This window comes from Streptomyces sp. NPDC096339, assembly GCF_044762985.1.
Classification (GTDB): Bacteria; Actinomycetota; Actinomycetes; order Streptomycetales; family Streptomycetaceae; genus Streptomyces.
On record NZ_JBIWFI010000013.1, the window covers coordinates 111,076 to 167,327 of the forward strand.

The window sequence follows — 56,252 nt, forward strand, 5'->3', positions numbered from 1 at the left end:
GCCGAGCGGTTCCGCACCCTCCTCGTCGACCAGCCCTGCTTCGGCAAGTCCGACAAGCCCGAGCTCGACAAGGACTTCTTCAGCTTCGCCGCCGACGCCATCGCCGCCCTCATGGACGAACTGGGCATCGAAAAGGCCCACTTCATCGGCAACTCGCTCGGCGGCGGCACCGCCACCCGCATGGCGCTCGACCACCCCGCCAAGGTCGACAAGCTCCTGCTCATGGGCCCCGGCGGGATCTCCCTCAACCTCTTCTCCGCCGACCCGACCGAAGGCATCAAGCGGCTCTTCGAGTTCTCCGGCAGCCCCGAACCCACCCGCGCGCAGATGCGCGCCTTCCTCACCACCCTCGTGTACGACCCGGCGATCGTCACCGACGAACTCGTCGAGGAGCGCTACCTCCAGGCCACCGACCCCGAGGCCGCCCTCGGCAACGCCCGGATGGGCGCCGCCTTCGCCACGTGGCCCCAGGACACCCTGCTCTGGCGCGAGGCCCACCGCATCACCTGCCCCGTCCTGCTGACCTGGGGCCGCGAGGACCGCGTCAACCCGATCGACGGGGCCTTCGTCGCCCTCAAGGCCATCCCCGACGCCCGCCTCCACGTCTTCCCGCACTGCGGCCACTGGGCGCAGACCGAGGCCGCCGCCGAATTCAACGCCCTCGCCACCTCCTTCTTCCTGCACTAGGAGCCCGCACATGGACATCCGCGCACTCGGATACCTCCGCATCGAGACCACCGACCTCGCCGCGTGGCGCACCTACGTCCTCGACGTCCTCGGCATGACCGAGGCCCAGGGCTCCACGGACGCACAGCTGAACGTCCGCATCGACGACCGCATCCACCGCTTCCAGTTCGTCGCGGGCACCCAGGACCGGCTCCTCGCCGCCGGCTTCGAAGTCGCGAACGCGCGCGCCCTTCAGGACGCCGCCGCCGAACTGGAGGCCGCCGGACACGCCGTCAAGGAGGGCGACGCCGCCACCCTCGCCGACCGCCGCGTCCAGGGCCTGGTCCACTGCGAGGACCCCAGCGGAAACCCGCTGGAGCTCTGCTGGGGCCAGGCCCAGGACCACACCCCGCTCGCCTCCCCCTACGGCAACCGCTTCGTCACCGGCGAGCTGGGCCTCGGCCACGTCGTCCTCCCGGCCCCCGACACCGAGACCACCCTCGACTTCTACGAGAACCTCCTCGGCTTCCAGCTGCGCGACTCGATGAAGCTGCCCCCGGTCGCCGTCCCCACCGGCGCCCCCGGCAAGGACTTCCACTGGATGCACTTCCTCAGCCCCAACCGCCGCCACCACAGCCTCGGCCTCTACCCGGGCGCCCTGCCCCCCGGCATCGTCCACTTCATGGTCGAACTGGAGCGCCTCGACGACGTCGGCTACTGCCTGGACCGGATGAACGCGGCGGGCATCCCCATCGCCTCCACCCTCGGCCGGCACTCCAACGACCACATGGTCTCCTTCTACGCGCAGGCCCCCGGCGGCTTCCAGGTCGAATACGGCTGGGACGGGCTGATCGTCGACCCCGCCACCTGGACGGCGAAGGAGATCACCGCGGACAGCTTCTGGGGCCACCAGTGGAACGGCTGACCGCAGCCGCCCCGGTCGACCCGGCCTCCTTCCGCGAGGTGCTCGGTGCCTTCGCCTCCGGGATCACCGTCGTCGCGGCCGTCGGGGACGACGGCCGCCCGGCGGGCCTGGCCTGCCAGTCCTTCGCCTCCCTGTCCCTGGAACCGCCGCTCGTCCTGCTGTGCGTGGGCAAGTCCTCCTCCAGCTGGCCCGCCGTACGGGCCGCGGGCCGGTTCGGGGTCAGCATCCTCGCCGAGGAACAGCGCGAGGTGTGCCAGGCCCTCGGCCGGCGCGGCGGCGAGAAGTTCGACGGAGTCGAGTGGGAGCTGTCCGAACACGGTGCCGTCCGGATCTCCGGGGCGCTCGCCACCGTCGACTGCGCCCTCGAAGAGGTCCACGAAGCCGGCGACCACTACCTGGTCACCGCCCGGATCCTCGAACTGGCCGCCCGCGAAGGCGGATCACCCCTGCTCTACTTCCGCAGCGACTACGCCACCGGAGCCTTCGAATGACCGACCAGCCCGAGTACGAGCACGAGTACGACGTGGTCGTGGTGGGATCCGGCGCGGCCGGCCTCGCCGCCGCCGTCACCGCCCGGCTGCGCGGCCTGAGCGCCCTCGTCGTCGAGAAGACCGACAAGTACGGCGGTTCCACCGCCCTGTCCGGCGGCGCGATCTGGGTCCCCGGCAACTTCCACCTCGACCGGGCCGGCCTCGCCGACACCCACGACAAGGCCCGCGCCTACCTCGACGCCACCGTCGCAGACCGCGTCCCCGACGCCCGCAAGGAGGCCTACCTCGCCCACGGGCCGCGCATGGTCAAGGAGTTCCACGACCGCACCGCGATCCGCTTCATGTACACCCCCGGCTACTCGGACTACTTCCCCGAAGCCCAGGGCGGCATGGCGCAGGGCCGCTCCATCGAGCCGTGCATCGTCGACTTCAAGCAGCTGGGCGCGCTGCGCCACGACATGCGCCGGGCGGGCCTGCCCACGTACGGGCTGACCATGACCTCGTACGACTTCCGCTTCCTGAACATGGTCAGCCGCACCTGGGCGGGCAAGAAGGTGTCCCTCAAGGTCGGGGCGCGGGCGGTGAAGGCCCTGATCACCGGCCGCAGCCTGCTCTCCCTCGGCGAGGCCCTGGTCGCCCGCATGCGGCTGTCCCTGCACCGGCTCGGCGGCGAGCTGTGGCTGTCGGCGCCGCTGACCGGCCTGGTCACCGACGCGTCGGGCCGGGTGACGGGCGTACGGGTCACCCGGGACGGGCGCGAGGTGACCGTACGGGCCCGGGGAGGGGTGGTGCTGGCCTCCGGCGGGTTCTCGCACGACCAGCAGCTGCGCGACAAGCACCTGCCGCACCCCACCTCCACGGCCTGGACGCACGCCTCCGAAGGCCAGACCGGTGACGCGCTGCGGCTCGGCGAGGAACTGGGCGCCGCCACCGACCTGCTCGACAAGGTGTGGGGCGCGCCCTCGGTGTGCCCGCCCGGTGAGAAGCCGTTCTTCCTCGTCGCCGACCGGGGCATCCCGGGCATGGTCATCGTCAACGAGGCGGGGGAGCGGTACGCGAACGAGGCCGCGCCGTACCACGCGTTCGTGGACCGCATGTACGCCGCCGACCGCCCCGAGGCCCGGACCGTGCCCTCCTGGCTGATCCTCGACGCCCGCTCCAAGGCCCGGTACATCTTCGCCGGCCTCTTCCCCGGCCAGCCCTTCCCCAAGAAGTGGTTGGAGAGCGGCTTCCTGAAGCGGGCCGACAGCGTGGAGGAGCTGGCCCGGCAGATCTCGGCGCCCGCACTGCCCGCCGCGATCCGCCGCTTCAACGGCTTCGCCGAGCAGGGCCTCGACGAGGACTTCGGGCGGGGCGGCAGCGTCTACGACCGCTACTACGGCGACCCGACCCTGCCGAACCCGAACCTGGCACCGATCGACAAGGGCCCCTTCTACGCGGTCCCCGTCCACCCCGGGGACATCGGCACCAAGGGCGGCCTGGTCACCGACGGGGACGGCCGGGTGCTCCACGAGGACGGCACGGTGATCGCCGGCCTCTACGCCTCCGGGAACTGCTCGGCGGCGGTGATGGGGGAGACCTACCCCGGCCCCGGCGCGACGATCGGCCCCGCCATGGCCTTCGGCTGGGCGGCGGTCAACACCATCGCGGGGGAGCGGCCGGACCCGGCCCGCTGAGGCCGGGCGGGCCGGGCACGGCGGCAGGACTAGGACAGCTTGCCGCCGTAGTCCGGGAGCTTGACGGTGAGTTCGGCGTGCCCGCCGACGAGGTCGCTCGTGTTGTTGCCGATGTTGGCGATGATCGTGTAGCCGCGCGCCTCGATCTCCGCGCGCTTGCCCGTCTTGTAGGCGCTGACCTCGTCGAACAGGTCGGGCAGGTCACGGACGTAGAGACCCGACACGGGGTAGCCGACGGCGCGCAGGTTGCGCTCGGTGAGGGAGTGGACGATCCCCGGGCGGGCGGTGACGAAGAAGATGGCCACCCCGCGGTCGTTCGCGTACCGGGTCAGCTCGCGGACCTTGGCGATCGCCGGGGTCGGGAACGTCCAGAACCAGTGGAAGTCCGTCTCCAGCGAGCTGTTGTCGATGTCGAGGACGATCGCGGGCTTCTCGCCGGCCGGGGAGGCCGCGATGCGCTGCTCGATCGCGGGGCGGACCGCGTCGATGACACCCGCCACGTCGCGCTGCCAGGTGGCGTAGTCGATGCCGAGGATCGCCGCGTTCCCGCCGGGCGCGGACGCGGTACGGCTCGTCACCGCGGCGGGCGCGGGCGCGGCCTGGGCGGCGCCGGCCGGAACCAGGGTCAGGGCGGCGGCGGCCGCGGCCAGAGCGGCGGTGGTGGCGGCGGTACGGGTGCTGCGCATGTGGGGGACGCTCCTCGATCACAAATTGGCATGTACGCGCCCAGCCTTGGCCAGATCCCGCTCCATGTCTACTGGTCGGTAGGAAACTTTTCGTGGCCGCCGGGTGAAGGGCTACGTCTCGCAGTCCAGCACCGTGCGGCACAGCCCGCACCGCGCTCTGAGCCGCCCCCGCACCGGCACCCGTACCCGCTGCTCGCAGACCGGGCACGGGAAGCTCACCCGCAGCGGACCCCCGTCCTCCCCCTCGAAGCGGTACGCCGCCCCCGCGCCCGGCGCCGAAGCCGCCCCGGCGCGGCGGTCCTTGGCGTAACGCAGCCGGGCCACCGGCCCCGCCGCGGCCAGCGGAGCCCGGCGGCGGTCCCGCTCGGCCACGGCGCGGCCGCGCACGTACGCCTCGTACGCCTGCGGGCTGGTGAACCACGACGAGGGGTCCTCGCCGAACAGGGCGGCCCTCTTGGCCAGGACGAACCCGAACTCCTCCGGCGTGAGGTAGCCGAACCGCTGGCGGGTCAGCGCGTCCTCCCGGTAGGCGTCCAGCAGCAGCCAGCCGGCCCCGAGGTAGGCGGCTGTGGTGTCGGTGAGGATCTCGTTCCGCGCGGTGTCCGCGAAGCGCAGGCCCAGGCGGTGCAGCAGCACGTGCGCCACCTCGTGGGAGAGCGCCGCCGCCAAGTCCCGCCGGTGCGTGCGGAAGCGGTCGTTGACCTCCACGAAGTACTCGGGCCCGGCCGCCAGTTCCACCGTCGCCGCGTCCTGCATCGGCCGGAAGCTCACCACCATGCGCGCGTCCGGCAACCCCAGCGCGCGCACCATCGCCGAGGCCACCCGCTGGGCGCCGAGGTACAGGTCGTCGGAGGCGCCGAAGGCCGCGTCGGCGGGGGAGAAGCTCGTCGCGTAGGCGCGGATCCCGTCGGCCGACAGCCGCCGGAACAGTGCGGTGATCGAGGCGCGCACCACGGGCAGGTGCGGAAATCCGTGCTCGACCGGGCCGCCCGGCCTCCCGTCGTGCGTCATCGGGCACCCCCCGCCGCAATCCCTCCGGCGCCCGCCCGCAATTGGCCGAAATCCCGTTCTTGATGCCCACCGGCCCCCAGGTGTGTCATGGCCCCGTCATCTCTTTGATGGCCCGCACCGCCCAACCCCCCACGAAAGGCAGTGTGTCGACTGTGACCACCCTCGCGCGACTCATCAAGCGCACCCTCGCCGTCGGCGCGGTCGCCCTCGCGGCCGTCAGCCTCCAGCCCGGCGCCGCCACCGCCTCCCCGACCCCCGTCGTCGGCGGCACCCGCGCCGCACAAGGCGAATTCCCCTTCATGGTCCGCCTCTCCATGGGCTGCGGCGGAGCCCTCTACACCCAGCAGATCGTCCTCACCGCCGCCCACTGCGTCGACGGCTCCGGCAACAACACCACCATCACCGCCACCGCCGGCGTCGTCGACCTGCGCAGCTCCAGCGCCATCAAGGTCAAATCCACCAAGGTCCTCCAGGCCCCCGGCTACAACGGCCAGGGCAAGGACTGGGCCCTCATCAAGCTCGCGAAACCCATCAACCTGCCCACCCTCAAGATCGCCGAGACGAAGACCTTCGACAACGGCACCTTCACCGTCGCGGGCTGGGGCGCCACCCGCGAAGGCGGCGCCCAGCAGCGCTACCTCATGAAGGCCACCGTCCCCTTCGTCTCCGACGCCGCCTGCCAGGCCGCGTACGGCAGCTCCCTCGTCCCCGGCGAGGAGATCTGCGCCGGCTTCGACCAGGGAGGCGTCGACACCTGCCAGGGCGACTCCGGCGGCCCCATGTTCCGCCGAGACAACACCAACGCCTGGATCCAGGTCGGCATCGTCAGCTGGGGCGAAGGCTGCGCCCGCCCCGACTACCCCGGCGTCTACACCGAGGTCTCCACCTTCGCGGCGGACATCAAGGCCGCGGCGGCCACCCTCTAGCAGGCACCCTTCGTCCTTCCGGCCCGTTCCCGTTCGGCCGGAAGGACGAAGCCCCGCACACCCGGCCCCGTGCGCTTGCGGCCCGCCGCCCGCACCGGTCCCATGGGGAGGATCCGCCGAAGCCGGCGGATCCGGCGGCAGCGGGCGACAGTGGGGCAGGCAGCGTATGACGATCAGAGTGGTCATCGCGGACGACCAGGAAATGGTCAGGACCGGCTTCCGGATGATCCTCGAAAGCCAGACCGACATCGAGGTCCTCGCCGACGTCGTCGACGGAGAGGCCGCCCTGGCCGCCGTCGAGGAACACCAGCCGGACGTCCTCCTCCTCGACATCCGCATGCCGAAACTCGACGGCCTCGAAGTCACCCGACGCCTCTCCGGCCGCGACCGGCCACGCATCGTCATCGTCACCACCTTCGACCTCGACGAATACGTCCACGCGGCGCTCCACGGCGGAGCATCCGGCTTCCTCCTGAAAGACGCGAGCCCGGCCATGCTGGTTGAAGCGGTCCGCGCGGCAGCCGTCGGCGACTCCCTGGTCTCACCCGCCATCACCGTCCGCCTCCTGCGGGAACTGGCCCCCCACACCCCCGCGGGCCAGGCCCGCCGCCCCGCGGAACCACTCACCGAACGGGAACGCGAGGTCGTACGCTGCCTCGCCCGCGGCCTGACCAACGCGGAGATCGCCGCGGAGCTCTACGTCTCCCTCTCCACCGTCAAAACCCACCTCGCCAACGTCCAGGCCAAACTCGACGCCCGCAACCGGGTGGAAATCGCCGCCTGGGCCTGGGAAAGCGGCCTGGCCGCCACCACGGCGTGACGCCGTCCGCGGCCCGAGCCGCACCCCCACCGGCAAACCCGGACCCCCGCACCCGGAACCCGTCGCGCCGAGGAACGCGCCCGACCCCCGTCCCCCTCGCGCCGCCTCAGCCCGAGCTCCCGGCACGGCCGGGCCCCATCCTCCTTCTCCCGGCCCCGCCCGGCATTCCGGGGATGCCGGGCGAAAACCAGCCCCTCCGGCGTTTGAGGAGCGGGGTCCGGGGCGGAGCCCCGATCCCTGAGGCGCGCCAGGCAGGCGACATCAGTCACATCCAGCCCCACCGGCCCTTGAGGCGCGGAGCCCGGGGCGCAGCCCCGATCTTCGCCGCGCGCGAGCCCGCCGACGCCGGCCACACCCAGCCCGCCCGGCGCTCGACCCGCAGGGTCGGGGGCAGCGCCCCGGAAGGCCCCGGCGCAGCCGCCCCGTACCCGTCCCCGCCCACCCGCACGGGAACCCTTACCCCCGCCGGGGCCGGCCGCGCGCCCGCCTCCACGTGCCAGGTCCGGGACGGAGTCCCAGGGGCAGGGGGCGACGGGTGAGCCCCCTCAGCGGCTGGGCCCGCCGCCACCCCCACGCCGCCGACCTGGCCCGCCTCACCCTCTCCCTCGTCCTCCTCGCCCTCGTCACCTTCGAAGGCGTCGTCCTCGCCCGCCAGCCCAGCCTCCCGCACGCCACCGTCTGGGTGTCCGGCATCCTCGTCTGCCTCAGCGCCGCGCCCTGGCCCCGCATCCCCCTCCTCACCCGCGCCTGGTTCGCCGCCGCCGTCACCTGGACCGCCACCCTCGCCCTGATGTTCGGCAACCACCCCCTCGTCGTCTGGGGCGGCGGCGAGGCCCTCGCCCTCCTCGTCCTCCTCTCCCAGGTCCTGCGCCGCGCCCCCGCCCGCACCGCCGCCGTCCTCGGACCCCTCCTCGGCCTCGGCTGCATGGCCGTACCCGTACGGGACACCGACCCCGGCCGCTTCACCCTCCTCTTCTCCGTCCTGACCGTCGTCATCAGCACGTACTCGCTCCTCCTGCGCCTCCAGTCCGTCCAGCGCCTGCGCGACCTACAGGCCGTCCGCACCGCCGAACGCCTGGAGCTCGCCCGCGAGCTCCACGACCTCGTCGCCCACCACGTCACCGGCATCGTCGTCGAGGCCCGGGCCGCCCGCTTCACCAAGGTCTCCGCCGAACGAGCCGCCGAGATCTTCGGCCGCATCGAGACCGCCGGCGACGAAGCCCTCGGCTCCATGCGCCGCGTCGTCAAGGTCCTGCGCGAGAACGACACCCCCGGAGCGGACACGGCCACCACCACCCCCGTCGCCGGCCTCACGGACATCCGCGAACTCACCGAACGGTTCTCCGCCACCGGCCCGCCCGTGGCCCTCTACATCGAGGAAGGCCTGGAGAACCGCATCCCCGGCCACGTCGCCGCCACCGCCCACCGCATCGTCCTGGAAGCCCTCACCAACACCGGCAAGCACGCCGCCACCGCCACCGCCGTCCGCGTCGGCCTGCGCACCGTTCCCGGCGGCCTGGAAGTACGGATCGCCGACGACGGTGGCCACCCCGCCAGACTCTCCGAGAACGCCCGCGGCGGAGGCTACGGACTCGCCGGAATGGCCGAACGCGCCGAAGCCCTCGGCGGCACCCTCACCGCCGGCCCCACCCCGGAAGGCGGCTGGACCGTCACCGCACTCCTGCCCCTGTGACCCCAAGATCACGACCGCGTCTCACCAACCGGCTGTCCGGGGCCACGGCCGCCACCGGCACGTATTCTCGGGGACCATGAACAACAGTGCCATCGACGAGAGCGTCGCCGCCGAACTCGCCCGCCTGCGGGACAGCATCGACAACATCGACGCGGCCGTGGTCCACATGCTCGCCGAGCGTTTCAAGTGCACCCAGCAGGTCGGCCACCTCAAGGCCCGCCACCAGCTGCCCCCGGCCGACCCGGGCCGTGAATCCGCCCAGATCGCCCGGCTCCGCCAGCTCGCCGAGAACGCCAAACTGGACCCCGCCTTCGCCGAGAAGCTCCTCAACTTCATCATCGCCGAGGTCATCCGCCACCACGAGACCATCGCCGCGGGCGAAGACGAGGCGTAGCCCAAAAGCAAACGACGCCGAACGACGCCAGAGCCTTCCGAGCAGGTGACTGGGGTCCGACTGCCCACTGCGGCAGCATGGGCCCCATGTCCGCACTGACGCGCAACGAAGCGCAACTCCGAGCCCGACTCCTCGACGTCCACCACTACGCCGTCGCCCTCGACCTCACCGTCGGCGACGAGACCTTCGACTCCAGCGTCCACATCCGCTTCACCGCACGCGCCGCGGGCGACACGTTCGTCGAGCTCAAGCCGGAAACCCTGAAGTCCGCGCTCCTGGACGGCGAACCCCTCCCCGTCACCGCGCTCCAGGACAACCGCCTCCCCCTCACCGGCCTCACCGAAGGCCCCCACGAGCTGCGCATCGACACCCGCATGCGCTACTCCCGCACCGGCGAAGGCCTCCACCGCTTCACCGACCCCGCCGACGGCGAGACGTACGTCTACAGCCAGATGTTCATGGACGACGTCCAACGCGTCTTCGCCGCCTTCGACCAGCCCGACCTCAAGGCCGTCTTCGAGTTCACCGTCACCGCCCCCGCCCACTGGACGGTCCTCGCCAACGGCATCACCACCCGCACCGGCGAACGCGACGGCGACGGCGACGGCAGCGACACGGAGAGGGCAGCCGCCGCCGGCATCTGGCACTCCGCCCCCACCCCCCTCATCTCCACCTACCTCGCGGCCGTCGCCGCAGGCCCCTGGCACAGCGTCCACACCCAGCACGCCGGACTGCCCTTCGGGATCCACTGCCGCCAGTCACTCGCCCCCCACCTGGACACCGACGCCGAAGAGATCCTGTCCATCACCAAGGCCTGCTTCGACCGCTACCAGGAGAAGTTCACCGAGCCCTACCCCTTCGACTCCTACGACCAGGCCTTCGTACCCGAGTTCAACGCCGGAGCCATGGAGAACCCCGGACTCGTCACCTTCCGCGACGAGTTCATCTACCGCTCCGCCGTCACCGACACCGAACGCCAGTCCCGCGCCATGGTCATCGCCCACGAGATGGCCCACATGTGGTTCGGCGACCTCGTCACCCTCGCCTGGTTCGACGACATCTGGCTCAACGAGTCCTTCGCCGAATACATGGGCTACCAGACCCTCACCGAAGCCACCCGCTTCACCGACACCTGGACCGAATTCGGCGTCACCCGCAAACCCTGGGGCTACGACGCCGACCAGCGCCCCTCCACCCACCCCGTCGCCCCCACCCCCGACGACGTCCCCGACACCGCCTCCGCCCTCCTCAACTTCGACGGCATCTCCTACGCCAAGGGCGCCTCCGCCCTGCGCCAACTCGTCGCCTGGCTGGGTGAGAAGGACTTCCTCGCCGGCATCAACACCCACTTCGCCCGCCACAAGTTCGCCAACGCCTCCCTCGCCGACTTCGTCGACTCCCTCGCCGCCCACACCGAACGCGACGTCCACGCCTGGGCCGACATCTGGCTGCGCACCACCGGCATCGACACCCTCACCCCCCAGATCGAGCAGGACCCCGGCGCCACCGACGGCCCCACGGGCTGGACCCTCACCCTCGACCGCCACGGCAGCCGCCCCCACCGCGTCGCCGTCGGCATCTACGACCGCGACCCCGTCCACGGCCACGTCCTCGAACGCACCGAACTCCTCCACCTCGACGTCCCCTCCGACGAGGTCCTCTCCGTCAGCGGCCCGCGCCCCGCACTCCTCGTCGTCAACGACGAGGACCTCACCTACGCCAAGGTCCGCCTCGACGAGACCTCCGTCGAAACCGTCCTGCGCGGCCTCTCCGGCATCCCCGGCCCGCTCACCCGCGCCGTCGTCTGGAACTCCCTGCGCGACATGGTCCGCGACGGCGAACTCGACCCGCAGGACTACCTCACCACCGCCGAGGCACACCTGCCCCAGGAACACGACCTCGCCATCGTCCAGGGCGTCCTCACCTTCGCCCGCACCCAGATCGCCGTCCGCTACCTCCCGCCCGAGGAGCGCACCGCCGCCCTCGGCACCCTCACGGGCATCGCCCGCGACCTGCTGCGCCGCACCGAGGACGGCTCTGACCCGGGCCTGCGGCTGACCGCCGTACGCGCCCTCGTCGACAGCGCCACCCAGCCCGACACCATCGCCGCCTGGCTCGCCGACGACTCCGTCCCCGGGGGACCCGAACTCGACCCCGAGCTGCGCTGGCGCATCCTCGCCCGGCTCTGCGTACTCGGCGCCGTCGACGAATCCGCCATCGACACCGCGCTGGCCTCCGACCCCAGCGCCACCGGCCAGGAAGGCGCCGCCCGCTGCCGCGCCGCCCTGCCCAACCCCGAGGCCAAGGCCGCCGCCTGGGAACGCCTCTTCCACGACGACACCCTGTCCAACTACCTCTTCAGCGCCACCGCCCAGGGCTTCTGGCAGCCCGAACAGACCGACCTCGTACGGGACTACGTGCCCCGCTTCTACCCCGAAGCCGTGGCCCTCGGAGCCCGCCGAGGCCCCGCCATCGCCGAAGCCGCCGGCCGCTGGGCCTTCCCCGTGTACGCCATCGACGAGTCGAACCTCCAGTCCGGCCACACCTGCCTGGCGGACCCGGACATCGTCCCCCTCCTGCGCCGCAAACTGATCGACCAACTGGACGACCTGTCCCGAGCCCTCCACGTCCGAGGCACCTGACCAAACCCGGCCCCGCCGGGCCAAACCCAGCCTCGCCGGCGTTTGAGGCGCGGGGTCCGGGCAGAGCCCGGGAAACGGAGAAAGGGCGGGGCGGGGACCAGCTCCGCGCAGCGGCCCCCGCCCCCCCGAACCCCCGCCCCCCGAACCCCCGCCCCACCCCGAACCCCCGGCCCCCGAACCGCCCCCCACCCCGGGAGGGAACCGGTCGAAACGAAACCCGGAAAAACCCCGGCGGTTACCCCATTCGGGTCTGATCGTTGTACCCACCGGGCACCCGCCGCCACCGCGGCCCCGCCCCGCGCCACGTGCCCCCACGAAGGGCCGGCCCCCAGCCGCCGCCCCGTTCCGTTCCCGTGAGGACACCGACATGACCGCGCTGCCACCCGCCCGCCGACCCGGAATCCCACCGCTCGCCGGCGGAGCCACCGGCGCCGAGTCACTGCGCCCCCTCCTCGACACCGTCCTCACCGCCCTCCACACCGGCGCCCGGGACCGCGGCGGCCCCCTCCCACCCGGCGGCCCCGCCACCGTCACCGCCCGCGTCGAAGCCGCACTGGGCAACACGGGCAGCGCGGGCGACGTACTGCCCGACAAGGGAACCGGCCCCCACGAAGCCCTCACCACCCTCGTCCGCACCCTCACCGCCGGCGCCGCCGACCCCGCCGACCCCCTCTGCGTCGCCCACCTCCACTGCCCGCCCCTCGCCGTCGCGGCCGCCGCCGACCTCGCCGCCGACGCCCTCAACCCCTCCCTCGACTCCTGGGACCAGGCCCCCGCCGCCTCCGCGATCGAGGCCCTCCTCACCCGCACACTCGCCGCCGAGTTCTACGACACCCCCCGCGCCGACGCCCTCGTCACCACCGGCGGCACCGAAGCCAACCAGCTGGGGATCCTCCTCGCCCGCGAACGCCACGGCCCCGCCCTCACCGTCCTGCACGGCGCCAACGCCCACCACTCCATCCCCCGCGCCGCCTGGCTCCTCGGCCTCCCACCCGCCGTCGCCGTCCCCACCCCCACAGGCACCCTCGACCCCGACCACCTCGCCGACGCCCTCGCCGCCACCACCGGCCCCACCCTCGTCACCGCCACCGCCGGCACCACCGACGCCGGACTCATCGACCCCCTCCACCGCATCGCCGACCTCTGCGACCGCCACGGCGCCGACCTCCACATCGACGCCGCCTACGGAGGACCGCTCGCCCTCAGCCCCCGCCACCGCGACAAACTCGCCGGAATCGGCCGCGCGCACTCCCTCACCGTCGACCTCCACAAACTCGGCTGGCAGCCCGTCGCCGCAGGACTCCTCCTCGTCCCCGACACCGCCCTGCTCGCCCCCCTCGCCCACCAGGCCGACTACCTCAACGCCACCGACGACACCGAAGCCGGCCTGCCCGACCTCCTCGGCCGCTCCCTGCGCACCACCCGACGCCCCGACGCCCTCAAGATCGCCACCACCCTGCGCGCCCTGGGCCGCGACGGCCTCGTCCACCTCATCGACCACACCTGCGAACTCGCCCACCAACTCGCCGACCGCCTCGACGCCCACCCCGGCTTCGAACTCCACGCACCGCCCACCATCAGCACCGTCCTCTTCCGGCCCGCCCACGCCACCGACGAGGACGTCGCCGAACTGCGCCGCACCCTCCTCCACGAAGGCCGCGCCGTACTCGGCCGCACCCACGCCGACGGCCGCCTCTGGCTGAAAGCCACCCTGCTCAACCCCCACACCACGGCGAGGGACCTGGACACCCTCATCACCCTCCTGGAAGGCAGCACCCACCGATGACCGCCCAGCTCGATGCACCCCACGACCTCGTCGGAATCGGCATCGGACCCTTCAACCTCTCCCTCGCCGCCCTCGCCCACGGCCTCCCGCACCACGGAGCCGGCGAACTCTCCACCGCCTTCTACGACCAGCGCCGCGACTTCCGCTGGCACCCCGGACTCCTCATCGACGGGGCCACCCTCCAAGTCCCCTTCCTCGCCGACCTCGTCACCCTCGCCGACCCCACCAGTCCCTGGAGCTTCCTCAGCTACCTCAAGCACAAGGAACGGCTCTTCCCCTTCTACTTCGCCGAGCAGTTCCACATCCAGCGCGCCGAATACGACGCCTACTGCCGCTGGGTCTCCGGCCGCATCCCCGGACTCCACTTCGGCCACCAGGTCGACGCCGTCCGCTGGAACCCCGAACGCGACCTCTTCGAAGTCGACTTCACCCAACTCGACGCCGACGGCGAAGCCGAAGCCCTCGGCCGCACCCACACCCGCAACCTCGCCCTCGGCATCGGCACCGCCCCCTACGTCCCCGAACCCCTGCGCCCCCTGGCCGAAGCCCCCACCGTCCCCGTCATCCACTCCGCCGACTACCTCGACAACCGACAGCGCATCCTCGGCGCCGACCACGTCACCGTCATCGGATCGGGCCAGTCCGGCGCCGAAGTCTTCCTCGACCTCCTCCGCGCCCGCCCCACCGGCCGCGAACGCCTCACCTGGCTCGCCCGCACCCCCTCCTTCGCCCCCATGGAGTACTCCAAGCTCGGCCTCGAACACTTCACCCCCGACTACACCCGCTACTTCCACGCCCTCCCCGAACCCGTACGCGACCGCCTCGTCCCCGCCCAATGGCAACTCCACAAGGGCATCGACGCCGCCACCATCGCCGCCATCCACGAAGAGCTCTACCGCCGCACCCTCCACGGCGGCTGGCCCGACGCCGTCCTCACCCCCGGAGTCAGCGTCCGCACCGCAGGCCGAGTCGCCACCACCAAGGTCGAACTCCACCTCGAACACATCGAACAGGGCAGCCGCTCCCGCCTCACCACCGACGCCGTCGTCCTCGCCACCGGCTACAAGGAACGCCCGCTCACCAGCCTCCTCGCAGGCCTCGACCCGTACATGCGCAAGGACTCCTCAGGCCGCCCCCGCATCGACGACCGCCACCGCATGGTCCTCGACCCCAGCGTCACCGGCAGCATCTTCGTCCAGAACGGCGAACGCCACACCCACGGCGTCGGCGCCCCCGACCTCGGCCTCGCCGCCTGGCGCAGCGCCGCCATCCTCAACACCCTCACCGGCAAAGAGCCCTACCCCCAGCCCACCCGCACCGCCTTCACCACCTTCGGCCTCGAACAGCGCGAACACACCCGCCCCCGGCCCACCGTCGAACTGCTCCCGCTCGTCGACCACCCCTGACCCCCACCCGGCCGCCCGCCCGGCACTAGGGTCGCCGACATGCAGCGAACCAGTGCCGACGGGGTCACCGTCCTGTGGACACCCGCCCCCACACCCGGTCCCCTCACCGCGCAGCTCACCTTCGGCACCGGCATCAGGGACGAAACCGCCCCCACCCTCGGCGTCACCCACGTCATCGAAAGCCTCGTCATGTCCGAGGTCGGCAGCCGGCCGCATGCGTACAGCAGCTCCGTCCGCGAGGACCTGACCGAATTCACGGCCAAGGGCACCCCCGAGGACGTCACCGGCTTCCTGCTCGCCATCTGCCGCGCCCTCTTCGACCTCCCACTCCACCGCACCTCACAGGCCACCGGCCTGCTCTCCGGCCACGCCGCCCGGACCCCCGTCCACCACGTGGCCGAACCCCTGGGCGCCCTCTACGGCCCCCACGCCTCCGGCCTGATCACGCACGCACACCCCGGCATGTACGCGGCCCTCACCCCCGAAACGGTCCGTGCCCACGCCACCGCCCGCTTCACCTGCGGCAACGCCGTCCTGGCCCTCGACGGCCCCCCGCCCCCAGGCCTCGCCCTGCCCCTGCCCGAAGGCCCACCACCCCACCGGGCCACTCCCCGCACACGCCCCCACGTCCCCGGATCCTGGCAGCACCGGCCCGTCGACACCGTCTCCCTCCTGCTGGCCTGCCACCCCTCCGACGCCGCCGCCACCATGGCCCAACTCGTCCTGCGCCACCGCGTCGAACGCGCCGCATGCACCGTGCACGACATATCCGCCGACATCGGCGCCCACTGGTTCCTGCGCGGCCACGACACCCTCGACCGCGCCCTCGTCATCCACCCCCGCCCCGGCAGGACCAGGGAAGCCGCCGTGACGCTCTGGCAGGAAACCCTCCGGCTCACCCGCAAAGGCCCCACACCAGCAGAACTCGACACCCTCGTCCACGACATCCGCTCCGAAACCGGATCCGTCTGGGGCAGCAGACGCCCACTCGAACGAGCCGTCGTCGCCGAGCACTTCGCCATCCCCTACATCGACGACGACACCCTCTTCGAGAGCTACGCCGACGTCACCCCGCAAGCCGTCCGCACCTACCTGGAGCGCGCCCTCGACGACGCCGTGCTCGTCGTCCCCCACAAGACCCGACAACTCCACCTGCGCACCCCCCAGGGCGCCGCCCTCCCCAACTCCGACTGCTGGCACCCCCACGGCCGCAGGCCCCCCACCCCCGGCACCCGCTACCGCATGAACCCACTGCGCCGAGCAGTCACCCGCCGCCGCCACCACGGCGAATACGTCCTCACCCCCTGGGGCATCGTCGTCCGCGACGCCCACCGCGACGAACACGACATCCGCTTCGACGAGATAGCCCTCATGCGCCACGAAGGTCCAGGCCGCATCGTCCTCACCGGCTGCGGCTGCGAAATGCACCTCCACCCGCACCAGGTCGCACACGGCGAACACCTCATCGCCGCCCTCGACGCCGCCGTCCCCGCCCACCTCGTCCACACCACCCCGTGAACCCGCACGGGGCCGGAGCCCGCCCCAGCGAACCCCGGCCCCGCACAGGTACGACCAGCCGCTAGAAGACCGGCGTACCGGCCCGCGTCAGACGCCAGTCCACCGACGCGAACTGCGCCGGATCCACCGTCCCCTTCGCCTTCACCCACCCGATGATCGTGTTCCGGATCTCGTCCGAGTTCGCCCACAACTGCCGGGCGCCCGGCACGTGCGGGAAGTTCCCACCACCCGAAGCCCGGTAGTTGTTCACCGCCAGCACGAACTGCGCCGCCGGATCCAACGGCTTCCCACCGAACGTCAGGTTCACGATCCGCGAACCCTTCGGCTGCGCGATGTCGATGTCGTACGACAGCCCGTACACCGCGTCGTAGTTGTAGTCGGGCGTCGCCTCGGCATTGGTCAGCTTCGCCGGATCCACCACCTCACCCGGCGCGGTCTGCACGTAGTACTTCGCCGAGTACTCCAGGTAGTCCTTCAGCTGCGCACCCGTCATCAGACGCGCCTCCAGGGTGTTCTCGAACGGATACAGACCCGCCGCGTCCCTGATCGTCACCTGCCCGGCCGGTATCGAGGCGGTCCGCGAGAAGCACGAGGCCTGCGACAACACCGGCAGCGCCGCGAACTCCCCGCCGGCCAGAGCCGCCTTCACCGTCTCCGCCTGCACGTGGTTGATGAGGTCGATGATCGGAACGTCCTTCACCGGGCCCTCCGCCGACGACATCGCCTGCGTCGACGTACCGATCACCTGGTTCACGTACGCCACGACCTTGCGGTGTTCGTCCTCCAGCAACCCGGTGATCTTCGGGTCCTCCGCGACGGTGTTCGAGTTCAACACCTTCGCCGAGACCTTCTCCACCGACCAGCGACCCCGCGACCACGACAGCTCGAAGTCGAACAGCGTCAGCCGCTGCCCCCACTTCAGCGGTTCCGACAGCACCACGTCCTTGCCGGTCGCCTTGTTCTTCACCCGGTACTCGGGAATCTCCGTGTGAGCGTGCCCCACCAGGATCGCGTCGATCCCCGGCACCTGCTCCGCCACCAGACCCGCCGCGTTCTCGATGTACGGCAACTGGTCACCGTACGAAGACGTCCCGCTCGACCCCGAATGCGCCGACACGATCACCACGTCCGCACCCATCGAACGCAGCCGCGGCACGTACTTCGCCGCCTGCTCCTCCAGCCCCGGGAACGTCATCTTCCCCTGCACGTTCGCCTTGTCCCAGATCGCGATCCCCGGGTTCGTCAACCCCAGCACCGCCACCATCACATCCCGCCCGTGCGGAGTCCGCAACCGGTGCATGCTGTACGGCGCGAACGCCGGCCGCAACGTCTTCGCATCCAGCGCGTTCGCCCCCAGCAGCGGGAAACGACACTGCTCCTCGAACTTCCGCAGCACCGGAATCCCGTAATTGAACTCGTGGTTCCCCAGCGCCGCCGCGTCATACCCGATCGCGTTCATCGCCTGCGCCATCGGGTGCACCGGACCACGCCGCGCCGTGATCGGATCCACCTTCGCGTAGTAGTACGACAACTGCGTGCCCTGGATCGTGTCACCCGCGTCGATCAGCAGCGTGTTGCAGCGCCCCTTCTCCGCCCGCACCTGCTCCACCAGCGTCGAGATCTTCGCCAGACCCACATCGTTGTGCGCCTTGTCGTCGAACTCCTTGTCCGTGAAGTAGTCCCAGTTGAAGACATTCCCGTGCAAGTCGGTCGTACCCATCACCGTGAACGAGTACGTACGCGCACCGGCCGAACCCGTCGGGCCGGCCGACTCGGCAGCGGCGGCAGGGGAGCTCGTGGCCCCCGCCAACGCCACGGCCGCACCCGTCGCAGCCGTGGTCCCCAGAAAAGTCCTGCGGTCGAACGCCATGCCATCTCCCCTTTTGAGGCGTGAACAACGCGCGTAGATTCTGACCCACAGGTAACAAGCCGCAACACCCCCACCAGGTTTCGATCCGATGACCACACCCCCACGGGCCGCGGTGCGACAGTGAAACCATGACCCAGGACGCATCGCACCAGCCCTACGGAACCCCCGAAGTCCCCCGCGTAGCAGTCCGCGGCGAAGCCCGCCTCGAAGTCGACCCCGAAATCGCCCGCATCGGCATCACCGTCAGCGCCCGCGGCACCGACCGACGCACCGCCCTCGAAGACCTCACCCGACGCAACAACACCGTCCTCGAACTCATCAAGAGCTACGGCGACCCCGTCGAAAAACTCGAAACCGGCTCCTTCTCCATCACCCCCGAACTCACCCGCCACGGCCGCGCCGAACGCATCCGCGCCTACCACGGCCGCGTCCACATCACCGCCGAACTCAACGACTTCACCACCCTCGGCGAACTCACCACCCGCCTCGCCGACCTCGAACTCACCCAGGTCGACGGCCCCTGGTGGGCCCTGCGCCCCACCTCGCCCGCCCACGGCCAAGCCCGCCGCCAAGCCGTTCTCGAAGCCGTCCAACGCGCCCGCGAATACGCCGAAGCCCTCGGCGCCCACCTCGCCGCCCTCGTCGAACTCGCCGACCTCGGCGCCGAGAACGGTGCTCCCATGGCCCGCCCCGGCGGAGCCGGAATGCGCACCATGGCCTTCAGTGCCGCCGAAGACGCCGGCCCCCCGCCCCTCGACCTCGAACCCCAGCGCCAGACCGTCTACGCCCAGGTGAACGCCCGCTTCACGATGACCCCGCCACGGCTCTGAACCGCAGCTCCGAAACCACCGAAAACCACGCCCCGGGGGTGCTCATCAGAGCACCCCCATGCACATTCAACAATTGTCAACAACCTTTTGCCCAAAGGTTGTTGAGTGGACACCCGGAAGCGATTACCTACTCCCAAGTAGGGGAATACGCTCGCCCCATGCGCCGAGCGAAAATCGTATGTACCCTGGGCCCCGCGACCGACTCATACGACCAGATCAAAGCCCTGGTCGAAGCCGGAATGGACATCGCCCGCTTCAACCTCAGCCACGGCACCTACGCCGAACACGAGGAGCGCTACCAGCGCGTACGCAAGGCCTCCGACGAGACCGGCCGCAGCGTCGGCATCCTCGCCGACCTTCAAGGCCCGAAGATCCGCCTCGGCCGCTTCCGCGAAGGCCCCGTACTCCTTGAACGCGGCGACGAATTCACCATCACCGTCGAAGACCACGAAGGCGACCGCCACACCTGCGGCACCACCTACAAAGGACTCGCCACCGACGTCACCACCGGCGAACGCATCCTCGTCGACGACGGCCGCGTCACCCTCGAAGTCACCGCAGTAGACGGCCCCCGCGTCCACACCACCGTCATCGAAGGCGGCATGGTCTCCGACCACAAGGGCCTCAACCTCCCCGGCGTGGCCGTCTCCGTCCCCGCCCTCTCCGACAAGGACATCGAAGACCTCCGCTGGGCCCTGCGCATCGGCGCCGACGTCATCGCCCTCTCCTTCGTCCGCACCGGCCGCGACATCGAAGACGTCCACCGCATCATGGACGAGGAAGACCGCCGCCTCCCCGTCATCGCCAAGATCGAAAAGCCCCAGGCCGTCGAGAACATCGACGACATCGTCGCCGCCTTCGACGGCATCATGGTCGCCCGCGGCGACCTCGGCGTCGAAATGCCCCTGGAACAGGTCCCGATCGTCCAGAAGCGCGCCGTCAAACTCGCCAAGCGCAACGCCAAGCCCGTCATCGTCGCCACCCAAATGCTCGACTCGATGATCGACAACTCCCGGCCCACCCGCGCCGAAGCCTCCGACGTCGCCAACGCCATCATCGACGGCACCGACGCCGTCATGCTCTCCGGCGAAACCAGCGTCGGCAAATACCCGGTCGAAACCGTCCGCACCATGTCCCGCATCGTCGAAGCCGCCGAAGAAGACATCCTCGCCAAGGGACTCCCGCCCCTCACCGACCGCAACAAGCCCCGCACCCAAGGCGGAGCCGTCGCCCGAGCCGCCGCCGAAATGGGCGACTTCCTCGACGCCAAATTCCTCGTCGCCTTCACCCAGAGCGGCGACACCGTCCGCCGACTCTCCCGCTACCGCTCACCCATCCCCCTCCTCGCCTTCACCCCCGACCCCGCCACCCGCTCCCAGCTCAACCTCACCTGGGGCGTCGAAACCTTCCTCGGCCCCCACGTCGACTCCACCGACGCCATGGTCGCCCAGGTCGAAGAAGAACTCCTCCGCATCGGCCGCTGCGCCCCCGGAGACACCGTCGTCATCACCGCCGGCTCACCCCCCGGCGTCAGCGGCTCCACCAACATGGTCCGCATCCACCACATCGGCGACCCCGTCCGCTGACCCGGCGACCACCGCTACAACACCTCACGTATGAGACGCACCGCGTCGGGCAACTTCAACAGGCTCACCCCCGTACTCGGAAAATGCCCGCCCGACGCGGTCACCCTCGCCGTCGCCCCCAGCTCCGTCACGAACCGCATGACGTGCTCCGAGGTCGCCTCCCCGGTCACCGGGTCATCCGCCGCATGCAACACCCGGAACCCCCGCGCCGCCCCACGGATCCTCGCCCAGTCGAACTCCGGCGAGAAGAACGGCGCCAACGCGTCATACCCCACCTCGGCATTCATCGACGCCACGAACACCACCCCCGCGAAAGCCCCCTCGGCCTCCGTGTCGTGTTCCTGGAGCAGCCGCAGCACATTCACCCCACCCAGACTGTGACCCACCAGCACCGTCTCACCCGCCGGCGCCCCCTCCGTCTCCGCCCGCAGCGCCTTCAGCCACGCCCCGGCCTCCGGCGCGAACGGCTCCGGAAAGTCCGGCACCCGCACCTCGTGCCCCTCCCCGGACAACTCCTCCGCCACGGACCCGTACCAGTGCTCCGCACTGCTCATCCCGTACCCGTGCGCGATCACGATCCTGCTCATGACTCTCCCCCCGAGGCCGGTCCACCGACCGACCCATCAGTCCATCCATCAATCGAAACGCTACGCAGCGTTTCGATTAAAGCTAAGGCTATCGTGATCCCGTGTCAACCACTCCCCAGAACCCCCCACCCCGAACGGGCGGACGCAACCGCAACGAAGACGCCCACCACTCCGTCCTCGAAGCGACGACCGCCCTACTCGTCGAAAACGGCTACGGAGCCCTCACCATCGAAGGCGTCGCCAAACGCGCAGGCGTCGCCAAAAGCACCGTCTACCGCTGGTGGAAATCCAAACCCACCCTCGTCATGGACGCCTACGCCCACGAAACCGCCACCCGCGTCCCCGAACCCGACACCGGCACCCTCACCGGCGACCTCACCACCTTCGTCACCGACCTCTACCGCATCGGCGACGACCCCATCCGCACCAAAGCCCTCACCGGCCTCATGGCCGAAGCCCAACTCGACCCCGCCTTCACCGAACCCTTCCGCGCCTGGACCGCCACCCGCCGCGAAATCGTCACCAACATCCTCCGCCGCGCCATCACCCGCGAAGAACTCCCCACCACCACCGACCTCGACCACGCCACCGACCTGATCTTCGGCCCCTTCTGGTACCGCCTCCTCATCGGCCACGCCCCCCTCACCCCCACCGACGCCGAAGCCCACGTCAGGACCGTCCTCGCCGGCCTCACCCCCCGCGGCCAGTAGGGACAGGGCGGACAGGGCCTACCAACCGAACCGACGGTCCACCACCGCCTCGAACTCCTCGAAACTCAACACCTCATCCCCATTCGCATCCGCCGCATCGAACAACGCCGACGACGCATCCGCATCCCCCAACGCCCAGAACGGCAGATCCCCCTGCGCCGCCAACGTCGGCCCCTTCGACCGCAACGCCGTGATCACCTCCAGACGGGTCAGCTGCCCGTCATGGTTCAGATCCAGCGCATCGAACAACTTCCGGGCCTTCTCACTCATCACACATCCCCTTCTCGAACCACCTTCACCTCAACCTAACTCCAGCCCCGTGCGCACTGCCCCCATGCCGAACGAACTCACCTACGACGCCGAAGCCATGCCGGAAGAACCCCGACACGGCCCCCACCCGATCACCGCCATCACCCCCGACGCGTACGAAGCGCTCCCCGCTAGACCCCCGCGCCGTGCTCCGCCACATCCGCATCCGCCGGACCGGCCGAGAACCCCCTCACCACCCCGCCCCGAGCCCCCGGCACCACACCACAGAACGCCGCCTCCAAAGTCCCACCCAGCGCCGTGTTCGCCGCACCCCGGTTCGAGGTGTTCGCCATCGCCGCCAGACTCCGCCGCCCGTCCCGCGTGGAAAACGCGTACGTGTAGAAACCCTGCACCGTCCCCGTGTGCCCGTACACCGACGCCCCGCACGACAGGTCGTACCGACGCAGCCCGAGCCCGTAGAACCGCGTCCCCGCCGCATCCACCGGAGCCACCGTCACCATCAGGTCCAACATCCGCGCCGGCAGCAGCCGCCCACCCAACAAAGCCGACGTGAACGCATTCAAGTCGGCCACCGTCGAGATCACGGCCCCCGCCGACTGCGCCCACGACACCGTCTGCTCCGTCGAATCGACCAGCGCCGCCCCCTCCTCATCCGGGTGCAGATAACCCCGCACGTGCCGGCCCGCGATCTTCGTCCCCGGATGCACGTACGACGTGCCGCGCAGCCCCAGCGGCTTGAACACGCGCTTGGCATACGCCTCACCCACCGGCCGCCCGGTCACCTTCTCGATGAGCATCCCGAGCGCGACGAAGTTGGTGTTCGAGTACGAGTACGCCACCCCCGGCTCCGTGGTCCGCGGCTCCCGCAGCGACAACTCCACCAGCTCCTGGTACCGGAACACCCGCCCCCGCACCGCCTCGAAGCCGGGCACGGTCTTCTCGAACATCGCGTCCGTGTAATCGGCCAGCCCGCTGCGGTGGCTCAGCAGGTGCCGCACCGTGATCCGCCGGTCGGGCAACACCCCGGGCAGGTAGCGCTCGACGGGCGCATCCAGATCGACCTTCCCCTCGTCGACCAGCTGCAGCACGACGACGGCGGAGAACGTCTTCGTCACGCTCCCGATCCGGAACCGCGCCCGGGGATCCATGGCCGCCCCCGTACGCCGGTCCCGCACCCCCACCACCTCGGTCCGCACCCCACCGGGCTCACTGAACCGGGCCATCGCCCCCGGTGCGCCGGCGGTCGTGGCAGCCTGCAAGGCCTGTACCAGGGCGGAGGGATCGGCGGCGGCATCGGCGGTGGGAATGGCCCCGGCCCACACGGCGGCGAGGAGGGCGGCGGTCACGGCGAGACGTGGTCGGTTCATGCGCCGACCGTAGGGCGCGGGTGATCATCCTCAGTGCTTCGGCCCGACGTGTTCGTCCATAAGAGCGACGGATGCCTTGCGGGCGACTGACACGTTGTAGGGGTCTTGGCCGCGGGCGGTGATGGTCCACTCCACCCCGACCTTGGTGAGGGTGTCGGTGCAGAGCTTCCGGATGTCGTCGGACTTGTTGGTGAAGAAGTACCGCGGGTACTCGTAGCGCTTGCCGTTGCGGACGGTCCAGTTGGTGATCCGGCAGCCGTCGGAGTGGATGAGGCCCCGGATGAACTCCCAGGGGTGTACGTCGACGATCTCCTGCTGCCAGTCTTCGAGGACGATCCGGCGATCATGCTTCCTGCCCGGGCCGTGCTGCGGGAACAGGCATTCAAGGTGCTTCGAGTACACCTTGACGTTGTGGCAACCGACCTTGCGCACACGACAGACTTGGTTGAACGGGAAGACGAGCCGCATGGCCTTTTCGGCGGAGTTCATCAGGCCCGGCCAGTCGTCCCCGCAGGTGATCATGAGGTTGGGTACGCGGTGGCCCGAGTAGTGACTTATGTGGCCGTCGCCGAGGTAGAGGCCCAGGAGGTACGAGTACGCCTGCTCATCGAGCGCGCTGCCGTCGCATCTCGGGCAGTCCGGGTCGTGGGGACCCGGGCACTCGCCACGCTTGGCGCGGTCCATGTGCTTCCAGTAGCCGATGGTGCCGGGCGGGATACTGAGATGGCGGGCCACCTCTGCATTTCGCGCCCCGCCGCGCAACAGAGAGAGGGCCGTTTGTCGTATCTCGAGGCTGTGAAACTCCATGCAGCTACTGTGCGTGACAGTCGGTGGCGATGAGTAGTAAAAAAGCGAACGTTCACTCGAAAGTGAACGTTCGCTCTTCGAACATGTGCCGGGTGCGGGACTCGAACCCGCAAGCCCTCACGGGCAGATGTGTTTGAGACATCCGTGTATGCCATTCCACCAACCCGGCAGGGTTGCTCGTCGGAGTGTACCGGGTGACCATGCGCCTGCGCTGCTAGGTAGGCTCATCCAAGCAGCAGAGCCCCGCAAAGAGGAGCCCCCGTGACCGCCGAGCACGAGTCGACGCCCGCCCCCGACGCCGACCAGTCGCACGTCCCTCCGCTGACGACCCGCGTCGTCATCGCCGAGGACGAGGCGCTCATCCGTCTCGACCTCAAAGAGATGCTCGAAGAGGAGGGCTACGCCGTGGTCGGCGAGGCCGGCGACGGGCAGACGGCCGTGGAGCTCGCGCGCGAGCACCGGCCCGACCTCGTCATCCTCGACGTGAAGATGCCGGTACTGGACGGGATCTCCGCCGCCGAGAAGATCGCGGAGGAGTCCATCGCCCCCGTGCTCATGCTCACCGCGTTCTCGCAGCGCGACCTCGTCGAGCGGGCCCGGGACGCCGGTGCGATGGCGTACCTCGTGAAGCCGTTCAGCAAGAGCGACGTGGTCCCCGCCATCGAGATGGCCGTGTCCCGCTTCGCGGAGCTGAAGGCGCTGGAGAAGGAGGTCGCGGACCTCTCCCAGCGGCTGGAGACCCGCAAGCTCGTCGACCGGGCCAAAAGCATCCTGCAGACCCAGTACGGCCTGACGGAGCCCGCCGCGTTCCGGTGGATCCAGAAGTCGTCCATGGACCGTCGCATGTCGATGCAGCAGGTCGCCGAGGTGGTCATCGAGGACGCCGAGGCGAAGAAGAAGGAAAGCGGTCAGTAGCAAGCAGTGGTCGGACACGACGTGAGGCCCGTCTCCCCCCGAGGGGAGACGGGCCTCACGCGTACTGCGGGGGAGTGTCAGTCCTCGCCGAGGTAGGCCTTGCGGACGTCCTCGTTGACGAGGAGGTCGCGGCCCTGTCCGGTCAGGACGACCTTGCCGATCTCCATGACGTGGCCCTGGTCGGCCAGGGACAGCGCGGCCTGGGCGTTCTGCTCGACCAGGAGGATGGTCGTGCCGGAGGCCTTGAGCTCGGCGATCGTCGCCATGATCTTCTGCATCATGAGCGGCGAGAGGCCCATGGAGGGCTCGTCGAGCATGAGCAGCTTGGGTTGGGACATGAGCGCGCGGCCCATGGCGAGCATCTGCTGCTCGCCGCCCGAGAGGGTGCCGGCGGCCTGCTTGCGGCGCTCTCCCAGGATGGGGAAGAGGTCGTAGGCGCGCTGGACGTCCTTCTGGATGCCTTCCTTGTCGTTGCGGAGGAAGGCGCCGAGGAGGAGGTTGTCCTCGATCGTCATGCGCGGGAAGATGTGCCGCCCCTCGGGGGAGTGGGCGAGCCCGAGCTGGACGATGTCGTGCGCGGCGACCTTCTTGAGCGACTTGCCCTGGAACTTGATCTGGCCGCCCTTGGGCTTGATCAGGCCGGAGAGGGTTCGCAGGGTGGTGGTCTTGCCGGCGCCGTTGGTGCCGATGAGGGTGACGATCTCGCCCTCGTTGACGGTGAAGGAGATGCCCTTGACGGCTTCGATCTTGCCGTAGGCGACGCGGAGGTCTTCGACCTCCAGGAGTGCGGTCACTTGGCTTCTCCGTCCGTGCTGGTGGTGCTGTCCGCCTCGACGGTGTCGGCGGCGTCGGCGGGCTCGTCGGCCTCGGCCTCGGGCTCGGCGGCGATGGCCTCGACCTCGGCGATCTCGGCCGCCTCGACCTCTGCGGCTTCTTCGGCGCCGGGGGCGCCTTCGAAGGGTTCGCCGAGGTAGGCGGCGATGACGCGTTCGTCGCCCTGGACTTCGGCGGCGGTGCCTTCGATGAGCTTTTCGCCCTGGACGAGGCAGGCGACGCGGTCGCAGAGGTTGAAGATGAAGCGCATGTCGTGCTCGATGACGAGGACGGCGATGCCCTTGTCCCGGATGGCGAAGATGAGCTCTTCGGCGGCCCGGGTCTCCTGCGGGTTCATGCCGGCGGTGGGCTCGTCCAGGAGGATGAGGCCGGGGTCGCTGGCGAGGGCGCGGGCGATTTCGAGCTTGCGCTGTTCGCCGTAGGGGAGGTTGCGGGCGAGGTGGTCGGCCTTGTGGGCCAGGCCGATGAACTCGAGGAGTTCCATGGCCCTCTCGCGGCTGGCCTCTTCGGCGCGCTTGAAGCCGGGCAGGCGCAGGAGGGCCGACCAGAGGCCTTCCTTGGTGCGGGTGTGGCGGCCCACGAGGACGTTTTCCAGGACCGTCATGTTGTTGAAGAGGCGGATGTTCTGGAAGGTGCGGGCGATGCCGGCCGCGGTGACCTTGAAGGACTTGGGCGGCAGGACCGTGCCCTTGTACCGGACTTCGCCCTCGGTGGGGATGTAGAGGCCGGTGAGGCAGTTGAAGAAGGTGGTCTTGCCGGCGCCGTTGGGGCCGATGAGGCCGACGATCTCGCCGCTGCGCACGGTCAGGTCGACGTTCTTGACGGCGGTGAGGCCGCCGAAGCGCATCGTGACGCCGCGGGCGTCGAGGACCGTTTCGGTCGCGGTCGTGGTCGTGGTGGTGGTCATGGATCAGGCCCCTGTCTTGCTGAGGACTGTGGGCGCTTCGAGGTCCTTGTGGAGTTCGAGCTGGTTGCGCCGGTTGGGGATGATTCCTTCGGGGCGCAGGCGCATCAGGATGATGAGAGCGACGCCGAAGGCGAGGAGCTGGTAGTCGCCGAGGGACTGGAGCTTGTTGGGGAGCAGGAAGAGGAGTGCTCCGCCGACGAGGGGTCCGCTGATGGTGCCCATGCCGCCGAGGACGACCGCGGCGAGGAGGAAGGCCGAGTTCGGGGGGACGGCGTTGGCGAACACGTACTGGTCGGGGGTGACCGTGTAGTTGACGTGTGCCTGGACGGCTCCGGCGAGGCCGGCGAGGGTGGCGCCGAGGGCGAAGGCGATGAGCTTGACGCGGAAGCCGTTGATGCCCATGGCTTCGGCGGCGGTTTCGTCTTCGCGGATGGCGACCCAGGCGCGGCCGATGCGGGATTCGGCGCTTCGGCGGAAGACCATGACCACGATGAGGGTGATCAGGAGCATCAGCAGGAAGTAGTTGGCGAAGCGGCCGACGGTGAATCCGGCGATGACGTGGCTGGCTCCGAAGTCGAATCCGAAGAGGTCGACGTTGGGGATGCCGGCGATGCCGTTGGGGCCGTTGGTGATGTCGGGGCCGGAGGTGCCGTCGAGGTTGTTCATCGAGATCCGGAAGATCTCTCCGAATCCGAGGGTCACGATGGCGAGGTAGTCACCGCGCAGGCGCAGGGTGGGGGCGCCGATGAGGACGCCGAAGACCATGGATGCGCCGGCGCCGATGAGGAGTGCGGCCCAGAAGGGGAAGTGCACGCCGAAGGGGGAGTTGGGGGAGCCGGAGACCAGGGCCGCGGTGTAGGCGCCGACGCCGAGGAAGGCGACGTAGCCGAGGTCGAGGAGGCCGGTGAGGCCGACGACGATGTTCAGGCCGAGGGCGACGGTGGCGAAGATGAGGATGTTGACGCCGAGGGTCGCGTACTGGTCGTCGGTCTGGGTGAGGGGGAAGCAGGCGGCCGCGACGAAGGCTCCGATGAGGGAGACGTTGCGGTGCTTGGTGGTGAGTGCGGTGAAGCGGGCCACCAGGCCGGCCTGGTGGAGGGCGCCGAAGCCGAAGCCGGCGGTGATCAGGAAGGTGATGAAGAGGTCCTGGTACGGGGTGGTGATGCCGTACGTGAAGACGCCGAGGGCGAAGGCGAGGACCGCGGTGATCAGGAGGATCTCGGCCCAGGCCGGGAGGGGGCGGGCCGGCCGGGGGGTTCCGGTGGCGAAGGCGGCCTTGACGGTCGTCCAGCGGTTGCCGAGGTGGTGCTTGCGCTGTTCCCAGGCGCTGTCGTCGGGGTCGGGGCCTTCGAGCACGGGGTGCTTGAAGGGCAGCGCGAGTGCGCCGACGAGGGCGAGGAGGGAGGCCACGGCGACGACCAGGCCGCCGGGCTCGAGGTTGACGACGCCGCCGAGGGTGGTGGTGATCGAGATGACCGTGTACCAGGCGGTGGCGAAGGCGGCGACTGCGGAGAGCTTGATCGCCGCGTCTGCGCCGGCGGGGGCGAGCCAGCCGAGGCCCTTGACTCCGTAGGAGGAGAGGCCGAAGAGGGTGGTGAGGACGCCGCCGACGAGGACGAGCCACTGGATACCGCCGGGGTATCCGTAGACGGTGAGGTTGCCGGGGTAGGCGGCGGTCCAGGTCCAGGAGAGGAAGCAGGAGATGGCGGTGAGGGCGCCGCCTGCGGTGGCGAGGGCGCGGGCCGTCTTCTCGGGGAGGGATATGAGGCCCTGGACGGGGGTGGTCGTCACGGTGTCCGTGGATTCTGCTGTGGTGGTCGTCATGATTCTCACGCCCTGTCCGCCACGCGCTCACCCATCAGGCCCTGGGGCCGGAAGAGGAGCACGAGGATGAGGAGTACGAACGCCCAGGTGTTGCCCCAGGTCTGGCCGCCGAGCTGCTCCATGCCGGGTACGTCGGCGACGTAGGCGGTGGTGAGCGTTTCGGCGAGGCCGAGGACGAGGCCGCCGATCATGGCGCCGTAGATGTTGCCGATGCCGCCGAGGACGGCTGCGGTGAAGGCCTTGAGGCCGAGCAGGAAGCCCATCTTGAAGTTGACTTCGCCGTACTTGAGGCCGTAGGCGACGGCTCCGATGGCGGCGAAGGCCGCGCCGAGGGCGAAGGCGACCGTGATGATGCGGTCGGTGTTGATGCCCATGAGCTTGGCGGTGTCCGGGTCCTGCGCGGTGGCCTGCATGCCGCGGCCGGTGCGGGTCTTCTTGACGAAGAAGCCGAGGAAGGCCATGGAGACGGGGGCGGCGAGGAGGAGGAAGACGTCACCGGTCTGGATGGTGATGCTGCCTATGTGGAAGGGTCCGCCGGGGATCTCGGGGAAGACGATGGAGGACTTCGCGTCGGGGTACCAGGCCCATACCGCCTGCTGGAGGGCGAGGGAGAGGCCGATGGCGGTGATGAGCGGGGCGAGTCGTGGCGCGGAGCGCAGTGGCCGGTAGGCGAAGCGTTCGGCTCCGACGGCGATGAGTGTGGCGACGAGGATCGCGCCTATGAGCATGAGCGGCAGGGCGATCCACATGGTGGTGCCGCCGGGGAGCATCAGCCAGACCGTGAGGGCTCCGAACCCGCCGGTCATGAAGATCTCGCCGTGGGCGAAGTTGATGAGCTGGACGATGCCATAGACCATCGTGTAGCCGATGGCGACGAGCCCGTACATGGATCCCAGTAGCAGGCCGTTGACCAGCTGTTGCGGCAGTTCGTGCACCGCAGGTCCTCCGAGTCTTTCGACGGATGTGACACCGCGCGGGGCGCATTGTGCGCGCCCCGCGCGGCAAATGAGGGGTGAGGGGGCTAGCGGGTCAGCGTGCTAGCCGCCGCTGGTGGTCAGCCGCCGAGGGTGCCGGACTCGACTGCCTTGAAGTCGTCGCCCTCGACCTTGTAGACGGTGAGCTGCTTGTTGGTCGCGTCACCGAACTCGTCGAAGGAGACCTTGCCGGTCACGCCGTCGAAGGAGACGCCCTGGACGGCCTCGAGGACCTTGGCGCGGGCGTCGGACGGGAGCTTGCCGTTGTTGGCGTCGACGACCTTCTTGACGGCCTCGATGACGGCCCAGGCGGAGTCGTACGAGTAGCCGCCGTAGGCGGAGTAGTCGTCCTTGTAGCCGGCCTTCTTGTAGTTGTCGATGAACTCCTTGGCCGAGGGCAGGCTCTCGACCGGGGCGCCGACGGAGGTGGCGAAGTCACCGACGGCGGTGGCGCCGGCGAGCTCGACGTACTTCTTGTCCTTGATGCCGTCACCGCCGACGAGCGGGATGTTGGCGCCGGAGGCCTTGATCTGCTTGCTGAGGGGGCCGGCCGCGGGGTACTCGCCGCCGTAGTAGACGACGTCGGCGCCGGAGCTCTTGACCTGGGTCACGATCGCCGAGAAGTCCTTGGACTCGGGGTCGATGTGGCCCTCGCCGGCGACCTGGCCGCCGAGCTTGGTGAACTCGCCCTTGAAGGTTCCGGCGAGGCCGGCGCCGTAGGTCTTCTTGTCGTCGATGATGAAGACCTTCTTCTTGCCCGCCTTGTTGAAGAGGTACTGCGCCGCGTACGGGCCCTGGATGGCGTCCGTGGTGGCGGTGCGGAAGTAGCTCTTGTAGGTGCGGGTCTTCTGGCCCTCGGCCCACTTGGGGCCCTGGGTCAGGGACGGGCTGGTGTTGGCCGGGGAGATCTGGACCAGCTTGGCGTCGTCGAAGACCTTCTGCATGGACTCGGAGACCGAGGAGTTCAGCGGGCCGACGACGCCGAGGACGTCCTTGTTGGCCGTGAGCTTGGTGGCGTTCTGCTGGCCGGAGGAGGCCTGCGCCTGGTCGTCGAGGGGTTCGATCTTGAAGGTGACGCCCTTGACGTACTTCTTCTCGTTGGCCTGCTTGGCGGCGAGGTCCGCGGAGTTCTTGATGCCGAGGCCGAGAGCGGAGAGGTCGCCCGTCAGGGGGGCGTCGACGCCGATGACGACCGTGGTGCCGCCGCCGTCGGCGGTGGCTCCGCCCTTGTCGTCGCGGGAGCCGCAGGCGGTGAGAGTGAGGGCGCCCGCAGCGAGGGCGGCGGTCACGGCGATGAGCTGACGATGACGCACGATCAGTCCTTTCCTGGCGCCGCGTCCCCCGTGGGACGCGTCGAGTCGAACGCGGGGAACCGAACTGAAGGAAATCCGGTGGTCGCGGTAACTGGCGGTGACTCTAGGCGGCGGATCGCGGGTTATGGAGGGCTGAGGCCAATGATGTGACTCTCTTGTTATGCCACGGCGTAATGCATAGCGGATGTGTGCGGGTGGAACGGGGGAATTCAGGCCGTTTCGTCTTGTCCGCATTCTGAGACAGGTGAGGATCAAACCTCGGTTTAGCTGCTGACTTGCCAGGACTCTGGCGGTTTTTGGTCATGACGGCCCGGTGGGCGCGTTGTCTCGATCTTCGGGACACGCCCTGGTCAGAGCGGCGGAAAGGTCCCTGGCATAACGGTCACCGGGGATGTAACTGTGATCCTCTTTCTGGAATCCATTACTGAGGGTTACTTCAAGGAATGGGAGTCCGGAATTCCGTGCCACATGCACGCAGTCTTCGGTCCGGAAGAGCACCGCGAGGTCGCGTGCTTCTCCGGCACCGATCGTGACCGGCAGGGGTGGCCGGATCGTCACGCTCAGCGCCCGCGACGGCTGGCCGATCCGCTCCACCGTGACGGCGCCGGCGCCCCGGTTGCGCACACGGACGGTGAGCGCGAACGAGCTGTCGTCGGGGGCCGGTTCCAGCGGTTCCACGTAGACGAGGGACACGGACTGGGACGGGGCGGGCGGGGGAGCGGCGGCGACCGGCACCGGCCGCGTGGCGTACCAGCGGGCGGCGCCCGCGGCCAGCACGGCCGCGGCCGCCACGGTGAGGACGGCCCGCCGGTGGCGGACGTACGCGGCGCCGAGCCGGTCCACGGCCCGGGCGGCGGGCGTACGGGGCGACGCGGGCGGGGCCTCGCGGCCCTCGGTGCCGTCCCCGGGCTCGACGGGGCCTATGCCGCCGCTCACCAGGGACCGCCGGTCGGGGTGCCCGTGCGGTAGCGGTCGGCGCAGCGGCGGGCGGCCTCGCGGGCGGTGAACTCGCGTGCGGCGGCAGGGCCCTTGGCGCGCTGCTCGGCGCGCGCCCCGTCGAGGACGGTGCGCAGGATCTCGTTCTGGCCGCCGGACAGGCCCATGGCCTGGTAGTCGAGGCCGACGGCGTCCTGGCCGTGGTCGGCGTCGAGGATCACCCCGGCCCAGTGGGTGACCAGGGTGGTGCACAGTTCCTGGGGTGAGGTGGTGTGCGGGGCGGGGGATGCGGAGGTTTTCGGTCCGCATGAGAGGAGCGCGGCGGCCAGGAGTGCCGTCGCCGCGCAGGCGGTCGTGGCGCGCCGCGGCGCCGGTCCCGATCCCATGCGGGAACGCTAGACCGGCGCCGGTGGCTGCACAACTGCTCGTATCGGCCCTGTTGTTAAGAGTCCGTGTCGCGCAGCAGGCAGGTGAGGCGGGCGGTGCAGACCCGGCGGTCCTCCTCGTCGCTGATGACGATCTCGTAGGTGGTGGTGGAGCGGCCGCGGTGGACGGGGGTGGCGACGCCGGTGACGGTGCCGGAGCGCACTCCGCGGTGGTGGGTGCAGTTGAGGTCGACGCCGACGGCGATCTTGTCGATGCCGCCGTGCATCATGGCGCCGACGGAGCCGAGGGTCTCGGCGAGGACGGCGGAGGCTCCGCCGTGGAGGAGTCCGTAGGGCTGGGTGTTGCCCTTGACGGGCATGGTGGCCACGACGCGCTCGGCGGAGGCTTCCAGGACGCGGATCTCCATCCGCTCGCCGAGGGCTCCCGCGGAGAACAGTGCGGGCAGGTCGATGCCCTTGGCGGCGTACTCGTCGAGTACGTCCTGCGGGAACTTCACAGCGTGCTGCTCACCCATGGGCGGGCTCCGTTCGTCAACGATCGTTAACCTGATTGTCCTGGGGTCGTTCTATCAGGCCCGGTCAGGCGGGTTCGAAGCGGATGACGACGGACTTGCTCGCGGGGGTGTTGCTGGTGTCCGCGGTGGAGTCGAGGGGGACCAGTACGTTCGTCTCGGGGTAGTAGGCGGCGGCGCAGCCGCGGGCGGTGGGGTAGTGCACGACGCGGAAGCCGGGTGCGCGCCGCTCGACGCCGTCCTTCCATTCGCTGACGAGGTCGGTGTACGAGCCGTCGGCGAGTCCGAGCTCGGCGGCGTCGGCGGGGTTGACCATGACGACGCGGCGGCCGCCGGTGATGCCGCGGTATCGGTCGTCGAGGCCGTAGATGGTGGTGTTGTACTGGTCGTGGCTGCGCAGGGTCTGCAGGAGCAGCCGGCCCTCGGGGACGCGGGGGTACTCGACGGGTGCGGCGGTGAAGTTGGCCTTGCCGGTCCTGGTGGGGAAGCGGCGTTCGTCGCGGGGGGCGTGGGGGAGTCGGAAGCCGCCGGGGTGGGCGATGCGGGTGTTGAAGTCCTGGAAGCCGGGGATCACGCGGGCGATCCGGTCGCGGATGACGGCGTAGTCCTTCTCGAATGCCTCCCAAGGGGTCTTCGAGGTGGCGCCGAGGACGGCGCGGGCCATGCGGGCCACGATCGCGGGTTCGGAGAGCAGGTGGGGGCTCGCGGGGGCGAGGTTGCCGCGGGAGGCGTGGACCATGCCCATGGAGTCCTCGACGGTCACGAACTGCTTGCCGCTCGCCTGGACGTCCTTGTCGGTGCGGCCGAGGGTGGGCAGGATCAGGGCGCGCCGGCCGGTGACGGCGTGGGAGCGGTTGAGTTTGGTGGAGACGTGGACGGTCAGGGAGGCGCGGCGGATCGCGGCTTCGGTGACCTCGGTGTCGGGGGTGGCGCCGACGAAGTTGCCGCCCATGGCGAAGAGGACCTTGGCCCGGCCGTCGCGCAGGGCCTGGATGGAGCGGACGACGTCGTAGCCGTGCTCGCGCGGTGAGGTGATGCCGAATTCGCGGTCGAGGGCGTCGAGGAAGGCGGGGGCGGGGCGTTCGAAGATGCCCATGGTGCGGTCGCCCTGGACGTTGGAGTGGCCGCGGACGGGGCAGACGCCGGCGCCGGGGCGGCCGATGTTGCCGCGCAGGAGGAGGAGGTTGACGACCTCGCGGATGGTGGCGACGGCGTGCTTGTGCTGGGTGAGGCCCATGGCCCAGCAGACGATGGTGCGCTTGGAGGCCAGGATCATGGCCAGGGCGCGTTCGATCTCGGGTCGGGTCAGGCCGGTGGCGGTGAGGGTCTCGGCCCAGTCCGCTTCCTTGGCGGCGGCCGCGAGCTCCTCGTAGCCGTGGGTGTGCTCGCGGATGAAGGCCTCGTCGGTGGCGCCCTCGGTCTCGATGACGAGTTTGTTGAGGAGGCGGAAGAGGGCCTGGTCGCCGCCTATGCGGATCTGGAGGAAGAGGTCGTTGAGGGGGGTGCCCTTGAGCATGCCGAGCGGGGTCTGGGGGTTCTTGAACCGCTCCATGCCGGCCTCGGGCAGCGGGTTCACCGAGATGATCTTCGCGCCGGCTTCCTTGGCCTTCTCCAGGGCGGAGAGCATGCGCGGGTGGTTGGTGCCCGGGTTCTGCCCGGCGACGATGATCAGGTCGGCCTGGTGGAGGTCTTCGAGGGAGACGCTGCCCTTGCCGATGCCGATGGTCTCGTTCAGGGCGGAGCCCGAGGACTCGTGGCACATGTTGGAGCAGTCGGGCAGGTTGTTGGTGCCGAACTCGCGGGCGAAGAGCTGGAAGAGGAACGCGGCCTCGTTGCTGGTGCGGCCCGAGGTGTAGAAGAGGGCCTCGTCGGGGGAGTCGAGGGCGGTCAGCTCCTCCGCGATGATCGCGAAGGCCCGCTCCCAGGTGACTGCCTCGTAGCGGTCGGATCCCTCCGCCGGGTCCCCTCTTTCCAGAAGCATGGGTTCGGTGATGCGGCCCTGCTGGCCGAGCCAGTATCCGGAGCGCTCGGCGAGGTCGGAGAGGGGGTGCGCGGCGAAGAACGCGGGGGTGACCCGGCGCAGTGTGGCTTCCTCGGCGACGGCCTTGGCGCCGTTCTCGCAGAATTCGGCGGTGTGCCGCTTGTCGCCCTCGGGCCAGGCGCAGCCCGGACAGTCGAAGCCGTTCTTCTGGTTGACCTTGAGCAGGGTGCGGGCGGTGCGGGCCAGGCCCATCTGCTGCTGCGCGATCTTCAGGGTGTGCCCGATCGCGGGCAGGCCCGCGGCCGCGTGTTTGGGGGGCGCTACCTGCGGCGCGTCCTGGATCGGATCACCTGCGGGCGGCTTGGTGGCCATGTCGCTCCCCTTCGAGCGTACGTACGAGTGCAGCATGTTTTGCCGCACGCCTGATCCTGTCACGGCTGTCGGGAAGGCGGGAGGGTGGTCCGGGGTGCCTGCGGCTCCGGGCGCGTGCGCCGGGGGCGGCCGGTGGGACGGATGCGCCTCGCGGGGCGGGCCGCGGACTCCCGCCCGGGGCCGTGTCCGGCCCCCCGTGCGCCGTGGGGGTGACCGCCGGCGCCGGAATTGTCAGCGCGGCGCCCTAGGATCGGGGGCGTGGCAGATTCAGCATCGAAGAAGACCGACCAGACGACCGCAGCGGACCGCCCCCGCCTGATGCTCATGGACGGGCACTCCCTGGCGTACCGGGCGTTCTTCGCGCTGCCCGCGGAGAACTTCACGACCGCGACCGGGCAGCCGACCAACGCCATCTACGGCTTCGCGTCGATGCTGGCGAACACGCTGCGCGACGAGGCGCCCACGCACTTCGCGGTGGCGTTCGACGTGTCCCGCAAGACGTGGCGCTCGACGGAGTTCCCCGAGTACAAGGCGAACCGCTCCAAGACCCCGGACGAGTTCAAGGGGCAGGTCGAGCTGATCGGCGAGCTCCTCGACGCGATGAAGGTGCCGCGGTTCGCGGTCGACGGCTTCGAGGCCGACGACGTGATCGCGACGCTGGCGACGCAGGCCGAGGCCCTCGGCTTCGACGTGCTGATCGTCACCGGCGACCGGGACTCCTTCCAGCTCGTCTCCGAGCACACCACCGTGCTGTACCCGACCAAGGGCGTCTCCGAGCTGACCCGCTTCACCCCGGAGAAGGTCGAGGAGAAGTACGGCCTCACGCCCCGGCAGTACCCGGACTTCGCGGCGCTGCGCGGTGACCCGTCCGACAACCTGCCGGGCATCCCGGGTGTCGGCGAGAAGACCGCGGCGAAGTGGATCACCCAGTTCGGGTCGTTCGCGGAGCTCGTGGAGCGCGCCGAGGAGGTCAAGGGCAAGGCCGGGCAGAACTTCCGGGACCACCTGGAGGCCGTCAAGCTGAACCGGGTCCTGACCGAGATGGTCAAGGACGTCGAGCTGCCCAAGACGCCGGCCGACCTGGCCCGCGCGCCCTACGACCGGTCGGCGGTGACCGGTGTGCTGGACGTGCTGGAGATCCGCAACGCCTCGCTGCGCGAGCGGCTGCTCGCCGTGGACCCGGGCGCCGAGGAGGAGCAGGCACCGGCCCCGGCGGCCGCGGGCGTGGAGCTCGACGCCTCCGTGCTGGGCGCGGGCGAGCTGGCCCCGTGGCTGGAGGCGCACGCGGGCGGACCGCTCGGCGTGGCCACCGTCGACAGCTGGGCGCTGGGCCAGGGCAACGTCAGCGAGATCGCGCTGGCCGCGGCCGGCGGGGCTGCCGCCTGGTTCGAGCCGTCCGGGCTGGACGAGGCCGATGAGCAGGCCTTCGCGGCTTGGGCCGCCGACGCGGCGAAGCCGAAGGTCGTGCACAACGCCAAGGGCCTGATGCGGGTCTTCCCCGAGCACGGCTGGTCGCTGGACGGCGTCACCATGGACACCGCGCTCGCCGCGTACCTGGTCAAGCCGGGCCGCCGGTCCTTCGCGTTGGACGTCCTGTCCAACGAGTACCTGCACCGCGAGCTGGCGCCGGCCGCCGCCGACGGCCAGCTGGCCTTCGGCGCCGACGAGACGGCCGAGGCGGAAGCGCTGATGGCGCAGGCCCGCGCGGTACTGGACCTCGGCGACGCCTTCACCGACAAGCTCGACGAGGTCGGCGCGGCCGAGCTGCTCCACGACATGGAGCTGCCGACCTCCGAGCTACTGGCCCGGATGGAGCGCGCCGGCATCGCCGCCGACCGCGACCACCTGGAGGCCATGGAGCAGCAGTTCGCGGGCGCCGTGCAGCAGGCCGTGAAGGAGGCGCACGCGGCGGTGGGCCACGAGTTCAACCTCGGCTCGCCCAAGCAGCTCCAGGAAGTCTTCTTCGGCGAGCTGGACCTGCCGAAGACGAAGAAGACCAAGACCGGCTACACCACGGACGCGGACGCGCTGGCCTGGCTGGCGACGCAGACCGACCACGAACTGCCCGTGATCATGCTGCGGCACCGGGAGCAGGCCAAGCTGCGCGTCACCGTCGAGGGTCTGGTCAAGACCATCGCCGCCGACGGCCGGGTGCACACGAGCTTCAGCCAGACCGTCGCCGCGACCGGCCGGCTGTCCTCCACCGACCCGAACCTGCAGAACGTGCCGGTGCGCACGGACGAGGGCCGGGCGATCCGCCGCGGGTTCGTCGTCGGCGAGGGTTACGAGTCGCTGATGACCGCCGACTACAGCCAGATCGAGCTGCGCGTGATGGCCCACCTCTCCGAGGACGAGGGCCTGATCGAGGCCTTCGCCTCCGGTGAGGACCTGCACACCACCGTCGCCTCCCAGGTGTTCGGCGTGGAGCGTTCGCAGGTCGACGCCGAGATGCGCCGCAAGATCAAGGCCATGTCGTACGGTCTCGCGTACGGGCTGTCCGCGTTCGGTCTCGCCCAGCAGCTGAACATCGAGCCCGCCGAGGCGCGCGGCCTGATGGAGACCTTCTTCGAGCGGTTCGGCGGGGTCCGCGAGTACCTCCAGCGCGTGGTCGACGAGGCCCGCGCCACCGGGTACACGGCCACGATCTTCGGCCGCCGCCGCTACCTGCCGGACCTCAACAGCGACAACCGCCAGCGCCGCGAGGCCGCCGAGCGGATGGCGCTCAACGCGCCGATCCAGGGCACCGCCGCGGACATCGTCAAGGTCGCGATGCTGCGCGTGGACCAGGCGATCGCCGAGGCCGGGCTGGCTTCGCGGATGCTGCTCCAGGTCCACGACGAAATCGTGCTGGAGATCGCCCCGGGCGAGCGCGAGCGGGTGGAGGAGCTGGTGCGCCGCGAGATGGGCGCCGCCGTCGAGCTCCGGGCCCCGCTGGACGTGTCCGTGGGCGTCGGCTCCGACTGGGAGTCCGCCGCGCACTGATCGTCGTACGGCCTTCCGGGCGCCCGTTCCCGCCTACGCGGTGGGGACGGGCGTTCGCGTTTCCGAGCCCGAGCCCGAGCCCGAGCCCGAGCCCGAGCCCGAGTCCGAGTCCGAGCCCGAGCCCGAACGGCCCCGGGTCGGGCGGTGGCGCAGCCGTACGAGGGCCCCGTACAGCAGCAGTCCCACGGTGAGGCCGCCGCCCGCGCCGAAGCAGATCGTCGGGATGATGTCGAGCGGCGTGTGGATCGCGTCGAAGAAGGTGAAGAAGCGCAGCACGCGCAGGGTGATCCCGACAACGGTGCACAGGAGGAGCAGCGTGAGCGCACCCCACAGCTCGGCCCGGCTGAGCACGGGGACGGAAGCCGGCTGCGGGGAGGCCGGCAGCCGCCGCAGCGCGGTCGCCGTGAACCACACCAGGACGAAGGCCGCGATCACCGAACCGCCGTACTGGAGGTACAGGTAGAGGGGGAAGCCGAAGGCGAGGGGCCTGCCCAGGTCCAGCGCGTTGGTTCCCCAGCGGTCGAGGTGCGTGAAGCTGTCCCACAGCACGTGCGTGCAGGAGCCGATGACCGCCGAGAGGTAGAACCACACGGCCAGTGAGGGGATTTGGCGCCCACGCCATTCCTCGCCCCGCACGAAGGCGTGGACTTGGCCCCGCCGGCCGCGGGGCAGCAGGGCGAGCAGCGGCTCGCGCAGCAGCAGCCAGCACGCGGCGAGGACGGCGGTGAGTGCGGCGTCGACGGTCACGATGCCGGGCAGGGAGTGCGCGAAGGTGCCGTACGGCTTGAGGCTCGAGACGAGGGTGGCCGCGAAGTAGAAGGTGTCCGGGGCGAAGGATCCGAGGACCAGGGCCGAGCCGACGAGGGGGCCGCGCGCACGCCCGGTCCGGCGGAGGGCCGGCAGCACGGCGGCCGCGTGGCTCAGGGTGAACGGCATGAGAAGTCCCCTCGGTTCGTGTGCCCGGCCAGTATGCGGTGACCTGTCCGTGACATCGGAAAGGACGCGTCCGGGGCCCGGCGGGCTCCCCGGAACGCCATGGGCCACGTCACATTCCCGGTCCTCGCGGCCCCCGCGACCCGCCTTCGGTCGCGCCGGACGGGCCGGACGGTTCTCATCTCGCGTCCGCGTTGCTACGGTGCCTCCGCCCTGACGCCCTATCAGATTCCGGAGGCCCGGCATGCGCGCATTCATCGCCGCCGCCAGCGGGCTCGTCCTCGCGGTGCTCCTCGTCCTCGCCGTCACGGCGTTCGGGGCGCCCGAGGGCAAGACCTCACCCAAGCCCCTGCTCACCACCGCGCCCGCCGCGCCCGGAAAGTAAGAGGAGGGCCCGGCCGTGCGACGCAGAGCGAGCCTTGTCCTGTTGGCCCTGGCCGTTTTCTTCGCGGCCCTCGCGCCGCTGCTGCGCTGGTACGCGTACCCGCGGCTCGCCAAGATCCCGCCGGAGCAGTACCAGGAGATGGTCCTGGAGGCGAAGGACGCGACCCTGCTCGACTACACCGGCGGCATGCAGCCGAAGAAGGTCGACAAGGTCACCATCGTCCAGACCCTCAAGGGCAACGTCGAGGCCTCGAAGGAGATAGAGGCCGGCGCGGGCAAGGACGTGGTCGTCTGGGACACGCTGTCCTACATCATCGGGCCGGACGGCAAGATGGTCTCCCAGATCCCCGAGCGCTACATCTTCGACGCGCACACCCAGGACCCGGTGCACGCCACCGGCGAGATGGTCGACGGGGACCCGGTCAAGCGCGAGGGCATCGAGTTCAAGTGGCCGTTCTTCACCGAGCCGCGCGACTACCTCTACTTCGACGCGCAGACCCGGACCTCGTCGCCGATGCACTACGTCGGCCCCCGTACCTACCGGGGCATGGAGGTCTACCTCTTCGAGCAGACGGTCCCGTGGACCAAGGTCCCCATGCCCAAGAAGATGCCGATCGAGGGCATCGACCCCGCCACGATCGAGGCCACCACCGGCACCACCCTCTGGTACACGGTCAAGGCCCGGTTCTGGGTGGACCCGGTCACCGGGGCGCCGGTCAACGCCGAGCAGGACATCCAGCAGGAGATGCGCGGCGGCATCGCCGCCAGTGGCCCCGACGGCAAGCTCACCGCCTTCGCCGGGCACGTGACCATGCGCGAGGACTACGCCAAGTACACGGTCGACCTGGTCAGCGCCAACCGTACGAAGGTCCTCGCGCTCCACACGTACGCGCCGATCGGCCTGGCGGCCGGCGGGCTCGTGCTGCTCGGGCTCGCGCTGTGGCTGGAGGCCCGGGGCCGGCGGGCCCGTTCCCGGGACGCGGAGTTCAGCGCCTGAGCCGGGCGTTGGTGTGGCGGGTGGGCTCGGCGGTCGCCGGGTCCTCCGGCCAGGGGTGCTTTGGGTAGCGGCCGCGCAGCTCGGCGCGGACGGCCTTGTAGCCGACCCGCCAGAAGGAGGCGAGGTCGGAGGTGACGGCGGCGGGGCGGCCGGCGGGCGACAGCAGGTGCACGAGCACCGGCACACCGGCCACCTTCGGGGTCTCGGCCAGCCCGAACAGCTCCTGGAGCTTGACCGCGAGCACCGGCTGCCCGTGCTCGGCCGAGTAGTCCACCCGGATCCGGGACCCGCTGGGCACCTCCAGCCGCTCCGGAGCCAGCTCGTCGAGGCGGGCGGCCTCACCGGTGGCCCAGGGCAGCAGCCGGTTCAGGGCCTGCCCGGCGTCGATCCGCCCCAGGTCGGCGCGGCGCCGGGCGCGGGACAGCTCGGGCTCCAGCCAGTCGTCGGCCCGCTCCAGCAGGGCGGAGTCGTCCCTCACGTCGGGCCACGCGCCGCCGAGCGTGCGGTGCAGGAAGGCCAGCCGGTCCCGCAGCGCGTGCGCGTCCGCGGACCAGCGCAGCAGCGCCGGCCCCTCGGCGCGCAGGCCGTCGAGCAGGGCGGCCCGGACGAGCGCCGGATCGGGCTCCCGCAGCGGGCGCACGGCGAGCTCGATCGCCCCCAGCGTTTCGGCGTTGCGCGCGAGGACGTCCCCGTCCTCCCAGCGGACCTCTTCTCGCTCGGCCAGGAGGTGGCCGGCCGCGGCCCGCGCGGTGGCCTCGTCGACGGCGGCGGCGAGCCGGATCCTCGCGGAGGCGGAGTGCGGGGGCCTGTCGGCGACGGCCACGGCGAGCCAGGGCGCGCGGCGCAGCGGTGACCCCTCGGGGAGCTCGGCCGCGGTGCCGTTGGCCATGAGGAAGGCCGTCTCGTTCTTGGCCCGTGCCACCCGCTCGGGGAACGCGAGCGCGGCCACGATCCCGGCGGCGAGGTCGTCGGGTGCGGCTCCGCCGCCGGCGCTCCGCCCCGGACCCCGGTCCTCAAACGCCGGAGGGGCCGGATTTCGGCTGCTGCCGTCCACCAGGCGCGGCTGATCTGCCCGCAGGGCAACTCCAGCCTCGCCGGCGTTTGAGGCGCGGGGGTCCGGGGGCGGAGCCCCCGCCGGGTCCGGGGCGGAGCCCCGGGACGGGGGGCTGGGGGCGGAGCCCCCGGTTTCGGGAAGGGGCGGGGTGGGGGAGAGCCCCGCAGGGTCGAGCGCGGCGCGCTCCAGGCGGCGGGCTTCCGCGCGCCAGCGGGGGGCGTACGCGTCGCCGCCCCGGCGAGCGGTACGCCACGCGGCGGCCAGGTCGTCCCCGTACTCCCGCGGCGGCTCCTCGCTCAGCAGCGCCACGACCTCCGCCGCCCGCCGCGCGCCGACCGCCGCGGAGACGTCCAGCAGTGCCCGCGCCAGCCGCGGGTGCAGCCCGAGCCGGGCCATCCGCAGCCCCCGCTCCGTCGGCCGGCCCGCCGGGTCCACCGCGCCGACGGTCACCAGCACCTCCCGCGCGGCCGCCATCGCCCCGGCCGGCGGCGGGTCCGGCAGGGCCAGCCCGGCGGCGTCCGGATCGCCCCAGCACGCCGCCTGCAGGGCGAACTGCGCCAGGTCGGCGATCCGGATCTCGGGGGAGGGGAACGCGGGCAGGCGGCCGTCCTCGGCCTCCGGCCAGCAGCGGTACACCGCCCCGGGGGCCTCGCGCCCCGCCCGCCCGGCGCGCTGGCGGCCGGCCGCGCGTGAGGCCCGTACGGTCGCCAGCGCACCCAGCCCCCGGGCGTGGTCCACCCGGGGTTCGCGGGCCAGCCCGGAGTCCACGACCACCCGCACCCCCGGCACGGTCAGGCTGGACTCCGCCACGGCGGTGGAGAGGATCACCCGGCGGCGCTCCGAGGCGGTCAGCGCCGCGTCCTGCACCGCGGCGGCGGCCCGGCCGTGGAGCTGGAGCACCTCCGCGTCCACGCCGCCCAGCTGCCCGGCCACCCGGACGATCTCCCCGACGCCCGGCAGGAAGCACAGGACATCGCCGGAACGTTCCGCCAGCGCCCGCCGCACCACCGACGCCACGTGCGCGAGCTGGGCCGGATCCACCCGCATCCCGTGCGGCGGCCGCACCGGCCGGGCCGGCGGCGCCCACACGGTCTCCACCGGGTACGAGACCCCCGCGGCCTCCACCACCGGCGCGTCCCCGAGCACCCGGGACCACCCGGCCGCGTCCGTCGTCGCCGAAGCCGCCACGAGCCGCAGCTCCGGCCGCAGGGCTTCCCGTACGTCCACCAGGAACGCGGCGACGGTGTCGGCGTCCAGGTGCCGCTCGTGGCACTCGTCCAGGACCACCACGTCCACGCCGGCCAGCTCCTGGTCCCGCTGGAGCCGCTGGAGCAGCACACCGGTGGTGACCACCTCCACGACGGTGTCGCGGCCCACGACCCGCTCCCCGCGCACCGTGAAGCCCACAGACCCGCCGACGGCCTCGCCCAGCAGCCACGCCATCCGCCGCGCCGCCGCCCGCGCGGCGATCCGCCGGGGCTCGGCCACCACGACCCGGCGGGCCGGCCCGCCCCCGACGAGGCCGGCCAGGACCAGCGGCACCAGCGTGGTCTTGCCGGTGCCGGGCGGGGCGCAGAGCACCGCCGCGCCGTGGCCGTCCAGGGCCGAGGCGAGCGCGGGCAGGGCTTCCCGTACGGGAAGGGCGTCGAGGGCGGCGGTGCGGATCACGTCAGTCGCGCTCGCAGACGAAGATCGCGGTACCGGGGATCAGGTTCCCGCGCAGTGGGGACCAGCCGCCCCACTCCTGGCTGTTCCAGGCGGGCCACTCCGGCTCGACCAGGTCGACCAGGCGGAAGCCGCCCGCCACCACGTCGCGGACCCGGTCGCCGAGGGTGCGGTGGTGCTCCACGTACACGGCGCGGCCCTGCTCGTCCTGCTCGACGTACGGGGTCCGGTCGAAGTAGGAGGCGGCGACGGACAGCCCCTCGGGCCCCGGCTCGTCGGGGAAGGCCCAGCGGATGGGATGGGTGACGGAGAAGACCCAGCGGCCACCCGGGCGCAGGACGCGGTGGACCTCGCGCATGACGTTCACGGGGTCGGCGACGAAGGGGACGGCCCCGTACGCGGAGCAGGCGAGGTCGAAGGAGCCGTCGCGGAAGGGCAGCCGCCCGGCGTCGGCCTCCACGAGGGGGACGCCCTCGCCGATGCGCAGGGCGTGCTGGAGCTGGCGGTGGGAGAGGTCCAGGGCCACCGGGCGGGCGCCCTGGGCGGCGAGCCAGCGCGAGCACTGGGCGGCGCCGGCGCCGATCTCCAGGACGTCCTTGCCCTTGAGGGAGGCGGCGGGGCCGAGCAGGGCGGCGTCCGCCTCGTCCAGGCCCTCCGGTCCCCATACGAAGCGGTCGTCGCCGAGGAAGGCGCCGTGCTCGCTCTGGTACTCGTCGGCGTTGCGGTCCCACCAGCCCCGGCTGGCCCGGCTGCTCTCCGCTTCCCCGGCGTCACGGCGCGTGGCCTCGGCGTCCTCGAAGTCGTCGTCGTGTCCGTCGGCGAGTCCGTCGGCGGTGTCCGGATCGGCCTCGTACGCGTCTTCGGGGGCGTAGTCCTCTTGGTTCATGGGGCCCGTCGTCGTAGTGTGCGGATGTCGGTGGAAGTCCGTGGTATGCCGCGGACCGCCCCGGACGTGGCCGGGGCGCTGCTGCAAACGTGTCGGGAGCGTCATCACGCCCTCCCCGCACACGAATTGTGCCGGATATGCGGCGATCCTCCGGGGGTGTGCGCCTTCGCGCATTGACCCTGTCCGGCGGCCCCCGTATGCTACAAGTTGCGCTGCGAGCCTGTGCTCCTCAGACCTAGCAGGCTGCGCTTGTATCTGTTGATGTCCCCTCGGTTTTCGAGGCCCTCTCCGCTTCTCGCGGATCAGGGGCTTCCTTGGCTGTCCGGCTTCATCGGCAGATGCCGATAAGGGCTCCCGGCGTAGCAGTACCTACGACTTTCTGTCCGTAACCGGAGCCCTTTCCCACATGACGAGCAGCACCGAGACCACCTCTACCACCCCGCAGGTAGCGGTCAACGACATCGGTAACGAGGAAGCCTTCCTCGCCGCGATCGACGAGACGATCAAGTACTTCAACGACGGCGACATCGTCGACGGCGTCATCGTGAAGGTCGACCGGGACGAGGTCCTGCTCGACATCGGTTACAAGACCGAAGGCGTGATCCCGAGCCGTGAGCTCTCGATCAAGCACGACGTCGACCCGAACGAGGTCGTCAAGGTCGGCGACGAGATCGAGGCCCTGGTTCTCCAGAAGGAGGACAAGGAAGGCCGTCTGATCCTGTCCAAGAAGCGCGCTCAGTACGAGCGTGCCTGGGGCACGATCGAGAAGATCAAGGAAGAAGACGGCATCGTCACCGGTACCGTCATCGAGGTCGTCAAGGGTGGTCTCATCCTCGACATCGGCCTCCGCGGCTTCCTCCCGGCCTCTCTCGTCGAGATGCGCCGCGTCCGCGACCTCCAGCCCTACGTGGGCAAGGAGCTCGAGGCGAAGATCATCGAGCTGGACAAGAACCGCAACAACGTGGTCCTGTCCCGCCGTGCCTGGCTCGAGCAGACCCAGTCCGAGGTTCGCCAGACGTTCCTCACCACCCTGCAGAAGGGTCAGGTCCGCTCCGGCGTCGTTTCCTCGATCGTCAACTTCGGTGCCTTCGTGGACCTGGGTGGCGTCGACGGTCTCGTCCACGTCTCCGAGCTGTCCTGGAAGCACATCGACCACCCGTCCGAGGTTGTCGAGGTCGGCCAGGAAGTCACCGTCGAGGTCCTCGACGTCGACATGGACCGCGAGCGCGTCTCCCTGTCGCTGAAGGCGACGCAGGAAGACCCGTGGCAGCAGTTCGCCCGGACCCACCAGATCGGTCAGGTCGTCCCGGGTAAGGTCACCAAGCTGGTTCCGTTCGGTGCGTTCGTCCGCGTGGACGAGGGCATCGAGGGTCTGGTCCACATCTCCGAGCTGGCCGAGCGCCACGTGGAGATCCCGGAGCAGGTCGTCCAGGTCAACGACGAGATCTTCGTCAAGGTCATCGACATCGACCTCGAGCGTCGCCGGATCTCGCTGTCGCTGAAGCAGGCCAACGAGTCCTTCGGTGCCGACCCGGCGTCGGTCGAGTTCGACCCGACCCTGTACGGCATGGCCGCGTCCTACGACGACCAGGGCAACTACATCTACCCCGAGGGCTTCGACCCCGAGACCAACGACTGGCTCGAGGGCTACGAGAAGCAGCGCGAGGCCTGGGAGACCCAGTACGCCGAGGCGCAGCAGCGCTTCGAGCAGCACCAGGCCCAGGTCATCAAGAGCCGCGAGGCCGACGAGGCCGCTGCCGCCGAGGGCGCTGCCGCCCCGGCCGCCGGTGGCAACGCCGGTGCGGGCATCTCGGGTGGTTCGTACTCCTCGGAGTCGGACGAGACCTCCGGCGCCCTGGCGTCGGACGAGGCCCTGGCCGCGCTCCGCGAGAAGCTGGCCGGCGGCCAGAGCTGATCGCAGCGCGCACCACGCCTCCGGGCGTGAGCCGAGCTGGTTGAGTTGAAAGGTGAGGCCCGTCCCCTTCGGGGGGCGGGCCTCACTTCGTTGCCGACGGTTGCCATCTCTTGTCATCTCTTGCCAACTGGGGAATGGCGGGGCCCTCTTGGACGTTCCTTCCAGAGAACGCTGCGAGGGAGGAGTGGTGACGGTGCTTGATCCACAGGGGTTGTACGAATGGGACGCCAAGGGCCTGGCGGTGGCCGACCTGGCGCTCGCCCAGGACTCGGCCGGGCTGGTCATGCTGTACCACTTCGAGGGGTACATCGACGCGGGTGAGACCGGCGAGCAGATCGTCGAGCGGCTCCTGGACACCCTGCCCCACCAGGTGGTGGCCCGCTTCGACGCGGACCGGCTGGTGGACTACCGGGCCCGCCGCCCGCTGCTGACCTTCAAGCGCGACCACTGGACCGAGTTCGAGGAGCCCCGACTGGAGGTCCGGCTCGTCCAGGACGCCACCGGAGCCCCCTTCCTGCTGCTCTCCGGCCCGGAGCCGGACGTGGAGTGGGAGCGCTTCGCCGTCGCCGTCCGGCAGATCGTCGAACGCCTCGGCGTGCGCCTCTCGGTCAACTTCCACGGCATCCCGATGGGCGTCCCGCACACCCGTCCCGTCGGCATCACCCCGCACGGCAACCGGACCGACCTCATGCCGGGCCACCGCAGCCCCTTCGACGAGGCGCAGGTCCCGGGCAGCGCGGAGTCGCTCGTCGAGTTCCGGCTGGCGCAGGCCGGGCACGACGTGCTCGGTGTCGCCGCGCACGTACCACACTACGTCGCCCGTTCCCCGTACCCGGACGCGGCGCTGACGGCGCTGGAGGCGATCACGGCGGCGACCGGGCTGGTCCTGCCGGCGGTGGCGCACGCGCTGCGGACCGAGGCGCACCGCACCCAGACGGAGATCGACCGGCAGATCCGCGAGGGCGACGAGGAGCTCGTCAACCTGGTGCAGGGGCTGGAGCACCAGTACGACGCGGCCGCCGGCGCCGAGACCAGGGGCAACATGATCGCCGAGCCCGCCGAGATCCCGTCGGCGGACGAGATCGGCCGCGAGTTCGAGCGGTTCCTGGCGGAGCGCGAGGGCGAAGGCTGAGCGACGCGCGGGGGCCCGGACCGGTGCCCCGGCACGCGAGGCGCCGTGAGGGCGCCGGTGCGGGGGGCTGTGGGCCCGGCGCCGGCGGGGGCTAGGCTGCGGGCATGCTGAAGGTGGGCCTGACGGGCGGAATCGGTGCCGGCAAGAGCGAGGTCTCTCGACTGCTGGCGGGGTACGGGGCGGTCGTCGTGGACGCCGACCGCATCGCACGGGAGGTCGTGGAGCCGGGCACGCCCGGACTCGCGGCCGTCGTCGAGGCCTTCGGGGAGTCGGTGCTGACCCCGGACGGCACGCTGGACCGGCCGAAGCTCGGTTCCGTGGTCTTCGCGGACCCGGCGAAGCTCCGGACCCTGAACGCGATCGTGCACCCGCTGGTCGGGGCCCGGTCGGCCGAGCTGGAGGCCGCCGCGGGGGCCGACGCGATCGTCGTGCACGACGTACCCCTGCTCACCGAGAACGGCCTGGCCCCGTTGTACGACCTGGTGGTCGTCGTGGACGCGGCACCCCGGACCCAGCTGGCACGGCTCACCGCACTGCGCGGGATGCCGGAAGCGGAGGCCAAGGCCCGGATGGCCGCTCAGGCCACCCGGGAGCAGCGGCTGGCGGTGGCGACCCTCGTCATCGACAACGACGGGCCGCTGGAGGCGCTCGAACCGCAGGTGCGCAAGGTGTGGGAGGAACTCACGGAGCGGGCGGCGGCAGCCGCGTAGCGACCGCGGCGGCGGTCCGGCGGACGGCACGGCTGACGTGTGCATGGAATAGCGGTCGGGGCGGGGGCGTTGAACGCGGCCATAGAGGGAAGGATCCATCCGTGTCCGAGTCCACGCGCCCCACGCCGCCGGCCAGCCCCGAGACCCACGTCATCGACTACCGGGCCGCCGAGCAGCTGCTCGCCGCCCGCGACCCGCGCGGCGCGGTCAAGCTGCTCGACTCGGTCATAGCCGCCCACCCGGAGAACACGGCGGCCCGCCTGCTGCGGGCCCGCGCCTTCTTCGCTGCGGCCCAACTTCGCCCGGCGGAGCTGGAGTTCGAACTGGTGCTGGAGCGGGAGCCGGACAACGCGTTCGCGCACTTCGCGCTGGCCCGCACCCATGAGCGTTCCGGCCGCCACGACCAGGCCCGCAAGCACTTCCGGCTGGCGGCGGCGCTCGACCCGCAGCCGGAGTACCTGGAAGCGGCCCGCTTCGAGGACTGAGCCTCAGCGGCCGCGCGGGGGCTCGTACGGGGGGATGTTCCTGCCCGGCTGGTAGTGCGGGCCCTGGTGGATGTGCCGGACGACGACGGCCATGTCCACCGCCGCCAGCACGAAGACCACCGCGCAGGCCGCCGCCCACCCGGGACGACCGACCAGCGAGAAGGCGGCCGCTCCCGCGGCGCTCCAGACCAGCCCCCACATGCTCAGCCAGAACCGCAGCCGCAGCGGACTGCGGGCGGTCGCCGGCTCGTTCCCGGAACGCATGACCATCGCTCATCGCCTCTCGGTTCCATGGTCCCACTGGGGGCGCGGTGATGGCGGGGCGTGCCGTTCACGTGCCGTTTCAGGGATTGAGCCTGTTCACGGCCGTCGTGGTCGTCCGGCGGAACCCGGCGACCGGGGCGTCGGACAGGTTGCCCATCTGGCCCCACTGCGCGACGGTCACGGTGGATCCGTCGCGTCCGATCCCGAAGAGGTGCACGCCGGGTTCGGACTCGGGGAGCGAGGTGTGCACCCCGTAGACGTGCGCCCCTTCCTCGACGGGGAGCGTTCCGTAGTCCTCCCAGGAGGCGGTGCCGCCGGGGGTGGCCCGCAGCCAGTCGGCGGCGCAGGCCGCGACCTTCCGCTCCAGGCTGCGGACGAGCCTGGCGGCCGCGGCGGGCGTGGCGGACCGTACGGAGAGCTGCACGGCGCCCGTGTCGTACTCGGTGCCGAAGCGGCGGTGCCAGCTGCCGGCCTCGGGCAGCACGCCCTCCAGGCAGATCGGCGGGAACTCGGGCAGCCCCTTGGTGACCTCGTCGGCGTACCAGGGGGAAGTGGGGTGCGGCGGCAGGTCGGTGCCGTCGATGAACCCGGGTGCTGTGGGAGCGGCGGTGGCGGCGGTGCCAGCAGGCGCCGGGATCAGCAGGAGGGCGGCGGCCGCGGCGAGGGCGGCGGCGGTGCGTCGGACGGTGATGCCTGTAAGCATGGTCGGTCTCCCCGTGGGTGCTTCGTGGTTCGTGCGGTCTGTACGAGGCTCTTCCCTGGACGGGCGGCGGGTCGACGGATTGCTGCGAAGTCGGGACGGTGGAACGCCCGTAGCGGCTGCCACCTGGGGGAACACCCCCTGCATGGAACGGAGTCACGGGACGGGTGAGGCGGAGGCCTTCGCGCGGCGGATGCGGGAGCTGAAGGGGCGCGCCGGGCTGAGCTACGGGGCGCTGGCGCGCAGGCTCCATACGAGTACGTCGACCCTGCACCGCTACTGCAACGGGGATGCGCTGCCGGTGGAGTTCGCGGTGGTGGACCGCTTCGCGCGGGTCTGCGGGGCTTCGGCGGCGGAGGCGGTGGAGCTCCACCGGGCGTGGTTGCTGGCGGACGCGCGGCGCAGAGCGGGGGCGGAGCCGCCGGTCCCCGGGGGGCCCGTGACGGGGGCGGTGCCGGAACCGGTCGCCGCCGTGACGCCGCAACCGGGGCAGGGGCAGGGGCAGGGGCAGGGGCAGGGGCAGGGGCCGGAACCGGGGCCGGGTCCGGGGCCTGAGGTGCGTGGGGCCCGGTACCGGCGGCGGGGGTTCGTGTTCGGGGCGGCGGGGGTGACGGCGGCCGTACTGGCGATCACCGCTGCGGTGGTGGTGACGGCGTCCGGGCGGGGGGCGGCTCCGGTCCTGTCGGCGCCACCGGCGGTGTCCGCGTCGCCCTCCGCCGCCCCGTCGGGTTCGCAGGCGGCGTCGGCGTCCCCATCGGCAGCGGTGCCCGCGCCGTCCCCATCGGCTCCGACGGCCTCGGGGACCGCGCCGGGGGCGAGTGCGTCCGTATCCGTGTCCGCACCCGCTCCGGCCGCCGTGGTGCCGGTCAAGGCCGCCGTGCGCTCGCACGTGTGGGCGGCGGGGTGCGATCACGCGTATCTCATCGAGCGGGAACCCGGGGCGGTGCCCGCGCCGCCCGTGGAGGCGGACGCGCCGGCCTGGGCGGCGGCGCAGCGGGCCGTGCACGCCGGGACGCAGATCGTGGAGGTCACCGTGCACGGTGCCGGCCCGGGCGCCGTGGTGCTGGAGGGCCTGGAGGTACGGGTGGTGGCCCGGCGCACCCCGCCGGCCTGGAACGTCTACCAGATGTCGCAGGGCTGCGGCGGAGGGCTGACCCCGGCCGCCTTCGCCGTCAACCTGGACGCCCCCCGCCCGCTGGCACGGCCCGTCCCCGGGAACGACGGGGGAGGGCGGCTGCCGGCCCCCGCGTTTCCGCTGAAGGTCTCGGCGGCCGAGCCCGTCGTCCTGCGGGTCGAGGCCACCACCACGGGCTGCGACTGCGACTGGTTCCTCGACCTGCGGTGGACCGGCCCGTCCGGTTCCGGCACCCTGCGCATCGACGACGGCGGGCGGCCGCTGCGGACCAGTGCGGCCACCGGCCGACCCGTGTACGGCTACGCCGCGGAACAGGGCCGCTGGGGGCGCTGACCCGCAGGTCAGAGGCGTTGTCAGAGGCCGCGCCTAGACTCGTCGGCAGAGGGTTTCGTCCGGCACGACAACACCTCGGCAGGACAGCACATCGGCAGGACAGCACATCGGCACATCGACCGGGGAGGGGGAGACCGTGACGCCGCAGGCATCCGGGCAGGCGCTGTTGCGCCACGCCGCCGTCTTCCTGCCCGCCGCCGTCCCCCGCGAGGGCCGGGTCGCCTTCTGGGCACCCGACGGCGACCCCCTGCCCGCCGTGGGCACCGCGACACCGCTCTGCGTGGTGCGTCCGCACGGTGACGGCGTCCGCAGCCGGACGGTGCCCGCCGTGACCTTCTCCGTGGCCTCGGCCCTGCCGCTGCTGGCACGCGCGCCCCGCAGCCCGGCGGCGCATCCTGCCACGCGGGCGTGGGGCACCGCCGCCGTGCAGGCCCTGTCGCTCGCGGCGCGCGGCCGCCTGCTGCCCGGTCTCACCCCCGAGGGCGTGGACGCCTGGCGTGCCGGGCCGCTCGACGCCGCCGATGTCGCCCACCTCCGCGCGGTCGCCGCCGCCCTGCCGCACGAGGGGTACGCGACGCCGCTGGCCGGCCGCCGCCCGCTCCGGCTGCCCGAGCCGGAGGCGCTGGTCCGCGCCTTCCTCGACGCCGTCGCCGACAGTCTGCCCCGCACCCCGGCGGCCGCGGTGGCCGCCGGCCGGCCGTTCGCCGCCCGGGAGCCGCAGCAGGTGGCCGGGATGGAGGAATGGGCCGCGCAGGTCGCGGCCGGGGCGGACACCGGCGTCGGGATCTCGCTCCGGCTCGACCTGTCCTCCTTCGCCCTCTTCGACGAGGCGGCGCAAGAGGACACCCGTCGTGCCGGAGCGGCCGTCGTGCAGGTGCACAGCCTCGCCGATCCGACCCTGGTCACCGATGCCGCGCGGCTGTGGGCGGGCACCGCGGCCGCCGGGTTCGGGCCGCGCGCCCGGATCGACGCCGTGCTCGCGCTGCGCCGGGCCGCCCGCGTGTGGCCGCCGCTGCTGCGCCTGCTGGAGCAGCCCGTTCCCGACGCCCTCGCCCTGTCCGATCCGGAGCTCGAGGACCTCCTCGGGGTGGCCGCGAGCCGGCTGGCGGGCGCCGGGGTCCTGGTCCACTGGCCGCGCGAACTGGCCCGTACGCTGTCCGCGACCGCGGTCGTACGGTCCACCGCGCCCGGATCCGCCACCGACGGCACCGCCTTCTTCGACGCCGACCACCTCTTCGACTTCTCCTGGGAACTGGCGCTGGGCGGCGACCGGCTGACCCCGGGGGAGATGGAGGCCCTGGCCGAGGCGCACCGGCCGGTCGTCCGCCTGCGGGACCAGTGGGTGCGGGTCGATCCGGAGCTGGTGCGCAAGGCGCGCAAACGGCAGCTCGGCCTGCTCGACCCGGTCGACGCGCTGGCCACCGTGCTGACGGGAACGGCAGAGGTCGACGGAGAGCCGGTGGAGGCCGTCCCGGTGGGGGCGCTGGCCGCCCTGCGGGAGCGGCTGACGGGGGAGTTGGCCCCGCTGCCGCAGCCCGCCGCGCTCAAGGCCACCCTGCGCGACTACCAGGCGCGCGGCCTGGCCTGGCTGGACCTGATGACCTCGCTGGGCCTGGGCGGTTGCCTCGCCGACGACATGGGCCTGGGCAAGACCGTCACGCTGATCGCGCTGCACCTGCACCGGGACCGGCCCGAGCCGACGCTCGTGGTGTGCCCGGCCTCCCTGCTCGGCAACTGGCAGCGGGAGATCGAGAAGTTCGCCCCCGGCACGCCCGTGCGCCGCTTCCACGGAGGCGGCCGCAGCCTCGACGATCTGACCGCCCCCGAGGGCGGCTTCGTGCTCACCACGTACGGGACGATGCGGGCCAGCGCCCCGCTGCTGGCCGAGCAGAGCTGGGGCATGGTCGTCGCCGATGAGGCCCAGCACGTCAAGAATCCGCATTCGGCGACGGCGAAGGCACTGCGCACCGTTCCGGCGCCGGCCCGGGTGGCGCTCACCGGTACCCCGGTGGAGAACAACCTGTCCGAGCTGTGGGCGCTGCTCGACTGGACGACGCCGGGACTGCTGGGGCCGCTCACCACCTTCCGGGCCCGCCACGCCCGCCCGGTGGAGCACCAGCAGGAGGAGGACGGCGGGAACGAGGCGGCGGTCGCCCGGCTCGCGGCGCTGGTGCGCCCCTTCCTCCTGCGCCGCAAGAAGTCCGATCCGGGCATCGCCCCCGAGCTGCCGCCGAAGACGGAGACCGACCATCCGGTCTCGCTCACCCGCGAGCAGGTCTCGTTGTACCGGGCCGCGGTGGATGAGGCGATGGCCGTGATCGAGGCGAGCGAGGGCATGGAACGCCGCGGCATGATCATGAAGTTGCTGGCCTCGCTCAAGCAGATCTGCAACCACCCCGCGCAGTACCTGAGGGAGGAGCAGCCCCGGATCCCGCACCGTTCGGGCAAGCTGGCCCTGCTGGACGAGCTGCTGGACACGATCCTCGCCGAGGGCGGGTCGGTGCTCGTCTTCACCCAGTACGTGACGATGGCCCGGCTCATCGAGCGGCACCTGACGGCCCGGGGGGTCGAGCACCAACTGCTGCACGGAGGGACTCCGGTGGCGCGCCGCGAAGAGCTCGTGGACCGGTTCCAGGCGGGCGAGGTCCCCGTCTTCCTGCTCTCGCTCAAGGCGGCGGGCACCGGATTGAACCTGACCCGCGCCGGGCACGTCATCCACTTCGACCGCTGGTGGAACCCGGCGGTGGAGGAGCAGGCCACCGACCGTGCCTACCGGATCGGCCAGACCCAGCCCGTACAGGTCCACCGGATCATCGCCGAGGGCACCGTCGAGGACCGGATCGCCGAGATGCTGGAGGCGAAGCGGGCGCTGGCCGATGCCGTCCTCGGTTCCGGAGAGGCGGCGCTGACCGAGTTGACCGACCGCGAGCTCGCCGACCTCGTGTCCCTCCGGAGGCCGGAATGATCACCGCGCGCGACGACCGCCGTCGCACCTTCGAGACCGTGCCCGCCGGGGTGGAAGCCGTCAGCTGGTGGGGGCGGGCCTGGGTGTCGGCCCTCGAAGGGACCTCCTCCGACGCGGCCCGCCTGGCCCGGGGCCGTACGTACGCCGAGGAAGGCCACGTCGAGGCGGTCACCGTCACCCCCGGCAGGATCGTGGCGTACGTGCGGGGGAGCAGGGCCCGCCCGTACCGCACCGAGCTGTCCCTGCCGGCCCTCGACGATGCGCGGTGGAGGGAGCTCCTGGAGGTCGTCGCGGCCGAACCGGCGGCGCTCGCCGCGCTGCTGGAGCGGGAGGTGCCGCAGTCCCTCGCGGACGGCGTGCTGCCCGGAGCGGGCGAGCTCGTCCCGCACTGCTCCTGCCCGGATCACCGGCGTCCGCCGTGCAAGCACGCGGCGGCCCTCTGCTATCGGGCGGCCCGCCTCCTCGACGCGGACCCGTTCGTGCTGCTGCTCCTGCGCGGCCGGGGCGAGCGGGAGCTGGTCGAGGAGCTCGGCCGCCGCAGCGCCGCCCACGCCGCGCGCGAACGGCCCGACTCCGCCCCGGACTTCCCCGGCGTCCCGGCCCGGGAGGCGCTCGCGCGCACCAGCGTGCCGCTGCTGCCCGCGCCGCTCGCCGCGCCCGCCGCCGTGGGTCTCCCGCCCGCCTACCCGGCCGAGCCCGGCGGCCCGGACCCGCTCGCCCTGGACCAGCTCGCCTCCGACGCCGCGGCCCGCGCCCTGGCCCTGCTCACCACCGGGGAGGACCCGATCGCCGGGCTCACCCTCTGGCAGGACGCGGTCCGCCTGGCCTCCGCGCACCCCACGGCCGGCCTCACGGGGGCTGCCCGCACCCTCTACCGGGACCTGGCCCGCGCCACCGGCCGGACCACCACCGACCTCGCACGGGCCGCCGCGGCCTGGCGCCAGGGCGGCCGCTCCGCCCTGGCCACCCTCGAAGAGCCCTGGGACCCTCCGGCGGGCCCCTTCGACCGCGCGCGCCCCGCCCTCCTCGCCGCGGCCCAGGGCTCCTTCCGCCCCGAGCGCAACCGCCTCACCCGCGACGACCGACAGCTCCGCCTCGGCCGCGACGGCCTCTGGTACCCCTACGAGTCCCGTCTCGTGGGCGAGGACTGGTGGCCGACGGGCCCGCCGTCCCCGGATCCGGTCACCGCTCTGCCGAGCTGAGCCCCGCCGCCCAACGGGTCAAGGTGGTGAAGTCGCGGTCGCGCAGGCCGTGGCGGGGGTGGATGCGCAGGAGGAGGGACGGGGCCGGGTGGTGCGCGGCGACCCACTCGCGGTCGCGGGGGGTGATCATGTCGTCGACCCAGGCGAAGGGGCGCCCGGCCGCCCAGTCGACGAGGGCCCGGGTCTTCCAGGAGAGGCCGTCCGGGTCGTCCACGAAGAGCTCCGGCCATTCGACCACGGGCAGATCACCGGGCAGTCCGATGTGCGGTGCGATCAGGGTGTTGGCCTGGTGCGTCCAGGCCGTGGCCCAGGTGAGTTCGAAGGGCAGGGCCAGCAACCGGGCCCCGTGGGAGGGGTGGAGGCGGACGCGGGCGCCGCGTCGGGCCTTGCGGGATTCGGGGTCGCGGTAGGCGAGCCAGACGTCCGGGCGCATCCGGTGGGTGGTGTAGCCGCGCAGGCCGGCGCTGAGTGAACGGAACGGGTTGAGGGGGCCGTCCACATCGAGGAGGAGCACGGGTCGTTCGGTCATGAAGTAGGCACTACCCAGTACACGATGGAGTGAAATGCCTACCGGCCCTATAACCCGTATGGGTTCAGAGCGTTGTTCCCGGCGTGGGTGCAGCGCCCGCGAACTCCTCCGGAAGGCAGGGAAACTGATGCGTCGCAGTCGTCGGAATGGCTTGATCGCGGCGGTGGTCGCGGGAGGTGGGATGGCGGCCCTGGGTGTGAGCGGGTTCGCCCACGCCGATGCGGACGCGGGCGGCCGGGCCGAACGTTCGCCGGGGCTGCTGTCCGGGAATCTGGTACAGCTGCCCGTGCACGTCCCGGTGAACGTGTGCGGGAACACCGTCAGCGTGGTCGGCGTGCTCAATCCGGCGGCCGGCAACGG

General features: G+C 71.4%; 49 protein-coding genes and 1 tRNA gene (2 of these 50 only partly in view). 27 read left to right on the plus strand and 23 right to left on the minus strand.

Going from position 1 to position 56,252, the window contains the following annotated elements:
* The 4 genes in view from hsaD to ACIQ5Y_RS19100 are tightly spaced (at most 10 nt apart) and all read left to right on the plus strand, a layout consistent with a single transcriptional unit that may run on beyond the window.
* Positions 1-687, plus strand: the 3' portion of a protein-coding gene (gene hsaD / locus ACIQ5Y_RS19085; protein WP_403881311.1) for a 4,5:9,10-diseco-3-hydroxy-5,9,17-trioxoandrosta-1(10),2-diene-4-oate hydrolase. Its footprint begins 162 nt before the window's first position; 687 of the gene's 849 nt are visible here — the last part of the coding sequence; its start codon lies off the left edge, out of view; the stop codon is at positions 685-687.
* 10 nt (positions 688-697) lie between these two features.
* Positions 698-1,591: a VOC family protein gene (locus tag ACIQ5Y_RS19090; RefSeq protein WP_403881313.1), complete on the plus strand. Its 894-nt coding sequence runs from the start codon at positions 698-700 to the stop codon at positions 1,589-1,591.
* A complete protein-coding gene (locus ACIQ5Y_RS19095; RefSeq protein WP_403881316.1) occupies positions 1,579-2,082 on the plus strand; it encodes a flavin reductase family protein in 504 nt (167 codons plus the stop codon). Before ACIQ5Y_RS19090 ends, ACIQ5Y_RS19095 begins: the two co-directional genes overlap by 13 nt.
* Positions 2,079-3,758, plus strand: coding sequence for an FAD-dependent oxidoreductase (locus tag ACIQ5Y_RS19100; protein ID WP_403881318.1), 1,680 nt, complete (start codon positions 2,079-2,081; stop codon positions 3,756-3,758). The genes ACIQ5Y_RS19095 and ACIQ5Y_RS19100 overlap by 4 nt, the downstream gene beginning before the upstream one ends.
* Before the next feature lie 29 nt (positions 3,759-3,787).
* Here ACIQ5Y_RS19100 and ACIQ5Y_RS19105 read toward each other — a convergent pair whose 3' ends face one another.
* Together ACIQ5Y_RS19105 and ACIQ5Y_RS19110 are read right to left on the minus strand one after the other, a co-directional pair.
* The gene (locus ACIQ5Y_RS19105) at positions 3,788-4,444 is read right to left on the minus strand and encodes an HAD family acid phosphatase (protein WP_403881321.1); all 657 of its coding nucleotides are present in this window, start codon (positions 4,442-4,444) and stop codon (positions 3,788-3,790) included.
* Between the two features lie 111 nt (positions 4,445-4,555).
* Positions 4,556-5,455, minus strand: a complete 900-nt coding sequence (locus tag ACIQ5Y_RS19110) for a hypothetical protein (protein WP_403881324.1) — start codon at positions 5,453-5,455, stop codon at positions 4,556-4,558.
* Positions 5,456-5,562: 107 nt separating this feature from the next.
* On the opposite strand from ACIQ5Y_RS19110, the gene ACIQ5Y_RS19115 reads away from it, so the two are divergent.
* The 8 genes from ACIQ5Y_RS19115 to ACIQ5Y_RS19150 all read left to right on the plus strand — a co-directional run bounded on the left by ACIQ5Y_RS19115 (position 5,563) and on the right by ACIQ5Y_RS19150 (position 16,640).
* Complete coding sequence (locus tag ACIQ5Y_RS19115) at positions 5,563-6,381, plus strand: serine protease (RefSeq protein ID WP_403881327.1); 819 nt, start codon at positions 5,563-5,565, stop codon at positions 6,379-6,381.
* 166 nt (positions 6,382-6,547) lie between these two features.
* Positions 6,548-7,201, plus strand: a complete 654-nt coding sequence (locus tag ACIQ5Y_RS19120; protein WP_403881330.1) for a response regulator — start codon at positions 6,548-6,550, stop codon at positions 7,199-7,201.
* A 535-nt stretch (positions 7,202-7,736) separates the two neighbouring features.
* Positions 7,737-8,894, plus strand: coding sequence for a sensor histidine kinase (locus tag ACIQ5Y_RS19125; protein WP_403881333.1), 1,158 nt, complete (start codon positions 7,737-7,739; stop codon positions 8,892-8,894).
* A 76-nt stretch (positions 8,895-8,970) separates the two neighbouring features.
* Positions 8,971-9,288 (plus strand): chorismate mutase, encoded by a 318-nt coding sequence (locus ACIQ5Y_RS19130; RefSeq protein ID WP_384746536.1) that lies wholly within the window; start codon positions 8,971-8,973, stop codon positions 9,286-9,288.
* An 86-nt stretch (positions 9,289-9,374) separates the two neighbouring features.
* Entirely contained in the window at positions 9,375-11,930 is a 2,556-nt protein-coding gene (gene pepN / locus ACIQ5Y_RS19135; protein WP_403881336.1) for an aminopeptidase N, read from the plus strand.
* A gap of 367 nt (positions 11,931-12,297) precedes the next feature.
* Positions 12,298-13,716 carry a pyridoxal phosphate-dependent decarboxylase family protein gene (locus tag ACIQ5Y_RS19140; RefSeq protein WP_403881339.1) on the plus strand — a complete coding sequence of 473 codons (1,419 nt, stop codon included), beginning with the start codon at positions 12,298-12,300 and terminating at the stop codon, positions 13,714-13,716.
* Complete coding sequence (locus tag ACIQ5Y_RS19145; RefSeq protein WP_403881341.1) at positions 13,713-15,122, plus strand: lysine N(6)-hydroxylase/L-ornithine N(5)-oxygenase family protein; 1,410 nt, start codon at positions 13,713-13,715, stop codon at positions 15,120-15,122. Before ACIQ5Y_RS19140 ends, ACIQ5Y_RS19145 begins: the two co-directional genes overlap by 4 nt.
* Before the next feature lie 39 nt (positions 15,123-15,161).
* Positions 15,162-16,640 (plus strand): hypothetical protein, encoded by a 1,479-nt coding sequence (locus ACIQ5Y_RS19150; protein ID WP_403881343.1) that lies wholly within the window; start codon positions 15,162-15,164, stop codon positions 16,638-16,640.
* 61 nt (positions 16,641-16,701) lie between these two features.
* On the opposite strand, the gene ACIQ5Y_RS19155 is transcribed toward ACIQ5Y_RS19150, so the two are convergent.
* Entirely contained in the window at positions 16,702-18,510 is a 1,809-nt protein-coding gene (locus ACIQ5Y_RS19155) for a bifunctional metallophosphatase/5'-nucleotidase (protein ID WP_403881480.1), read from the minus strand.
* A gap of 128 nt (positions 18,511-18,638) precedes the next feature.
* Between ACIQ5Y_RS19155 and ACIQ5Y_RS19160 the strand changes: the two genes are divergently transcribed.
* Together ACIQ5Y_RS19160 and pyk are read left to right on the plus strand one after the other, a co-directional pair.
* Complete coding sequence (locus ACIQ5Y_RS19160; RefSeq protein WP_403881345.1) at positions 18,639-19,340, plus strand: SIMPL domain-containing protein; 702 nt, start codon at positions 18,639-18,641, stop codon at positions 19,338-19,340.
* Positions 19,341-19,498: 158 nt separating this feature from the next.
* The gene (gene pyk, locus ACIQ5Y_RS19165) at positions 19,499-20,926 is read left to right on the plus strand and encodes a pyruvate kinase (protein WP_403881348.1); all 1,428 of its coding nucleotides are present in this window, start codon (positions 19,499-19,501) and stop codon (positions 20,924-20,926) included.
* 14 nt (positions 20,927-20,940) lie between these two features.
* Here the strand turns inward: pyk and ACIQ5Y_RS19170 are convergent, their stop codons facing one another.
* On the minus strand, positions 20,941-21,501 hold the full coding sequence (locus ACIQ5Y_RS19170) for an RBBP9/YdeN family alpha/beta hydrolase (RefSeq protein WP_403881351.1): 561 nt from the start codon (positions 21,499-21,501) through the stop codon (positions 20,941-20,943).
* Between the two features lie 113 nt (positions 21,502-21,614).
* Between ACIQ5Y_RS19170 and ACIQ5Y_RS19175 the strand changes: the two genes are divergently transcribed.
* A complete protein-coding gene (locus tag ACIQ5Y_RS19175) occupies positions 21,615-22,223 on the plus strand; it encodes a TetR/AcrR family transcriptional regulator (RefSeq protein WP_403881354.1) in 609 nt (202 codons plus the stop codon).
* Positions 22,224-22,241: 18 nt separating this feature from the next.
* Here ACIQ5Y_RS19175 and ACIQ5Y_RS19180 read toward each other — a convergent pair whose 3' ends face one another.
* The 4 genes from ACIQ5Y_RS19180 to ACIQ5Y_RS19195 all read right to left on the minus strand — a co-directional run bounded on the left by ACIQ5Y_RS19180 (position 22,242) and on the right by ACIQ5Y_RS19195 (position 24,836).
* Positions 22,242-22,493 carry an EF-hand domain-containing protein gene (locus tag ACIQ5Y_RS19180; protein WP_403881356.1) on the minus strand — a complete coding sequence of 84 codons (252 nt, stop codon included), beginning with the start codon at positions 22,491-22,493 and terminating at the stop codon, positions 22,242-22,244.
* Between the two features lie 170 nt (positions 22,494-22,663).
* Positions 22,664-23,860, minus strand: a complete 1,197-nt coding sequence (locus tag ACIQ5Y_RS19185; RefSeq protein WP_403881359.1) for a serine hydrolase domain-containing protein — start codon at positions 23,858-23,860, stop codon at positions 22,664-22,666.
* 30 nt (positions 23,861-23,890) lie between these two features.
* Complete coding sequence (locus ACIQ5Y_RS19190) at positions 23,891-24,667, minus strand: helix-turn-helix domain-containing protein (protein WP_403881362.1); 777 nt, start codon at positions 24,665-24,667, stop codon at positions 23,891-23,893.
* A gap of 86 nt (positions 24,668-24,753) precedes the next feature.
* Positions 24,754-24,836 (minus strand) — tRNA-Leu (locus tag ACIQ5Y_RS19195).
* Positions 24,837-24,928: 92 nt separating this feature from the next.
* Here ACIQ5Y_RS19195 and ACIQ5Y_RS19200 point away from each other — a divergent pair.
* Positions 24,929-25,582: an ANTAR domain-containing response regulator gene (locus ACIQ5Y_RS19200; protein WP_403881364.1), complete on the plus strand. Its 654-nt coding sequence runs from the start codon at positions 24,929-24,931 to the stop codon at positions 25,580-25,582.
* A 77-nt stretch (positions 25,583-25,659) separates the two neighbouring features.
* Here ACIQ5Y_RS19200 and ACIQ5Y_RS19205 read toward each other — a convergent pair whose 3' ends face one another.
* The 9 genes from ACIQ5Y_RS19205 to ACIQ5Y_RS19245 all read right to left on the minus strand — a co-directional run bounded on the left by ACIQ5Y_RS19205 (position 25,660) and on the right by ACIQ5Y_RS19245 (position 35,621).
* The gene (locus ACIQ5Y_RS19205; RefSeq protein WP_403881367.1) at positions 25,660-26,376 is read right to left on the minus strand and encodes an ABC transporter ATP-binding protein; all 717 of its coding nucleotides are present in this window, start codon (positions 26,374-26,376) and stop codon (positions 25,660-25,662) included.
* The gene (locus ACIQ5Y_RS19210; protein WP_403881370.1) at positions 26,373-27,323 is read right to left on the minus strand and encodes an ABC transporter ATP-binding protein; all 951 of its coding nucleotides are present in this window, start codon (positions 27,321-27,323) and stop codon (positions 26,373-26,375) included. Before ACIQ5Y_RS19210 ends, ACIQ5Y_RS19205 begins: the two co-directional genes overlap by 4 nt.
* Positions 27,324-27,326: 3 nt before the next feature.
* Positions 27,327-29,147, minus strand: coding sequence for a branched-chain amino acid ABC transporter permease (locus ACIQ5Y_RS19215; protein ID WP_403881373.1), 1,821 nt, complete (start codon positions 29,145-29,147; stop codon positions 27,327-27,329).
* Positions 29,148-29,152: 5 nt separating this feature from the next.
* Positions 29,153-30,082, minus strand: coding sequence for a branched-chain amino acid ABC transporter permease (locus ACIQ5Y_RS19220; RefSeq protein WP_403881376.1), 930 nt, complete (start codon positions 30,080-30,082; stop codon positions 29,153-29,155).
* A 119-nt stretch (positions 30,083-30,201) separates the two neighbouring features.
* On the minus strand, positions 30,202-31,434 hold the full coding sequence (locus ACIQ5Y_RS19225) for a branched-chain amino acid ABC transporter substrate-binding protein (protein WP_403881379.1): 1,233 nt from the start codon (positions 31,432-31,434) through the stop codon (positions 30,202-30,204).
* 300 nt (positions 31,435-31,734) lie between these two features.
* Positions 31,735-32,370 (minus strand): Tat pathway signal sequence domain protein, encoded by a 636-nt coding sequence (locus ACIQ5Y_RS19230; RefSeq protein ID WP_403881382.1) that lies wholly within the window; start codon positions 32,368-32,370, stop codon positions 31,735-31,737.
* Positions 32,367-32,756: a hypothetical protein gene (locus ACIQ5Y_RS19235; RefSeq protein WP_403881384.1), complete on the minus strand. Its 390-nt coding sequence runs from the start codon at positions 32,754-32,756 to the stop codon at positions 32,367-32,369. Before ACIQ5Y_RS19235 ends, ACIQ5Y_RS19230 begins: the two co-directional genes overlap by 4 nt.
* A 56-nt stretch (positions 32,757-32,812) precedes the next feature.
* Positions 32,813-33,271, minus strand: a complete 459-nt coding sequence (locus tag ACIQ5Y_RS19240) for a PaaI family thioesterase (protein WP_403881387.1) — start codon at positions 33,269-33,271, stop codon at positions 32,813-32,815.
* A 64-nt stretch (positions 33,272-33,335) separates the two neighbouring features.
* The gene (locus ACIQ5Y_RS19245) at positions 33,336-35,621 is read right to left on the minus strand and encodes an FdhF/YdeP family oxidoreductase (protein WP_403881482.1); all 2,286 of its coding nucleotides are present in this window, start codon (positions 35,619-35,621) and stop codon (positions 33,336-33,338) included.
* 258 nt (positions 35,622-35,879) lie between these two features.
* Between ACIQ5Y_RS19245 and polA the strand changes: the two genes are divergently transcribed.
* On the plus strand, positions 35,880-38,603 hold the full coding sequence (gene polA / locus ACIQ5Y_RS19250) for a DNA polymerase I (protein ID WP_403881390.1): 2,724 nt from the start codon (positions 35,880-35,882) through the stop codon (positions 38,601-38,603).
* A 33-nt stretch (positions 38,604-38,636) separates the two neighbouring features.
* Here the strand turns inward: polA and ACIQ5Y_RS19255 are convergent, their stop codons facing one another.
* Positions 38,637-39,539 (minus strand): DUF4184 family protein, encoded by a 903-nt coding sequence (locus ACIQ5Y_RS19255; protein WP_403881392.1) that lies wholly within the window; start codon positions 39,537-39,539, stop codon positions 38,637-38,639.
* 241 nt (positions 39,540-39,780) lie between these two features.
* Here ACIQ5Y_RS19255 and ACIQ5Y_RS19260 point away from each other — a divergent pair, with 241 nt between their 5' ends.
* The gene (locus tag ACIQ5Y_RS19260; protein WP_403881394.1) at positions 39,781-39,921 is read left to right on the plus strand and encodes an SPW_0924 family protein; all 141 of its coding nucleotides are present in this window, start codon (positions 39,781-39,783) and stop codon (positions 39,919-39,921) included.
* 15 nt (positions 39,922-39,936) lie between these two features.
* Positions 39,937-40,917, plus strand: a complete 981-nt coding sequence (locus ACIQ5Y_RS19265) for a DUF3068 domain-containing protein (protein WP_403881397.1) — start codon at positions 39,937-39,939, stop codon at positions 40,915-40,917.
* Here the strand turns inward: ACIQ5Y_RS19265 and ACIQ5Y_RS19270 are convergent.
* Together ACIQ5Y_RS19270 and ACIQ5Y_RS19275 are read right to left on the minus strand one after the other, a co-directional pair.
* Positions 40,907-43,639 carry an ATP-dependent RNA helicase gene (locus ACIQ5Y_RS19270; RefSeq protein ID WP_403881400.1) on the minus strand — a complete coding sequence of 911 codons (2,733 nt, stop codon included), beginning with the start codon at positions 43,637-43,639 and terminating at the stop codon, positions 40,907-40,909. The two genes, ACIQ5Y_RS19265 and ACIQ5Y_RS19270, sit on opposite strands and share 11 nt — an antisense overlap.
* Position 43,640: 1 nt before the next feature.
* Positions 43,641-44,522 (minus strand): class I SAM-dependent methyltransferase, encoded by an 882-nt coding sequence (locus tag ACIQ5Y_RS19275; RefSeq protein ID WP_403881403.1) that lies wholly within the window; start codon positions 44,520-44,522, stop codon positions 43,641-43,643.
* Positions 44,523-44,928: 406 nt separating this feature from the next.
* On the opposite strand from ACIQ5Y_RS19275, the gene rpsA reads away from it, so the two are divergent.
* From rpsA to ACIQ5Y_RS19295, 4 genes are all read left to right on the plus strand, one after another.
* Positions 44,929-46,437: a 30S ribosomal protein S1 gene (gene rpsA, locus ACIQ5Y_RS19280; protein ID WP_327413389.1), complete on the plus strand. Its 1,509-nt coding sequence runs from the start codon at positions 44,929-44,931 to the stop codon at positions 46,435-46,437.
* A 193-nt stretch (positions 46,438-46,630) separates the two neighbouring features.
* Positions 46,631-47,569: a PAC2 family protein gene (locus ACIQ5Y_RS19285; RefSeq protein ID WP_403881406.1), complete on the plus strand. Its 939-nt coding sequence runs from the start codon at positions 46,631-46,633 to the stop codon at positions 47,567-47,569.
* Positions 47,570-47,673: 104 nt separating this feature from the next.
* The gene (gene coaE, locus ACIQ5Y_RS19290; RefSeq protein ID WP_403881409.1) at positions 47,674-48,279 is read left to right on the plus strand and encodes a dephospho-CoA kinase; all 606 of its coding nucleotides are present in this window, start codon (positions 47,674-47,676) and stop codon (positions 48,277-48,279) included.
* 101 nt (positions 48,280-48,380) lie between these two features.
* Positions 48,381-48,764 carry a tetratricopeptide repeat protein gene (locus tag ACIQ5Y_RS19295; protein WP_403881412.1) on the plus strand — a complete coding sequence of 128 codons (384 nt, stop codon included), beginning with the start codon at positions 48,381-48,383 and terminating at the stop codon, positions 48,762-48,764.
* Positions 48,765-48,767: 3 nt separating this feature from the next.
* Here ACIQ5Y_RS19295 and ACIQ5Y_RS19300 read toward each other — a convergent pair whose 3' ends face one another.
* Both ACIQ5Y_RS19300 and ACIQ5Y_RS19305 read right to left on the minus strand, forming a co-directional pair.
* Positions 48,768-49,028 carry a DUF6343 family protein gene (locus ACIQ5Y_RS19300; protein WP_403881415.1) on the minus strand — a complete coding sequence of 87 codons (261 nt, stop codon included), beginning with the start codon at positions 49,026-49,028 and terminating at the stop codon, positions 48,768-48,770.
* Positions 49,029-49,107: 79 nt separating this feature from the next.
* Complete coding sequence (locus tag ACIQ5Y_RS19305; protein ID WP_403881417.1) at positions 49,108-49,731, minus strand: hypothetical protein; 624 nt, start codon at positions 49,729-49,731, stop codon at positions 49,108-49,110.
* Between the two features lie 142 nt (positions 49,732-49,873).
* Here ACIQ5Y_RS19305 and ACIQ5Y_RS19310 point away from each other — a divergent pair, with 142 nt between their 5' ends.
* The 3 genes from ACIQ5Y_RS19310 (at position 49,874) to ACIQ5Y_RS19320 (ending at position 55,363) form a co-directional block, all read left to right on the plus strand.
* A complete protein-coding gene (locus tag ACIQ5Y_RS19310; RefSeq protein ID WP_403881420.1) occupies positions 49,874-51,196 on the plus strand; it encodes a helix-turn-helix domain-containing protein in 1,323 nt (440 codons plus the stop codon).
* A 136-nt stretch (positions 51,197-51,332) separates the two neighbouring features.
* Positions 51,333-54,161, plus strand: a complete 2,829-nt coding sequence (locus ACIQ5Y_RS19315; RefSeq protein ID WP_403881423.1) for an SNF2-related protein — start codon at positions 51,333-51,335, stop codon at positions 54,159-54,161.
* Positions 54,158-55,363 (plus strand): SWIM zinc finger family protein, encoded by a 1,206-nt coding sequence (locus ACIQ5Y_RS19320; protein ID WP_403881426.1) that lies wholly within the window; start codon positions 54,158-54,160, stop codon positions 55,361-55,363. The genes ACIQ5Y_RS19315 and ACIQ5Y_RS19320 overlap by 4 nt, the downstream gene beginning before the upstream one ends.
* Here ACIQ5Y_RS19320 and ACIQ5Y_RS19325 read toward each other — a convergent pair.
* Positions 55,344-55,892, minus strand: a complete 549-nt coding sequence (locus ACIQ5Y_RS19325) for a hypothetical protein (protein WP_403881428.1) — start codon at positions 55,890-55,892, stop codon at positions 55,344-55,346. The genes ACIQ5Y_RS19320 and ACIQ5Y_RS19325 overlap by 20 nt on opposite strands.
* 181 nt (positions 55,893-56,073) lie before the next feature.
* Between ACIQ5Y_RS19325 and ACIQ5Y_RS19330 the strand changes: the two genes are divergently transcribed.
* Positions 56,074-56,252 carry the 5' end (the start) of a chaplin gene (locus ACIQ5Y_RS19330; protein WP_403881431.1) on the plus strand. 460 nt of this gene lie beyond the right edge of the window, so the window shows 179 of its 639 coding nt (coding positions 1-179); its start codon is at positions 56,074-56,076; its stop codon lies beyond the right edge, outside the window.

What these genes read in the sequence shown, in the direction of transcription:
- ACIQ5Y_RS19240 (WP_403881387.1), bottom strand. Translation starts at nt 33,271, where the DNA reads ATGGGTGAGCAGCACGCTGTGAAGTTCCCGCAGGACGTACTCGACGAG.
- ACIQ5Y_RS19120 (WP_403881330.1), top strand. Translation starts at nt 6,548, where the DNA reads ATGACGATCAGAGTGGTCATCGCGGACGACCAGGAAATGGTCAGGACC.
- ACIQ5Y_RS19245 (WP_403881482.1), bottom strand. Translation starts at nt 35,621, where the DNA reads ATGGCCACCAAGCCGCCCGCAGGTGATCCGATCCAGGACGCGCCGCAG.
- ACIQ5Y_RS19130 (WP_384746536.1), top strand. Translation starts at nt 8,971, where the DNA reads ATGAACAACAGTGCCATCGACGAGAGCGTCGCCGCCGAACTCGCCCGC.
- ACIQ5Y_RS19160 (WP_403881345.1), top strand. Translation starts at nt 18,639, where the DNA reads ATGACCCAGGACGCATCGCACCAGCCCTACGGAACCCCCGAAGTCCCC.
- rpsA (WP_327413389.1), top strand. Translation starts at nt 44,929, where the DNA reads ATGACGAGCAGCACCGAGACCACCTCTACCACCCCGCAGGTAGCGGTC.
- ACIQ5Y_RS19105 (WP_403881321.1), bottom strand. Translation starts at nt 4,444, where the DNA reads ATGCGCAGCACCCGTACCGCCGCCACCACCGCCGCTCTGGCCGCGGCC.
- ACIQ5Y_RS19155 (WP_403881480.1), bottom strand. Translation starts at nt 18,510, where the DNA reads ATGGCGTTCGACCGCAGGACTTTTCTGGGGACCACGGCTGCGACGGGT.
- pyk (WP_403881348.1), top strand. Translation starts at nt 19,499, where the DNA reads ATGCGCCGAGCGAAAATCGTATGTACCCTGGGCCCCGCGACCGACTCA.
- pepN (WP_403881336.1), top strand. Translation starts at nt 9,375, where the DNA reads ATGTCCGCACTGACGCGCAACGAAGCGCAACTCCGAGCCCGACTCCTC.
- ACIQ5Y_RS19300 (WP_403881415.1), bottom strand. Translation starts at nt 49,028, where the DNA reads ATGCGTTCCGGGAACGAGCCGGCGACCGCCCGCAGTCCGCTGCGGCTG.
- ACIQ5Y_RS19180 (WP_403881356.1), bottom strand. Translation starts at nt 22,493, where the DNA reads ATGAGTGAGAAGGCCCGGAAGTTGTTCGATGCGCTGGATCTGAACCAT.
- ACIQ5Y_RS19320 (WP_403881426.1), top strand. Translation starts at nt 54,158, where the DNA reads ATGATCACCGCGCGCGACGACCGCCGTCGCACCTTCGAGACCGTGCCC.
- ACIQ5Y_RS19275 (WP_403881403.1), bottom strand. Translation starts at nt 44,522, where the DNA reads ATGAACCAAGAGGACTACGCCCCCGAAGACGCGTACGAGGCCGATCCG.
- ACIQ5Y_RS19115 (WP_403881327.1), top strand. Translation starts at nt 5,563, where the DNA reads ATGGCCCGCACCGCCCAACCCCCCACGAAAGGCAGTGTGTCGACTGTG.
- ACIQ5Y_RS19310 (WP_403881420.1), top strand. Translation starts at nt 49,874, where the DNA reads ATGGAACGGAGTCACGGGACGGGTGAGGCGGAGGCCTTCGCGCGGCGG.
- ACIQ5Y_RS19140 (WP_403881339.1), top strand. Translation starts at nt 12,298, where the DNA reads ATGACCGCGCTGCCACCCGCCCGCCGACCCGGAATCCCACCGCTCGCC.
- coaE (WP_403881409.1), top strand. Translation starts at nt 47,674, where the DNA reads ATGCTGAAGGTGGGCCTGACGGGCGGAATCGGTGCCGGCAAGAGCGAG.
- ACIQ5Y_RS19235 (WP_403881384.1), bottom strand. Translation starts at nt 32,756, where the DNA reads ATGGGATCGGGACCGGCGCCGCGGCGCGCCACGACCGCCTGCGCGGCG.
- ACIQ5Y_RS19190 (WP_403881362.1), bottom strand. Translation starts at nt 24,667, where the DNA reads ATGGAGTTTCACAGCCTCGAGATACGACAAACGGCCCTCTCTCTGTTG.
- ACIQ5Y_RS19210 (WP_403881370.1), bottom strand. Translation starts at nt 27,323, where the DNA reads ATGACCACCACCACGACCACGACCGCGACCGAAACGGTCCTCGACGCC.
- ACIQ5Y_RS19150 (WP_403881343.1), top strand. Translation starts at nt 15,162, where the DNA reads ATGCAGCGAACCAGTGCCGACGGGGTCACCGTCCTGTGGACACCCGCC.
- ACIQ5Y_RS19145 (WP_403881341.1), top strand. Translation starts at nt 13,713, where the DNA reads ATGACCGCCCAGCTCGATGCACCCCACGACCTCGTCGGAATCGGCATC.
- ACIQ5Y_RS19215 (WP_403881373.1), bottom strand. Translation starts at nt 29,147, where the DNA reads ATGACGACCACCACAGCAGAATCCACGGACACCGTGACGACCACCCCC.
- ACIQ5Y_RS19260 (WP_403881394.1), top strand. Translation starts at nt 39,781, where the DNA reads ATGCGCGCATTCATCGCCGCCGCCAGCGGGCTCGTCCTCGCGGTGCTC.
- ACIQ5Y_RS19185 (WP_403881359.1), bottom strand. Translation starts at nt 23,860, where the DNA reads ATGAACCGACCACGTCTCGCCGTGACCGCCGCCCTCCTCGCCGCCGTG.
- ACIQ5Y_RS19305 (WP_403881417.1), bottom strand. Translation starts at nt 49,731, where the DNA reads ATGCTTACAGGCATCACCGTCCGACGCACCGCCGCCGCCCTCGCCGCG.
- ACIQ5Y_RS19100 (WP_403881318.1), top strand. Translation starts at nt 2,079, where the DNA reads ATGACCGACCAGCCCGAGTACGAGCACGAGTACGACGTGGTCGTGGTG.
- ACIQ5Y_RS19110 (WP_403881324.1), bottom strand. Translation starts at nt 5,455, where the DNA reads ATGACGCACGACGGGAGGCCGGGCGGCCCGGTCGAGCACGGATTTCCG.
- ACIQ5Y_RS19090 (WP_403881313.1), top strand. Translation starts at nt 698, where the DNA reads ATGGACATCCGCGCACTCGGATACCTCCGCATCGAGACCACCGACCTC.
- ACIQ5Y_RS19325 (WP_403881428.1), bottom strand. Translation starts at nt 55,892, where the DNA reads ATGACCGAACGACCCGTGCTCCTCCTCGATGTGGACGGCCCCCTCAAC.
- ACIQ5Y_RS19255 (WP_403881392.1), bottom strand. Translation starts at nt 39,539, where the DNA reads ATGCCGTTCACCCTGAGCCACGCGGCCGCCGTGCTGCCGGCCCTCCGC.